Source organism: Paenibacillus puerhi, from assembly GCF_009846885.1.
GTDB lineage: Bacteria > Bacillota > Bacilli > Paenibacillales > NBRC-103111 > Paenibacillus_G > Paenibacillus_G puerhi.
On record NZ_WUWM01000017.1, the window covers coordinates 1 to 57552 of the forward strand.

General features: G+C 54.7%; 54 protein-coding genes (1 of these 54 only partly in view). 24 read left to right on the forward strand and 30 right to left on the reverse strand.

Annotation, left to right across the window (positions count from 1 at the left end):
* Positions 1 to 123: 123 nt before the first annotated feature.
* The 3 genes from GSF01_RS16170 to GSF01_RS30050 all read right to left on the reverse strand — a co-directional run bounded on the left by GSF01_RS16170 (position 124) and on the right by GSF01_RS30050 (position 1377).
* Positions 124 to 573, reverse strand: a complete 450-nt coding sequence (locus GSF01_RS16170) for a thioredoxin domain-containing protein (RefSeq protein WP_159885810.1) — start codon at positions 571 to 573, stop codon at positions 124 to 126.
* Positions 564 to 1076, reverse strand: a complete 513-nt coding sequence (locus GSF01_RS16175) for a hypothetical protein (protein WP_235941547.1) — start codon at positions 1074 to 1076, stop codon at positions 564 to 566. The genes GSF01_RS16170 and GSF01_RS16175 overlap by 10 nt, the downstream gene beginning before the upstream one ends.
* A 169-nt stretch (positions 1077 to 1245) precedes the next feature.
* Entirely contained in the window at positions 1246 to 1377 is a 132-nt protein-coding gene (locus GSF01_RS30050; protein WP_268893718.1) for a hypothetical protein, read from the reverse strand.
* A gap of 601 nt (positions 1378 to 1978) precedes the next feature.
* On the opposite strand from GSF01_RS30050, the gene GSF01_RS16180 reads away from it, so the two are divergent.
* A complete protein-coding gene (locus GSF01_RS16180; RefSeq protein WP_159885812.1) occupies positions 1979 to 2401 on the forward strand; it encodes a hypothetical protein in 423 nt (140 codons plus the stop codon).
* A gap of 125 nt (positions 2402 to 2526) precedes the next feature.
* Here GSF01_RS16180 and GSF01_RS29690 read toward each other — a convergent pair whose 3' ends face one another.
* The 5 genes from GSF01_RS29690 to GSF01_RS16200 form a co-directional block, all read right to left on the reverse strand.
* Positions 2527 to 2751, reverse strand: a complete 225-nt coding sequence (locus GSF01_RS29690; protein ID WP_328803688.1) for a group II intron maturase-specific domain-containing protein — start codon at positions 2749 to 2751, stop codon at positions 2527 to 2529.
* A complete protein-coding gene (gene ltrA / locus GSF01_RS16185; protein ID WP_235941549.1) occupies positions 2748 to 3710 on the reverse strand; it encodes a group II intron reverse transcriptase/maturase in 963 nt (320 codons plus the stop codon). Before ltrA ends, GSF01_RS29690 begins: the two co-directional genes overlap by 4 nt.
* Before the next feature lie 713 nt (positions 3711 to 4423).
* The gene (locus GSF01_RS16190) at positions 4424 to 6082 is read right to left on the reverse strand and encodes an anti-sigma factor domain-containing protein (RefSeq protein WP_201305415.1); all 1659 of its coding nucleotides are present in this window, start codon (positions 6080 to 6082) and stop codon (positions 4424 to 4426) included.
* A complete protein-coding gene (gene sigI, locus GSF01_RS16195) occupies positions 6079 to 6909 on the reverse strand; it encodes an RNA polymerase sigma factor SigI (protein WP_159885814.1) in 831 nt (276 codons plus the stop codon). The genes GSF01_RS16190 and sigI overlap by 4 nt, the downstream gene beginning before the upstream one ends.
* Before the next feature lie 318 nt (positions 6910 to 7227).
* Positions 7228 to 7656 carry a hypothetical protein gene (locus GSF01_RS16200; protein ID WP_159885816.1) on the reverse strand — a complete coding sequence of 143 codons (429 nt, stop codon included), beginning with the start codon at positions 7654 to 7656 and terminating at the stop codon, positions 7228 to 7230.
* Positions 7657 to 8123: 467 nt separating this feature from the next.
* Between GSF01_RS16200 and GSF01_RS16205 the strand changes: the two genes are divergently transcribed.
* Positions 8124 to 8336: a hypothetical protein gene (locus GSF01_RS16205; RefSeq protein ID WP_159885818.1), complete on the forward strand. Its 213-nt coding sequence runs from the start codon at positions 8124 to 8126 to the stop codon at positions 8334 to 8336.
* A gap of 156 nt (positions 8337 to 8492) precedes the next feature.
* Positions 8493 to 10466 (forward strand): glycoside hydrolase family 15 protein, encoded by a 1974-nt coding sequence (locus GSF01_RS16210; protein ID WP_159885820.1) that lies wholly within the window; start codon positions 8493 to 8495, stop codon positions 10464 to 10466.
* Positions 10467 to 10661: 195 nt separating this feature from the next.
* Here GSF01_RS16210 and GSF01_RS16215 read toward each other — a convergent pair whose 3' ends face one another.
* The 3 genes from GSF01_RS16215 to GSF01_RS16225 all read right to left on the reverse strand — a co-directional run bounded on the left by GSF01_RS16215 (position 10662) and on the right by GSF01_RS16225 (position 12574).
* Complete coding sequence (locus GSF01_RS16215) at positions 10662 to 11459, reverse strand: peptidylprolyl isomerase (protein WP_235941550.1); 798 nt, start codon at positions 11457 to 11459, stop codon at positions 10662 to 10664.
* 73 nt (positions 11460 to 11532) lie between these two features.
* A complete protein-coding gene (gene gcvH, locus GSF01_RS16220; RefSeq protein WP_159885822.1) occupies positions 11533 to 11916 on the reverse strand; it encodes a glycine cleavage system protein GcvH in 384 nt (127 codons plus the stop codon).
* 109 nt (positions 11917 to 12025) lie between these two features.
* A complete protein-coding gene (locus GSF01_RS16225; protein ID WP_159885824.1) occupies positions 12026 to 12574 on the reverse strand; it encodes a peroxiredoxin in 549 nt (182 codons plus the stop codon).
* A 217-nt stretch (positions 12575 to 12791) separates the two neighbouring features.
* Between GSF01_RS16225 and GSF01_RS16230 the strand changes: the two genes are divergently transcribed.
* Positions 12792 to 14171 (forward strand): aldehyde dehydrogenase, encoded by a 1380-nt coding sequence (locus GSF01_RS16230; protein ID WP_159886013.1) that lies wholly within the window; start codon positions 12792 to 12794, stop codon positions 14169 to 14171.
* 102 nt (positions 14172 to 14273) lie between these two features.
* On the opposite strand, the gene leuB is transcribed toward GSF01_RS16230, so the two are convergent.
* The gene (gene leuB / locus GSF01_RS16235) at positions 14274 to 15353 is read right to left on the reverse strand and encodes a 3-isopropylmalate dehydrogenase (RefSeq protein WP_159885826.1); all 1080 of its coding nucleotides are present in this window, start codon (positions 15351 to 15353) and stop codon (positions 14274 to 14276) included.
* A gap of 692 nt (positions 15354 to 16045) precedes the next feature.
* On the opposite strand from leuB, the gene GSF01_RS16240 reads away from it, so the two are divergent.
* The 3 genes from GSF01_RS16240 (at position 16046) to GSF01_RS16250 (ending at position 20489) form a co-directional block, all read left to right on the forward strand.
* A complete protein-coding gene (locus GSF01_RS16240; RefSeq protein ID WP_159885828.1) occupies positions 16046 to 17794 on the forward strand; it encodes a YcdB/YcdC domain-containing protein in 1749 nt (582 codons plus the stop codon).
* A gap of 180 nt (positions 17795 to 17974) precedes the next feature.
* Entirely contained in the window at positions 17975 to 19180 is a 1206-nt protein-coding gene (locus tag GSF01_RS16245) for an aminotransferase-like domain-containing protein (RefSeq protein WP_159885830.1), read from the forward strand.
* Positions 19181 to 19448: 268 nt separating this feature from the next.
* Positions 19449 to 20489 carry a LacI family DNA-binding transcriptional regulator gene (locus tag GSF01_RS16250; protein ID WP_159885832.1) on the forward strand — a complete coding sequence of 347 codons (1041 nt, stop codon included), beginning with the start codon at positions 19449 to 19451 and terminating at the stop codon, positions 20487 to 20489.
* Between the two features lie 94 nt (positions 20490 to 20583).
* Here the strand turns inward: GSF01_RS16250 and GSF01_RS16255 are convergent, their stop codons facing one another.
* The 5 genes from GSF01_RS16255 to ilvB all read right to left on the reverse strand — a co-directional run bounded on the left by GSF01_RS16255 (position 20584) and on the right by ilvB (position 28682).
* Positions 20584 to 23127, reverse strand: a complete 2544-nt coding sequence (locus GSF01_RS16255; RefSeq protein WP_201305416.1) for an alpha-amylase family glycosyl hydrolase — start codon at positions 23125 to 23127, stop codon at positions 20584 to 20586.
* Between the two features lie 431 nt (positions 23128 to 23558).
* Entirely contained in the window at positions 23559 to 25106 is a 1548-nt protein-coding gene (locus GSF01_RS16260; protein WP_159885834.1) for a 2-isopropylmalate synthase, read from the reverse strand.
* Between the two features lie 166 nt (positions 25107 to 25272).
* Positions 25273 to 26265, reverse strand: a complete 993-nt coding sequence (gene ilvC, locus GSF01_RS16265) for a ketol-acid reductoisomerase (RefSeq protein ID WP_159885836.1) — start codon at positions 26263 to 26265, stop codon at positions 25273 to 25275.
* Positions 26266 to 26460: 195 nt separating this feature from the next.
* Positions 26461 to 26943 (reverse strand): acetolactate synthase small subunit, encoded by a 483-nt coding sequence (gene ilvN / locus GSF01_RS16270; RefSeq protein ID WP_159885838.1) that lies wholly within the window; start codon positions 26941 to 26943, stop codon positions 26461 to 26463.
* Entirely contained in the window at positions 26940 to 28682 is a 1743-nt protein-coding gene (gene ilvB, locus GSF01_RS16275) for a biosynthetic-type acetolactate synthase large subunit (protein WP_159885840.1), read from the reverse strand. Before ilvB ends, ilvN begins: the two co-directional genes overlap by 4 nt.
* 444 nt (positions 28683 to 29126) lie before the next feature.
* Here ilvB and GSF01_RS16280 point away from each other — a divergent pair, with 444 nt between their 5' ends.
* Complete coding sequence (locus GSF01_RS16280) at positions 29127 to 29312, forward strand: hypothetical protein (protein WP_159885842.1); 186 nt, start codon at positions 29127 to 29129, stop codon at positions 29310 to 29312.
* Between the two features lie 30 nt (positions 29313 to 29342).
* Positions 29343 to 30467: a metallophosphoesterase family protein gene (locus tag GSF01_RS16285; RefSeq protein ID WP_159885843.1), complete on the forward strand. Its 1125-nt coding sequence runs from the start codon at positions 29343 to 29345 to the stop codon at positions 30465 to 30467.
* Positions 30468 to 30535: 68 nt separating this feature from the next.
* On the opposite strand, the gene rplT is transcribed toward GSF01_RS16285, so the two are convergent.
* From rplT to GSF01_RS16310, 5 genes are all read right to left on the reverse strand, one after another.
* A complete protein-coding gene (gene rplT, locus GSF01_RS16290) occupies positions 30536 to 30895 on the reverse strand; it encodes a 50S ribosomal protein L20 (protein ID WP_159885844.1) in 360 nt (119 codons plus the stop codon).
* A 59-nt stretch (positions 30896 to 30954) separates the two neighbouring features.
* On the reverse strand, positions 30955 to 31158 hold the full coding sequence (rpmI, locus tag GSF01_RS16295) for a 50S ribosomal protein L35 (RefSeq protein ID WP_072331093.1): 204 nt from the start codon (positions 31156 to 31158) through the stop codon (positions 30955 to 30957).
* Positions 31159 to 31184: 26 nt separating this feature from the next.
* A complete protein-coding gene (infC, locus tag GSF01_RS16300) occupies positions 31185 to 31685 on the reverse strand; it encodes a translation initiation factor IF-3 (RefSeq protein WP_159885845.1) in 501 nt (166 codons plus the stop codon).
* Positions 31686 to 32035: 350 nt separating this feature from the next.
* Positions 32036 to 33271 carry a glycosyltransferase family 2 protein gene (locus GSF01_RS16305; RefSeq protein WP_159885846.1) on the reverse strand — a complete coding sequence of 412 codons (1236 nt, stop codon included), beginning with the start codon at positions 33269 to 33271 and terminating at the stop codon, positions 32036 to 32038.
* A 326-nt stretch (positions 33272 to 33597) separates the two neighbouring features.
* Complete coding sequence (locus GSF01_RS16310) at positions 33598 to 34764, reverse strand: glycosyltransferase family 4 protein (RefSeq protein ID WP_159885847.1); 1167 nt, start codon at positions 34762 to 34764, stop codon at positions 33598 to 33600.
* Between the two features lie 387 nt (positions 34765 to 35151).
* Here GSF01_RS16310 and GSF01_RS16315 point away from each other — a divergent pair, with 387 nt between their 5' ends.
* Entirely contained in the window at positions 35152 to 35679 is a 528-nt protein-coding gene (locus GSF01_RS16315) for a phosphatase PAP2 family protein (protein ID WP_159885848.1), read from the forward strand.
* Positions 35680 to 35713: 34 nt separating this feature from the next.
* Complete coding sequence (locus GSF01_RS16320) at positions 35714 to 36895, forward strand: MGDG synthase family glycosyltransferase (RefSeq protein WP_159885849.1); 1182 nt, start codon at positions 35714 to 35716, stop codon at positions 36893 to 36895.
* Between the two features lie 97 nt (positions 36896 to 36992).
* Here the strand turns inward: GSF01_RS16320 and trmB are convergent, their stop codons facing one another.
* Both trmB and GSF01_RS29350 read right to left on the reverse strand, forming a co-directional pair.
* Positions 36993 to 37724 (reverse strand): tRNA (guanosine(46)-N7)-methyltransferase TrmB, encoded by a 732-nt coding sequence (gene trmB / locus GSF01_RS16325; RefSeq protein WP_159885850.1) that lies wholly within the window; start codon positions 37722 to 37724, stop codon positions 36993 to 36995.
* 186 nt (positions 37725 to 37910) lie between these two features.
* A complete protein-coding gene (locus GSF01_RS29350) occupies positions 37911 to 38516 on the reverse strand; it encodes a WGxxGxxG-CTERM domain-containing protein (protein ID WP_201305417.1) in 606 nt (201 codons plus the stop codon).
* A 213-nt stretch (positions 38517 to 38729) separates the two neighbouring features.
* Between GSF01_RS29350 and GSF01_RS16335 the strand changes: the two genes are divergently transcribed.
* The 4 genes from GSF01_RS16335 (at position 38730) to GSF01_RS16350 (ending at position 42381) form a co-directional block, all read left to right on the forward strand.
* Positions 38730 to 39680, forward strand: coding sequence for a TIGR01212 family radical SAM protein (locus GSF01_RS16335; protein WP_159885852.1), 951 nt, complete (start codon positions 38730 to 38732; stop codon positions 39678 to 39680).
* 398 nt (positions 39681 to 40078) lie between these two features.
* Positions 40079 to 40645 carry a hypothetical protein gene (locus GSF01_RS16340; protein WP_159885853.1) on the forward strand — a complete coding sequence of 189 codons (567 nt, stop codon included), beginning with the start codon at positions 40079 to 40081 and terminating at the stop codon, positions 40643 to 40645.
* Positions 40646 to 40686: 41 nt separating this feature from the next.
* The gene (locus tag GSF01_RS16345) at positions 40687 to 41259 is read left to right on the forward strand and encodes a class I SAM-dependent methyltransferase (protein ID WP_159885855.1); all 573 of its coding nucleotides are present in this window, start codon (positions 40687 to 40689) and stop codon (positions 41257 to 41259) included.
* Between the two features lie 153 nt (positions 41260 to 41412).
* On the forward strand, positions 41413 to 42381 hold the full coding sequence (locus tag GSF01_RS16350) for a type I phosphomannose isomerase catalytic subunit (RefSeq protein WP_201305418.1): 969 nt from the start codon (positions 41413 to 41415) through the stop codon (positions 42379 to 42381).
* A 239-nt stretch (positions 42382 to 42620) separates the two neighbouring features.
* Here GSF01_RS16350 and GSF01_RS16355 read toward each other — a convergent pair whose 3' ends face one another.
* Complete coding sequence (locus tag GSF01_RS16355; RefSeq protein ID WP_159885857.1) at positions 42621 to 44387, reverse strand: B12-binding domain-containing radical SAM protein; 1767 nt, start codon at positions 44385 to 44387, stop codon at positions 42621 to 42623.
* Between the two features lie 108 nt (positions 44388 to 44495).
* The gene (locus GSF01_RS16360) at positions 44496 to 44723 is read right to left on the reverse strand and encodes a hypothetical protein (protein WP_159885859.1); all 228 of its coding nucleotides are present in this window, start codon (positions 44721 to 44723) and stop codon (positions 44496 to 44498) included.
* A 284-nt stretch (positions 44724 to 45007) separates the two neighbouring features.
* Between GSF01_RS16360 and GSF01_RS16365 the strand changes: the two genes are divergently transcribed.
* Complete coding sequence (locus GSF01_RS16365; RefSeq protein ID WP_235941552.1) at positions 45008 to 45967, forward strand: RluA family pseudouridine synthase; 960 nt, start codon at positions 45008 to 45010, stop codon at positions 45965 to 45967.
* Positions 45968 to 46088: 121 nt separating this feature from the next.
* Here GSF01_RS16365 and GSF01_RS16370 read toward each other — a convergent pair whose 3' ends face one another.
* Entirely contained in the window at positions 46089 to 46664 is a 576-nt protein-coding gene (locus GSF01_RS16370; protein WP_159885863.1) for a GbsR/MarR family transcriptional regulator, read from the reverse strand.
* Positions 46665 to 46898: 234 nt separating this feature from the next.
* On the opposite strand from GSF01_RS16370, the gene GSF01_RS16375 reads away from it, so the two are divergent.
* From GSF01_RS16375 to speD, 4 genes are all read left to right on the forward strand, one after another.
* Positions 46899 to 48137 (forward strand): quaternary amine ABC transporter ATP-binding protein, encoded by a 1239-nt coding sequence (locus GSF01_RS16375; RefSeq protein ID WP_159885865.1) that lies wholly within the window; start codon positions 46899 to 46901, stop codon positions 48135 to 48137.
* Positions 48112 to 48945, forward strand: coding sequence for an ABC transporter permease (locus tag GSF01_RS16380; protein WP_159885867.1), 834 nt, complete (start codon positions 48112 to 48114; stop codon positions 48943 to 48945). The genes GSF01_RS16375 and GSF01_RS16380 overlap by 26 nt, the downstream gene beginning before the upstream one ends.
* 4 nt (positions 48946 to 48949) lie before the next feature.
* Positions 48950 to 49876: a glycine betaine ABC transporter substrate-binding protein gene (locus GSF01_RS16385; protein WP_159885869.1), complete on the forward strand. Its 927-nt coding sequence runs from the start codon at positions 48950 to 48952 to the stop codon at positions 49874 to 49876.
* Positions 49877 to 50036: 160 nt separating this feature from the next.
* Positions 50037 to 50870, forward strand: coding sequence for an adenosylmethionine decarboxylase (speD, locus tag GSF01_RS16390; RefSeq protein ID WP_159885871.1), 834 nt, complete (start codon positions 50037 to 50039; stop codon positions 50868 to 50870).
* 201 nt (positions 50871 to 51071) lie between these two features.
* Here the strand turns inward: speD and GSF01_RS16395 are convergent, their stop codons facing one another.
* Complete coding sequence (locus GSF01_RS16395; RefSeq protein ID WP_159885873.1) at positions 51072 to 51311, reverse strand: DUF6953 family protein; 240 nt, start codon at positions 51309 to 51311, stop codon at positions 51072 to 51074.
* Positions 51312 to 51510: 199 nt separating this feature from the next.
* On the opposite strand from GSF01_RS16395, the gene GSF01_RS16400 reads away from it, so the two are divergent.
* The 3 genes from GSF01_RS16400 to GSF01_RS16410 all read left to right on the forward strand — a co-directional run bounded on the left by GSF01_RS16400 (position 51511) and on the right by GSF01_RS16410 (position 54411).
* Positions 51511 to 52572, forward strand: a complete 1062-nt coding sequence (locus tag GSF01_RS16400; protein WP_159885875.1) for a Gfo/Idh/MocA family protein — start codon at positions 51511 to 51513, stop codon at positions 52570 to 52572.
* Positions 52573 to 52586: 14 nt separating this feature from the next.
* Positions 52587 to 53426 (forward strand): Gfo/Idh/MocA family protein, encoded by an 840-nt coding sequence (locus GSF01_RS16405; RefSeq protein WP_159885877.1) that lies wholly within the window; start codon positions 52587 to 52589, stop codon positions 53424 to 53426.
* Between the two features lie 73 nt (positions 53427 to 53499).
* Positions 53500 to 54411, forward strand: coding sequence for a helix-turn-helix transcriptional regulator (locus GSF01_RS16410; protein ID WP_159885879.1), 912 nt, complete (start codon positions 53500 to 53502; stop codon positions 54409 to 54411).
* 604 nt (positions 54412 to 55015) lie between these two features.
* Here GSF01_RS16410 and GSF01_RS16415 read toward each other — a convergent pair.
* Both GSF01_RS16415 and GSF01_RS16420 read right to left on the reverse strand, forming a co-directional pair.
* Entirely contained in the window at positions 55016 to 55855 is an 840-nt protein-coding gene (locus GSF01_RS16415) for a 1,4-dihydroxy-6-naphthoate synthase (protein ID WP_159885881.1), read from the reverse strand.
* Positions 55852 to 56577 (reverse strand): futalosine hydrolase, encoded by a 726-nt coding sequence (locus GSF01_RS16420; protein ID WP_159885883.1) that lies wholly within the window; start codon positions 56575 to 56577, stop codon positions 55852 to 55854. The genes GSF01_RS16415 and GSF01_RS16420 overlap by 4 nt, the downstream gene beginning before the upstream one ends.
* Before the next feature lie 238 nt (positions 56578 to 56815).
* On the opposite strand from GSF01_RS16420, the gene GSF01_RS16425 reads away from it, so the two are divergent.
* A protein-coding gene (locus tag GSF01_RS16425) for a Gfo/Idh/MocA family protein (RefSeq protein WP_159885885.1) crosses the window boundary here: on the forward strand, positions 56816 to 57552 show its 5' portion. It continues 253 nt past the right edge of the window; the window shows 737 of its 990 coding nt (coding positions 1-737); the start codon lies at positions 56816 to 56818; its stop codon lies beyond the right edge, outside the window.

The window sequence follows — 57552 nt, forward strand, 5'->3', positions numbered from 1 at the left end:
TACGTCCGGACCATTCCTTTCGACGCTGCTCTTTGTTCGACATGGGGCAACCTCCTGTTTGATTGGGTTGCCCTTATCTTCTCATGATTGGCCGTGAGGTAGAAGGTGGGTTGGGTTTGACGCTTACTTTGAAAAGGAAAGGTTATCTTGGCTCAATTCCCTAAGTTTTAGTAACTCTTCTATGGTGTCAATTTGAAAACCACTGATAACCTTATTGCCATTGCCGATTTTGTAAAAGAACGGGGTCTTAGTCACTCTAAAAGAAGAGAAATTCTCATATGAGATAACCATAAAAGAAAAGTTATAAAATTTTTTTATTTCTTCGTTTTCTTCAGGCTCGCCATCTGTCACTAGAATGAATTCGTGATCAAGATTTGCTACAAATTCCTGTAGTTTTGGCAACAACTTAGCGCAAAACGAACAGCCCAAAGAGAGAAATCCAATTAAGTAGTTTTCAGTACTGGGAAAATGAGAAATTAGATCGCTGGGAAATAACTCATCTTTTCCATAAGGCAGTTGCTTTGCTTTTCTATTCTCTTTGGCAAACAATTTCTTTAAATCAGTTAAGGACATGCTATTTGCCCCCCAATTTCTGAAGATCCTGCTACCTCAGACAAATTTTGCGATGGCAGTATACTAATAGGTTCTAATAATTTTTCAAGCCAATAGTCACTCGTTGCACCGTTCTCCCTTAAAACTTGTCCAAGTTTGTTCAAAGCATAGCCTCTTGGAAAGTACCGAATTCTCAGCTTTTTAAGCATCGTATCTTTAGGGACAGTATATATTTTGGGGATTTTTTCGCCAAAAAAAGTTTTGAAGACAGGTAGATTTATATTGTCAGTATGTATCAATACAGCAACATTGTATGTGTTATTTGTAATTTTTGATAAGTATATGTCTAAAGCCTCAATAGAGCTTAGGCAACTTTCACAATCCGTTGTGAAACAGAACAAAAGCAAATGATCAGTTATCAAATCGTAGAGTTTTACTTCTTCGTTGTCACTACCATATATTGAAACGTTGGAAACATAGTCTCCTACTTCCAAAATACCCTTATAAAACTTGTTTTCGCTCATGTAAGTATATCCACTCCTTTCTTTCATTTTTTTGTATTTAAAGGAAATCTTTACAATTTCAATGTACATCTTTTTTCAAAATATGTCAATAACTTTCTTGAACCTTGCAATTTCTCATTGAAATGTAGCTAAATGGGCAGACCTGTAGTGTAATCGGCAATTCATCGTTTCAGGCAGATAGCTTGAGTTGCTTGAGAATATCGAAAAGAGGTTTCTTTTCGAGAGCCTGCTGATACACATAGACGATGATCTGTCCAAAAAACTCTTCTCGGATGCGGCGCACCACATCCCCAAGCGTCAAATCTGACTGCTGCTCGTTCCAGTTTTGTCGCAGGGATTTGATGTCCTTCTTCTATTCTAACGTTCGACAAAGGTTCTAAAATCTTGACAGTAAAAATCATCAATTCGACAGCGAAATTTTTGCAACAGTCAAGTAATATTAGATTTTTGTGAATCATTACTTGCGAGAGCAGAAGAAGAGAACGATAAAGTTAAGGCTAAACACATTGTTACTAAAATAGATTTTTTCATTAATTAAGCCCTCCTGTGCGGATTACTTCAGCTGAACCCGCAATTAAGTATACTTAGTGATTGTTCTAAAATTTAAAAGAAAACGTTCAACCAACAATAACAGTACTAAAAACCTTCAAAGTCTCTCTAAGCAACGCCTACTATCTTCCATATTTTCCCATGCAATATATTAGACACTTAAAGTCAGTCATAAGTTACATTCATATATAAGTTTGAATGACCGGTTAGTCCGGGACATGTCAACCAGACCAGCTTTGAGTATGAAAAAACGCCAAGCCGCCCGCAACGGAAGGCTTAGCGTATATTTTCGTTAAATTGTTGGCAGGACCCCTGGATATAGATAATAGAGTTCTAGACTGAAAAGTATTAGAATGGCACATCAAATCGCGTTGCAGTCTTTTGAAAGAAGCCCGGCTTCCCCTTCTTCGCGCCGGCGGGCGGCTTCATCAAGCAACTGCAGCTCAAGCATTCGGTTCAATTACTCAGACGGCGGTCTGCTGCAAGTCGGAGCTGCTGCTCCGGTCCCTAGAGGTTTTACCGGAGGCGCCCCGGCCCGATCAACTTGCCGGGAAACGGCGGCGGCCAACTATTTGGAAGAGCTGATGATTGTATTCCTGAAGCTTATTCAGGATGCGTCCCAACGCGATCGGGCAGGCCGGCGATGGCTGTCGCCGGCTGCGTATCGGAGCTGCGCTCAGGGCCTTGGGCTTCCGGCGAATGCGATCGGGAGCGATCGGCTTGCCTATGACGACGGCTGCCAGCTGCGCATTCGGCCGAGTAGAGTAGAGAACTGAAATTTCTTTGGAGGACGCAAGTCCTCCATTTACTTTTCCAGCTCCCCCTTCATCAAACCGGACGTGAGGTTTCCCCTCATCCGGCTTTCCGATGTTCTTCTTTCTTCAGCTTTACGGTACTATTCCTATCCGACGAGTTTCTTAAGTCCTGCGAATTGAGCCGCCATTGCGATTTGCTTAGACTTGCTATGTTTATTACGACGATTGCTTTTCTTGTTCCAGAACAATGTGAGACGCTTTCGGATGTACCAATCGATTTTGTTCAGGAATTTATCGGCGAAGGAATCGAACCCATAATCGTTTTTCCACCCTTGAATTTTCGGGTTTACCTCTTCCACCATCTTGTTCATCGTCCAGAACAGACGGTTTCTCGGTTTGTCGCTACTTTCACCTTCTGTCTCATGTTCTTCATCGCCTTCTTTGATGGATAGCTGCGAAGAAGGGAGACCGTTTTATTCCCTTTCAGCTTCTTTGGTATTTTCCGGTGGTGCATCCCCAAGAAGTCGAATCCCTGTTTATCATCCCACAGGTTGATGAGCTTGGATTTTTCCTTGTTCATTTCCAGTTCCAGTTTTCCGAATACCGTTTTGAGGACATCAATCGCCCTCAGCGCTTGTTCTTTGGTTTTGCACAGGATGACGAGATCATCGGCGAATCGCACAAGTGTCCCTGTTTCCGTAAATTTCTTCTCCCGAATCGTGTCCAGGTAGTTCAGACGGATTTGAAAGTAACGGACTGACGACCCACCTTGTGGGCTACCGAGTTCGGTTTCGTGAAACTGATCATCTTTCACGAATCCCGCCATTAGCCATTTACGAATCAACTTCAGCACCCGACGGTTGCTGATGCGTTGTTCTACCAGTTGCATCAACTTGTCGTACGCGATGTTGTCAAAGTAGCCGCGAATGTCGATGTCAACGACCCAATAGACGCCTTTCTTCACCGCCCGGCGAATATGTTTAATTGCTCCGTGCTGGTTTCGCTTTGGTCTGAAGCCGTACGAGCAGTCCTTAAAATCTGCTTCCAAGATCGGCTCGATGATCATCTTCGTTGCCATTTGGACAACTCTGTCTCGTATGGCAGGAATACCGAGTGGACGCATCTTACCGTCTGCTTTCGGTATCTCTTTACGCCTTGCGGGCATTGGATGATAATCCCCATTCTGTAGCGTCTTTTGGATCTCGTTGACGAAACTCTCTTCGCCGACGTTCTTGACAATGTGGTCGATGGTCATGCCATCTATTCCGCCACTTCCGTCGTTCGCTTTGACCCGTTTCCATGCTTCCCAAAGGATGTCGCTGCGGTACACTTTGTCGTACAGCGCATGAAATCGCCGCCTCGGATTTTCCTTGGCTGCAAGGTATAGTACGTTATGGAGTTGTTGAGCTTATACTTTGGTGTAGTTAGCAGGTTTGACTGCATTCACTGACTCTTACCTCCTCCGGTACGTGACCAAAGTAGGGTATTGGCTTTTCGCCGCCCTTCCCTCCGTGAGGTTTTGTTTTCCTCACTTCACAGGTAGTATGGCCCCCTCCGACTCCCTTCCCACAGCTTGCCACTTCGCCTTTCGGGCTTATAGGGTTGCTCTTTTCGGTATTCTGCCGTGCGGGGGAGGGTCTCCCTAGTTCCAGACACAACTTTCTGGGCATGCCGTTCCCTTTACACCGGAGAGTTCTTCCGCGCTGCGTTTCCAAGAGCTTCACGCGTTCCATGGCCTTCGCCCATATGCTCAAGGCTCGGCTCTCTCTTGTCCTTTGCAGGTTCTTTTTAACGATGCGGCAGGATTACATGTTATGGCCTGCATATTTGCTCGCACTCCCGCAGGAGTTACTTTGTCACGGGGCTTCAACCTTAGGATCTCTCCACCAGCTGCCCGTCAGCTACGAGGCGACTTGGCTCTTACCTCGACCGGACCTCCACCGGCTAGTTGTGCCTAGCTTGGCTAGGCGCGCAGCACGAAAAAAAAGAGCACTATCAGTGCTCCGGATGATCCGCCGTGGCCGATTCTCGGCCTCTTTTGTCCTAGGAACGTCCATCGGAAGAGCCGTTCTTCTTACCGGCGTCTTCCTGCTTCCGTTGCTCTTCGTTCTGCTTCTTTTTCTGCTCTTCAGCCTGCTTCTTTTTCTGATCCTCGTCCTGTTTCTTCTTCTGCTCTTCAGCCTGTTTCTTTTTCTGCTCTTCGGCCTGCTTCTTTTTCTGCTCTTCGTCCTGTTTCTTTTTCTGCTCTTCAGCCTGCTTCTTTTTCTGCTCTTCGTCTTGTTTCTTTTTCTGCTCTTCGTCTTGTTTCTTTTTCTGCTCTTCTGCCTGATTCTTTTTCTGATCCTCAGCCTTCTTCCGCTCAGCTTCCTGCTTTTTTCTTTGTTCCTCTTGCTTCTTCTGTTCTTCCTCTTGCTTCTTGCGCTGTTCCTCGGCCTTCTTGCGCGCCTCCTCGGCCCGCTTGGCCTCTTCCTTCGGATCGTTCTTGCCTTTCTTGTCGTCATCCTTGTCGCGGGAACCGCCAGACCCGGATGTGCCTGGCTTAGAGGAGCCTGGCTGGGTTACCGCGGAACCGGGCTTGCCGGTGCTGGAGGAATTTTTCCCCTTATCGTCCTTATCGCTGTCCTTGTTATTCCGGCTGTTCCCGCTGCTCTTCCGGTCATCGTCGTCATCGTCATCGTTGCGGTTGTTGCCATTTTTACCGGTTGAACCATTTGTTTTCTTAGGATCGTCCTTCGCATTGGAGGAATTTCCATTCTGATTGCTGCCCGTGCCGGCCTTACCGCTGGATGTCGTTTTATTTTGATCGGCCTTATTGCCTGTCGTGCTCTTTCCGTTTTTATCCGAGGTTTTTTTCTCCGTCAGCTTTTTATCGAGTTCCCCCGTCTTTTCGTCCTGCACAAGCTGTTTCAGGTCGGCCTTCGACGGAACGCGGTCCGGTTGGATGGACTGAGCCACCTCCGGCTTGGACTTGGAAATTTGCGTGACCGACTCCTTCTTGAACTGATCAAGCGTCACATCCGCTCCGCTGTTCTTGGCGTTCAGATAGACCGTGTATTTACCCGTCGAAACTCCATTCTGGCTTGCCGCCTCGCGCACTTCCGCCGGGGCTGCAAAGGCAGCCACCTGATATTGCTTGGCCTGCTGCGGGTGAGTGGTCTCGATGTGCTTGGTTACCTGCTGCTTCATGCGTTCGGCGATCGATTCGTCGTTCACTTGGCTGTCCGGCTGCACGACCGTGCTTGAGATGACGATCTCCCCTTCTCCTCTAGCCAAAGCATCGCGCTCGGCATTGTCCAGCAGTCGCTCGGTAACCTGCTCCAGGTTTTTCCCCTTAAAATCCACCATCTCGATCAATAAGTTTCCGTCATCATTCAGTCCGCGCAGCTCCAATACGTTCTCTTGAACGTCGATTCCGATCTCGACGCTCGGGTTGATGTCCATGGTTATGTAGGCGACAACCTCGGGACTGCCGAGCTTGCCATTGAAGCTGGCGAACACCACCAGACAGAACACAACCGCCGCGGCAATAGCCAATCTTGCTGCGACTGAAGGTCTTTTCCAACCGGCGCCGGCCCTTTCGTACTCGATCTCTTCACCAATCTGGCAGGCACGCTTCCGTCGGGAGACACGCTCGAACCTGCCGTCGGGCCTCATAATGATGTAATGCTTGTTCGTTATTTCCATGATAATGCCTTTATTCAATTCGCGTCCCCCCCTCTCTCTGTTTCACTTTCCATCTCTTCCTCCACCACGTCCCGGATATGCAAATAATCCTTCAGATACGGGAACGGCCCGCTGTAGATCAAGGCGACGGTGATGATAAACTTGCGGTTGCGCTCCAGCGTTTTGCGGGAAACGCTAACCTGATCGAGCAGTTCCTTGATCGGCAGCATCTTCTTGTTCAGCATCAGCTTCATCAATTCCATATCCCCGGAAAGCTTGAAGGCAATACCGAACAAGGCCTGCCTGGAATCATCATGCTTCGGGGCTGCATCCACCAGTTCCTCGAAACGGATGCCGAATTCCGTCAAAACCCGGCTAAGCTCGATAATTTCACCCTGTCTTTCTTCCATCCCCTTCTGTTTCTCGTAATTCTCGATAGCCTGGTGGATCTCGATAGGATTTATCGTATGATCCTCTTCATCCTCGACCTCGAATGTGCTGTAAGGAATCTGTCCGGCAAATCGCTGCTCCTTGCGAACATAGTCAATAAGCCGGCGGCGCATCACCTGTTCGGCAAACCCCAGAAACGAACGTCCCGCCTGCGGGGAGAATTGATTGATTGCCTCGTTGAAGGCGCCGAGCGCTATACTGAACTCGTCATCCCGTGCCGGATCTACGTACCGTTTGCAAAAACGGCTTGTCACCTTGGCTACATAAGGCTGATAGTCCGTAATAAACTGATTGCGTAAGCGCAGATCACCTTCTTGAATCCGAATGACAATCTCTTCCGGAGTGGCAGCCTCTCCGGGAGCCGGGTGGTTTGTCTGACGTTTTCCTAAAAATTTCTTGAATAAAACAAGCAGCAACCGTTCCACCTCACACTAAAATTTTCGCTGTTCTCTATGGGATTGCGGGGGTATGTTCCTCGCCATCCGGCCTATTTGCACCTTATATTTTCAAGCGAATTTTTTCCTAATATATGACAGCGGGAAGCAAGCTCTCGGACAGCCGGTAAACAGCCCTCGCGACATGAAAAAAACGTCCCCTGCCCGCCTGTAGATACGCGGTCGGAAAGTCCAGACCGCAGTCTTCATACAGCCGTTCGCACGCCAAGCCCTCTCTGCCTTTAGGAACCAAGGCCGAGCAAGCGTATGGCATAAGGGACGTTTTTCGGTATGCGGCTATCAGGACAGTCCGCGTATCGTTTTCTTGCTTTTGAGCTTGTTCCTGCGCTGGCTCAGCACATGAAGCCGTTTTTTCAACTGCTCTTCCCACTCGGCATCCCCGATATCTTTGGCCACCGTCAACAGATCCAGCGCCATATCGACCTGGCTGCGCACGACCTCGAGGGGCTCCTCGTTCTCATGATTCACGCAGTTTTCAAGGAGCTCCGACTGATCGCGCTGCTCGACATACTCAGCGAAATCAACCTCCGGGGCGCCGTCCCCATGCGCATACTCAGCCAAAATCTCATATTCGTTCTCCACCAGATGGTGGACTTCTACGCGATGACATACCGGGCAGAACATCAGAGGCACATTGTGAATCTGCGTTCGGATATGTTTTAGCGTTCCCTTAGTCCCCAACATACTGGCTCCGCAACAAAAACTCATTCACATTCGCCCTCCGTTTCACTTTCTTCTGTCCCTGTACCCTTTATTCGACCAAAAGCGTCAATAATCCTGCTTTTTCTGTCCGTACGTTTGAAGTTAAATGTTGCCTATTGCCGACAAAGCCGCCATGGCAAGCAAGATTTCCTCGCCTGGCGCATAATTTGCAGCGCTTACGCAAAAACTTTAGCCAAACCTAGTCAACCAGGCGAGCGCCGCATGACGGTATCGCTGTCCTATTCCAACTGTATGAAACGAGGATACGGCTTTATGATCACGGCTTTCCTACACGGATTCTCTAGTATTCATCTTACCTGACGGAGTACGCCGCGCAGATGTTGCAGCAAGCTGCATGCCGGGAGAAGTACCTCTCCGAAGGGGATAAGACCTCCCTGAATGGCCTTCTACAATCGGTGAGTATGTCATATAGATGAAAGTACAGCGGCTACCCGAGAGGAGAGAGGTTTTTCATGAAGGTGATTTCGATCGGTTCCAAGCAAATCCCGTACGTGCACTACGATGATCAGGCATCGCAGATGCATATTCACTACTTTACGGGGCAAACCCTCACATGCAGCGGAATTGAGCCCGACCAGTATCGTCTGCTGCTGCAGTCTCCGAACCGTTACGATATGATTATGAAAATGACGGCGGTCCAGCCCCAACTGACGCGCCAAGACTGACCAGATCCTCAGCGGGCGAATGAATCGAATCTCCCCTAATGGCGGGAGATTATTTTTTTATGCCCTGTTTTCATCCATTTTCATGGATTGACCCGCTTGGCAGAAAACGGTATCTTAAAAGAGAGAAAGCATTCTGGATAAGAAGGAAGTGGATGCATGCCAAGACATCTCGTCATTGGGAACGGCAAGTTCTTGATTAATCTGGATCGCAACACCTACATGCGCGACCTGTACTATCCCTATGTAGGGCAGCTGAACCATGTCGGCGGCTATCAATGCCGTATCGGTTTATGGGTCGATAACACCTTTACCTGGCTGTCCGATCCCGAATGGAACTTCGAACTTTCCTACGTGGAGGATTCGCTGGTCACCGAGGTGCGGGCATCGCATTACCACTTGGGCATTACGCTGCTAATCAACGACGGCGTTCATCAGCGCGAAGATATTTATCTGAAGCGCATCGTGGTCCACAACCATTGGGACAGCGTCCGCGAAGTTCGGATGTTTTTCAACCAGGATCTTGTCATCAACGAAACGGAAGTCGGAGACACCGCCGCTTACTACCCGCTTAATAACACCGTGTTTCACTATAAGAAAGACCGCTACTTCATGTTCAACGGCTTGACCGGGAATGAAGGCCTGTACCAGTATACGACGGGGGTAAAGCGGTTCTACAACGCCGAGGGCACCTGGCGCGATGCGGAGGACGGCCAGCTCTCGGGCAATGCGATCGCGCAAGGGTCGGTCGACAGCACCATCTCGCTTCGTCTGCACGTTCCTCCGAATGAAGACGGAGCGCTATATTACTGGATGACGGCCGGCAAGGACCTCGAGGAGGTCAAAAAGCTCGACGCCTACGTCAAGGAAAGCCATCCCGACAAGCTGCTGGAGCGGGCGAAAATTTACTGGCAGCGCTGGGTCAACAAATCCAAGCGCGACTATGGCAATCTAAGCGAGGCATGTGTGCGCCTGTACAAGCAAAGCCTGCTTATCGTCCGCACGCAAACCGACGTGAACGGCGCCATTATCGCCGCGAACGACTCGGATATCATGCACTCCAACCGCGATCATTACAGCTACATGTGGCCCCGCGACGGAGCGCTGATCGCCTATGCCATGACGATGGCAGGTTATCAGGGCATGATTACGCCGTTCTTCCATTTCTGCGCGAATGCGTTATCGCCGGAAGGCTACCTGCATCACAAATACAACCCGGACGGGACGGTCGGATCGAGCTGGCACCCGTATCTGAACGGCGGCAGCATGCAGCTGCCTATTCAAGAGGATGAGACGGCGCTCGTACTGTTCGCCCTCTGGCAGGATTATGCCCGCCACGAGGACATTGAGCTGCCGCAATCCCTCTACCGTACGCTGATCCGCCGTGCCGCACGGTTCATGTCCAGCTATATCGAGCATGACCTGTCGCTGCCCAAGCCCAGCTACGATCTATGGGAGGAGCGTTACGGCATCTTCACCTTCACCTCTTCTGCCGTCTACGGCGGTCTGATCGCCGCGGCGAACTTCTGCAGCCTGTTCGGCGACGAAGAACGCGCCAGCCGCTACCGGCACAATGCCGAGAAGATCAAGTCGGGGATCTTGAAGCATCTGTGGGATGAAGAGGAAGGGCGCTTCGTCCGCGGCTTGTATATGGAGAACGGACAATGGGTGAAGGACCGTACGTATGAAAGCAGCGTCTACGGGATTTTCGAATTCGGCGTGCTGCCTGCCGATGATCCCCGCGTTGTCAGTACGATGAAGGCCAATCGCGAGCATCTGACGATCAAGACGGAGATCGGCGGCGTCGCCAGGTACCACCACGACTACTACTTCCAGCGCTCGTCGGATATCGCGAATGTGCCGGGCAATCCATGGATCATCTGTACGCTCTGGATTGCGGAGTGGGAGATCGAGTATGCCAAAACGCTGGCGGAGCTGGAAGCCCCCCGCCGCACCCTGGAATGGGTTGTGAAGCATGCGATGGAAAGCGGCGTTCTGTCCGAGCAGCTGGATCCGTTCAATGGAGATCCGGTATCGGTCGCTCCGCTTACCTGGTCACATGCGACCTATGTGCTTGCCGTCGTGAAGTATACGGAGAAGTATAACAAGCTTCTTGCTGAAGCGGACAAGTAAGCTGCTTCGTCTGACCGTGCACAGCCGCTGCTTCAATCTGCAGGCAGCAGCAACACCTCGTTCAAAAAGAACAAGCCAGCGGTTGTCCGCTGGCTTGTTCTTTTTGGGATCCTTCCATCGCTTGCCGCCTAACGAACCCGTAGCCCCGTAAGCTTCCAGCATCGGACGGACCCGGGCCCCTATCCATGGGCCCTGTTATTTCTCCTCGATCTGTATCGATAGCATTTTGACGGTCTCCGTCGGAGCGCTCGCTTCGCCCGACTCGCTCATCTGCACAGGAACGGCGGCGATCGCTTGGACAACGTCCATACCCGAGCTGACCTTGCCGAAGATGGTGTAGTTTGGCGATTGGTTCAGATTCCTGCTGTCGTCTCCGGTACAAATGAAGAACTGGCTGCCGTTCGTATCCGGGCCGGCGTTCGCCATCGCTACGATGCCCGGCTCGTACCGATGATTGCCGCCCAACTCATCAGCAAAGCGGTAGCCCGGGCCGCCGCGTCCCGTACCAGACGGATCGCCGGTCTGGATCATGAAGCTTTGAATGATCCGGTGAAACACGACATCCTCGTAGAAGCCGTCCTTGGCCAACGCGATAAAGTTGTTCACCGTCTGCGGCGCATCCTTGGCGAACAACTCAATGACGATCGGCCCCTTCGATGTCTCTATCGTCGCCGTATACGATTTGCTTGCGTCGATAGCCATCTCCGGCGGCTTCGCGTACCGATTGCCGACCCAGATCGTATCGCGCTTCCCGTCGTACTGCACCTGCTTGCCGAGCGCCTCGCTCATAAAGCGCAGCGGAACATAGGTAGTTCCCTCGTAAATAAACGGCGTCCCCTCCGCCGGTATCTTCTCCTTGCCGTCAAACATGAACCTCAGTTTCTTGGCATACACCTCGATCTGCTGTCCGCCCGCCGCACTAACGCCCGCGACGGCAGTCAGCATGGCTCCGAGCACGATGCCGACTGCCGTATACTTCAGCTTCTCCTTCAAGCCCGGGTCATCTCCCATTCCTATGAAAATAACTTCTTCTCTACCTGAATAAAGCCATTTTCAGCATAACCTTTTACTCGTGAGCATACGTCTGCTCATACTTGGCCGCGTCCCACAAGCTGTCCAGCTCGGAGGCATCCGCGATGTCGAGGGTCAATATCCAGCCTTGCCCATAGGGAGACGTATTGATCAGCCCGGGGTTTTTACCGAGCTCCCGATTGAAGTCCACCACTTGGCCGGATAAAGGCGCATACAGCTCCGTTACTGTTTTTACCGATTCCATGCTTCCCAGCGGCTCGCCGGCCTTCAGGCTCTCGCCTACCGGGGGCAGCTCGATGAACACGATGACTCCGAACTCCTCTTGTGCAAAGTCCGTCAGCCCGATCGTCGCCCGGCTGCCTTCGACGCGAACCCAGATATGATTCTCGCTATATTGATAGTCTTGAACGATTTCCATCTGCGATGGCCCCTTCCTTCTTGAGCGCGGCTTGCGCGCTTAGCGTGCAAAAACCCCCAAGCCTGCCTGTATCGGCAGACCGAGGGGGTTCAGTCGTATGTAAGGCGGCTTATTTCGCCACCAGATGCTTGTCGCCTTTTTTCCAACCGATCGGGCACAGACCGCCGGACTGGAGAGCCTCAAGGACGCGGTACGTTTCTTCCACGCTGCGGCCCACGTTATTGTGGTGAACGACTTGATACTGCAATTCGCCTTCAGGGTTGATGATGAACAGGCCGCGAAGGGCGATGCCCTCTTCCTCGATCAATACGCCGTAGTCGCGTGCGACGGTTTTCGTAATATCGGCGCCCAGCGGGAAGTTCAGCTTGCCCAGACCGTTCGAATCAACCGGCGTGTTGATCCATGCACGGTGGGAATGCTTGCTGTCTACCGATACGCCGAGGATTTCAGCGTTAACCGCCTTGAATTGCTCTGCCGCATCGCTAATTGCCGTAATTTCAGTCGGGCAAACAAACGTGAAGTCGAGCGGATAGAAGAACAAGACGAGCCACTTGCCTTTGTAATCAGAAAGGGAGACCTTGCCGAAATCCGAACCGTCGCCCAGTACGGTTTCCAATGTAAAGTCCGGAGCCGGTTTACCTACCAAACGTTCTGCCATGTTCCCATATTCCTCCCTATTGATAATTATTATCACAAGACAAATCGTATCATTCGTTCCAATCAATGTCAAGATTATAATCATTATCTCTTTATAATTATTATAATATAGGATTCCATTGCTCGGTTATGGCCCCTAGATTTGTGCGTTCGCTTTCCCACGTCTACAATAGATAGTATCTGATCTGATCCCGGAGGGATACCTTATGAGCAACCTGATCGAAGACAGCCTGACGCTTCTGCTTCAGGAGCATCGGCATTTTTTTCACAGCGGCCGAACGCGAGATCTGGCCTTCCGCCTGGAGCAGCTGCACAAACTGCAGGAATCGATACAACGCGAAGAGAAGCACTTGCTAGCCGCTCTCCGTCAGGATTTGGGCAAAGGCGAGTTCGAGGCGTTCACTACGGAAATCAGCTTCGTTCTTCAGAGCCTCCGCAGCATGAGGAAGAACCTGCGAAAGTGGGCCAAGCCGCAGAAGGTGCCGACTCCGCTCCACTTGTTCCCGTCCTCAAGCCGGATCGTCAGCGAGCCCTATGGTACGGCATTGATCATCGGCCCGTTCAACTATCCGTTCCAACTGGTCATGGAGCCGCTGATCGGAGCGATTGCCGCCGGTAACTGCGCCGTGATCAAGCCTTCAGAGAATACCCCAAACGTATCGGCGGTTATCCGCACAATCATAAGCGGGACCTTCGAGGATTCATATATCCGGGTTATCGAAGGAGACAAGGAAACGACCTCCTTACTGATCCATGCGGCCTTCGACTACATCTTTTTTACCGGAAGCGTAGCTGTAGGCCGGATCGTCATGGAAGCCGCCGCCAAGCATCTGGTCCCCTTTACTCTAGAGCTCGGAGGAAAAAGTCCCGTCATCGTCGATGCGACCGCCAAGCTGGAGCTGGCAGCCAAACGGATCATCTGGGGCAAGCTGACCAATGCCGGACAAACCTGCATCGCACCGGATTACGTGCTTGTTCACGAGGACGTCATGGATGAGCTGCTGGCCAGGATGAAGGAGGTCATCGTACGCTTCTACGGCCCGGACGCGGCTACCAGCGAAGATTACGGCAGGATCGTAAGCACGAGCCAGTTCGACCGGTTGGCCTCCATCCTGGAGCACGACCGGTCGCAAGTGGCGTATGGCGGGCGCTCGTCTCGCGACGATCTGTATATCGAGCCTACGCTGCTGCTGGCGAAGTCATGGGAGGATGCCGCGATGGCAGATGAGATTTTCGGGCCGATTCTGCCTATTCTTGCGTACCGCGACCTGGAGCAAGCCATCTCCGGGATTCAATCCCGGCCGAAGCCGCTGGCCCTCTATGTCTTCACAGAGAGCAAGGATGTCGAGGAGCGCGTGCTTAGCCGCATCTCATTCGGCGGAGGCTGCGTCAACGACACGATCATGCATGCGGCCAATCCCCATCTTCCCTTCGGAGGCGTAGGAAGCTCCGGCATCGGCGCTTATCACGGGAAGCACAGCTTTGACGTCTTCTCGCATCGCAAAAGCATCGTGAAGAAGAGCACGAGATTCGAACCCGGGCTCGCCTTCCCCCCTTACGGCGACAAGCTGAAGTGGGTCAGAAGGCTGCTGAAATAAAAGCAGCGGCAAGCTCGTCGCCACTAGCCTAACACGAAGAAGCTCCCGATCATCCGTATGCGGATCGAGAGCTTCTTCCGGTTGCTTGCTTATGCGTTCGCCTTATTTGCGGACAGCGTTCACGATCAGATCGCCCATAGCGACCGTGCCGATGGCCTTGCTCTTATCGACAGCGATATCGCCTGTACGGTGGCCTGCATCCAATACTTCCTTAACCGCGCGTTCGATCGCATCAGCCGCCTCATGGTAGCCGAACGTCAGACGGTACATCAGCGCCACGGACAAAATCGTAGCGATCGGGTTGGAGATGCCTTGTCCGGCGATATCAGGTGCGGAGCCGTGTACCGGCTCGTACAAGCCGAATGCGCCTTCGCCCAGCGAAGCGGAAGACAGCATACCGATCGATCCGGTCAGCATCGCCGCCTCATCACTCAGGATATCGCCGAACATGTTCTCGGTGACGATGACGTCGAAGCTCGCCGGACGGCGCAGCAGCTGCATCGCGCAGTTGTCGACCAGCACGTGCTCCAGCTCAACATCCGGATATTCCGGAGCGATCCGGTTCACGACTTCGCGCCACAGGCGGGAGGTTTCCAGCACGTTGGCCTTATCGACCGAAGCCAGCTTCTTGCGGCGGGTACGGGCGATATCGAACGCTTGACGCACAATACGCTCTACTTCCATCACATTGTAGGCGCAGGTATCGACCGCTTCCTCGCCGTTCGCTCCTTCGCGGCGGAACTTCTCGCCGAAGTAAATGCCGCCCGTCAGCTCGCGCACGACGATCAGGTCCGTGCCTTCCAGCACTTCCGGCTTCAGCGTCGACGCATCCTTCAGACAATCGAAGACGTTCGCAGGCCGAATGTTGGAGAACAGGCCGAGCGCCTTACGGATACCGAGCAGACCCGTTTCAGGACGAAGCTCCTTCGGATTGTTGTCCCACTTCGGACCGCCGACTGCTCCCAGCAGTACGGCATCCGCGCCTTTACAAAGCTCCAGCGTTTCCTGCGGCAGCGGAGTGCCCTTCTCGTCGATGGCGATGCCGCCGAACAGGCCATGCTCAAATTCAAAACGGTAGCCGAACAGCTCCTCCGTCTTCTTCATTACCTTGATCGCTTCCGCTACAACCTCGGGGCCGATGCCGTCCCCGCCGATAACGGCAATTTTTTTCACGTCTGTCATGCGTTCTTCACTCCCACTCGTAATCGATTCCATCTCTCATTAATACCATACTTGCCGAGCGTTTACAAAGATATAAAAGCTATGGTCTCCATAGTTGATGCCTATAAGCAAGCCATGTAAGGGACATATTGGAGGACCGTTAGAGCGACAATTTCTTGGTTTTCTGGGCGTTTGAAACCGCTAAGAGTACGCATGAGGCTGTCGATTCATTGTGGACGGCAGCGCTGTTAAGTAAAGGCTGAACGTAACGGACACCACAGTCGCTATTTCACAAAAATGGGGCCTGTTCAAATTGTAACGGACACAGACGACCTTACTTACGTCAAAACCGCATAGAATGGGCGGAAATGCACCAATAGCGTCATCTGAGTCCGTTAGATTTTCAATATCGCGAAAATGCTGCACATAGAGACGCTGAGGTCCGTTAGCGAAAGCAGAACGTTTCAACTCAGTTACTCACAATGAATCGACAACCTCCGCCATGTCCGTTAGCCGATCCCGATGGTGGACAAGTAACGTTAATTCGGGAACTTTCTACGAGTCAACCTCCAGACTTATATGGAGCGCTTCGATATGGTAAAGTAAAGAAGGCCGGATTACCAATCCTTTCCTATCCTGCACATCTATTCAATATTTCCAACGACATCCTGTAGGTGCATATGCTTACTTTACCCTTATGGAGGTGCATGCTCATGCATAACTTAATCCGTTTATTTACTCATGAAGATGACAATACCCATTTGCCCGCAGGTGAAGCCCAGCGCCGGTCTCAGCTTCGCCTCCGTTTGCGGGAGCAGGCCATCTCCTTATTTTCCATTCCGGCTTCATACAGGCTGACTATTGACGAATACAAGGAACCGAAGGCCGGACAAGAAGCGCAGGTTACGTTCGTCTGGATAAAGCCCGGCAGCGAGGATGGCATTGCAGTTGAACTGGCCGAAGACGGCCTGCTGCTCGATTATTCCCGCGATGTGGATAAGGAGAGCGAGACGGAGGAAGTCCGGCTCGAAGCCTACCTGCATGAGGAGGAGGAGCAAGGCAACCCCCCCGCTCAGAAGTCCGGAGCGTCGGGAGTGTCTGGGGCTCATGCTGCGGGCAAGTACCAGATGAAGGCGGAGCAGTTCGTTCGTCTGCATCGGCCGGATGCGCTGGCAAGGTTTGCGCTGCTCAGCAGCAGACCAACCCGCGAGGGCTGGTCGTTCCTGTATGGCCAGCAGGCTATGGGACTGCCGCTGCCGCGTACCGGCTTCCGGGTACACCTTCATCGCAGCGGCGAAGTATGCGGGTTTACCTATTACGGCGAGCAGCCGGAGCCGGTCCTCCCCGCCCGCATCGCAGCTCCCGACCAGGTAAGGCGGATGATCGACGATACCCTTGAGTTGGAGCTGAAGCTGTGCCAGATCGGCAGCTACTATACAGCTCAAGAGTATGGCCTGCGCTTGGTCTACGAGCCTCTCCAGGTGCCTCGCAGCTTCCCGGCGGATGAGACCGAGCTATTGAAGGAAGGCGAGGCTCGTCAGGTGAAGGGGCACGCAGGGAACGGCGAAGAGCAGGACCCCGAGGAGTTGGAAGAGCTCTGGCTGTCCGTTCCTCAGCGGGCGCTTACAGGCAAGACTTTAGCCTATACCGATGAGCGGATAGCGGCTTGGACTGGCATTGATCCGTCCTGCTACGTGAAGCTTCGCGAGGCTGACATGGGCGACAGGCTGGGTATGGTCTGGCGCAGAAGCGACTGGACAGCAGAGACCATGGGTCCGTTAAGAGCTGACGGAGGACATACGGAAACAGCAGCCGATGGAGTCGCGGAAGCCGGCAAGGCTGAAGAACCGGGCAAGGCCGATGCCGGTTACGCCGAGCTCACAGCAAGCGCCTTTATGCGGGAGCGCTCGGAGTCGACCATCAAGGTGCAGGTGGAGCCTGCAACCGGCAGGCTTCTGTCGCTCATGCGCTTCGAGGAGCGTTCTGGTCCGCTGAGGCTGACACGCCCCGAATGCCTTCAGCTTGCTCTCGATCTCCTGGCGGACATCCATCCGGGTATGGAGCCTTACCTGCAGCTTCAAGAGCAAGAAGAAAACCCGGATTCCGACACGGAGGCGTTTTCCTTCCGCATCATCCATCGGGGTATCGCATTGACCATGGAGCATATCCGGGTCGTGGTCAACCGGACCACGGGGCTGATCGATCATCTCATGAGCCCTAACCTGCGCCCCGAAGAACTGGCGGCCGTCCCTTCGGCACCAGCCATTACAGCTGACCAGGCACGGCGGATTTATTTGGAAGAAACAGAGCTTCTGCTGGAATGGAAACCGGACTATGCCTCGGATACCGTCCCTCGCCCTTACAAGCTCTTCTACAGCCTCATTCAGCGCGGCTCCGGCGATGATATACGCTGGATCGACGCCATGAACGGCGCAAGGATCGGGAGCAGGCGGCTCACGTAGCATTTCCGGCTGGGCCGTCCCAAGTATTCGAAAGCCAGGCTTTCCGGCTGAGCCCGGCGTAATAGACGGACTACTTTCCCGGTTGTCATCGGCGCGGTAAAGGATTAAAATAACGTTAATACCTTTCCACGCCGTACAACGACGGCGATTTATTAATTACCTCCAAAGGAGTCCTAACAGATGAAATATCGCTTCTCTGAGACGATCGACAGCTTCAAATCCTCCGCCGTTCGTGAGATTCTCAAGCTCACGCAAGGACGTTCCATTATCTCGCTCGCGGGCGGCCTGCCCAATGAGCAGTACTTTCCGGTGGATGCCGTACGCGATGCATTCGCCCGCGTGTTCGAGCGCGGCAACGGCGTGCTGCAGTATGGCCTTACCGAAGGCTTTACCCCACTGAGAGAAAGCATCTCCAAGCACTTATCCCGTAAAGGCATCCATGCCGGAGTGGACAACATGCTGCTCACGACCGGCTCGCAGCAAGCCATCGACCTGCTGACCAAAATCTACGTCGATCCGGGCGACGTTATTCTCGTGGAGAAGCCGACGTACCTCGCCGCCATCCAGGTGTTCCAGTCGCACAAAGCGAAGCTGGTCTCCGTAGATGGAGATGCCGACGGGATGAACCCGGAGGACCTGGAGCGCAAGATCAAGCAGCACCAGCCCAAGTTCATCTATGTCATCCCGACCTTCGCCAATCCGACCGGCAAGGCGTGGAGTCTGGAACGGCGCCAAAGCACGCTTGATATTTGCAAACGCAATAACGTGCTGATTCTGGAAGACGATCCTTATGGCGAGCTCCGGTTCGGCGGAGGCGAGCCTCTGCCTTCCATCTTCTCGCTAGGCGGCGAAGCGAACGGCAACCCGGTCGTTTACACGAGTACCTTTTCTAAGATCGTAGCTCCTGCGCTGCGTACAGGCTGGGTGGTCGGCGATCAAGAGGTGATCCGTCATATGGCGCGCGCCAAGCAAGCGGCGGATCTTCATTCCAGCACGATGGATCAGCAAGCGATCTACGAGATCTTCGAGAACTTCGACATTTATGGCCATATCGACCTGATCCGGACGCAGTACGAGCTTAGGATGCGGGATATGATCGGCCTTCTTCAGGCGCAAAACTGGGAAGGCGTGCGTTGGCTCAAGCCTAAGGGCGGGATGTTCATTTGGGTTGAGATGCCTGCACATATCGATACGAGCGAGCTGATGAAATTTGCGGTCGAGGAAGGCGTTGCGTTCGTACCGGGCGCCAGCTTCTACGCCGACGAGCCGCAAACCAACACGATGCGTCTGAATTTCACACATACGGACAGCGAGGATATGAAGGTCGCCTTCGAGCGTCTGGATCGGGCGATCAAGCGGTTCCAGTCCGCAGCCGTTCGGTCTTAGTCTTCTCGCAATAAAGGTCAATCGCCTCACGCAGAGCGCCCGCGCTTTCCGGATGTGCCATCCGAAAAGCACGGGCTTTTTGTTTGGCCGCTCTCCCGGGAGCTCGCCCCTCCTCACATCCTGCCGCCGGTCCGGACCAGAAACTGCGGCTCCTACTTCCGAGTTAGCGAATAAAAATGAATTTACCGGTTTACCCTGCATGCCGAGTAAGCTATAGTAAGGCTAGGAAACCGGTTTTCTTAATCTCTCCTGCGAAAGGAACCGAGCGATGAAAATCACAATACAGGATATTGCCCATGCAGCCCAAGTAGCGAAATCTACCGTATCCAAGGTGATTAACGATTCCCCTCGCATATCTGAGGAGACCAAGCAGCGCGTGCGGGCAGTCATGAAGGAAATGAACTATACCCCGAGCAGCTTGGCCACTACGCTTGCCAAGCAAAGCAGCTTCAACCTCGGTCTTTTGATCGATATGTCCAAGGAAACCGAATACATGAACCCTTTCTTCTACAACATCATGGTCGGCATCAAGAGCGTCACCGGTCCGCTCAAATACGAGCTTACCTTGTCCAGTATCCATGACGGCGGCCCTGAAACCCATTTCCTTAAAAGACTTGTGCTCAGTCGCCGGATCGACGGGCTCATCGCCAACAATGCGATCATGACCGACGATATCGCCCATAAGCTGAACGAGCTCCGATTTCCGTTTGTCGTGATGGGCGAATATCCAAGCGCTCCATCCACCTGGGTCGATTATGACAACAGGGAAGGCGGCTGTATGCTGACCGAGCATCTGCTTACACAGGGATATCGCAAGATTGCCTTCATTGGAGGAGAACGCGGAGAGCGTCTTTTCGAGAAGCGGTTCCAGGGGTATGCGCATACGCTTCGCCAAGCCGGATTGCAGCCGAACGAAGCCCATAACGTGAGCGGACCCTCGGATGAATCGCAAGGCTGCCGTTCCGTCTCCGCCCTCCTCGAGCTAGATTGCGCCTCGCGTCCGGATGCGCTGCTCTGCATGAACAACTATGTGGCATTCGGGGCTCTGAAAACGGCCCGGGAAGCCGGTATCCCGGTGCCGGGGCAGCTCGGCATCGCTACCTTTGACGATTATCCCTTCTCCCCTCACACCAGCCCTCCGCTGACGAGCCTGCATATCGATACGCTCCAACTGGGCGCGACCGCCGGAGACATGCTGATGGAGCGGATTCGAACACCGGACAGCTCCCATCGAAGCCTGCTGCTCAGTCCCGAGCTGATCGTCCGTGAATCGACCAACCGTTCCGGTTCGCCCGGCAGGACGGGATAGCTTGCCTCGGGAATAGAGGCACCAACTGCAAAGAGAGAGCCCCCGATCGGGGGCTCCCTCCATAGGCATGCCGGGTCTCTACCGCATTCTTTCGTTACTGATCCTTCCAGCGCTGTACCGTCACGGAGATGCTCTGGGCGCCCCCTGAAGGAGTCAGCGTCCGGTTCGCCAGATCCGTCCCGTTCGCATTCACCTCCACTGTCGCCCAGCTGCCTCGTGTCAGCTTGTATGAAGCAGCAGTGCCGGCCGGAAGGCTGAGAGTAATCGCATATACGCCATCGGTACCCTTCGTCAGCTGATAGGCCGGGTCGGCCGGGTTCCAGCTATTGAACGTACCGGATACATATACCGGGCCGTTAGCCGGAGTAGACGCGGGAACGCTCACCTGAAGCGTGACGCTGTCCGGCTGCGGAACACCTGCCGTCTTGCTTCCATTTACCAGGCTCCAGACCCCGCTGTCGAAATGATAATCGGCCCCTCCGTTGTTATCCCAAGCGCCGCTTCCGTTGTTAAAGGCGGCCGTCAGACCGGAAGCATTGCCGAGCGGGATCGTCGCACTTTTGTAACCCGCATAAGAGGATTCCTGAAGAGCTGTCCCGGGGGGTGTCGTCCAGGTCGTCGAGCCGTCCAGCTTGTAGTGGATATAGGCGTTCGCATAGGCTGTGTTTTTGTAATAAATGGTGACACTGCCGCCTGCCGGCGTCGTCGCAAGGACGGGAGGCGCGCTGAAGCCGGAGAGGTTGCCGGCCGCATCATACGCCTTCACCGTATAGGCATACTCGGTAGCCGGGGCCAGTCCCGTATCCGTATAGGAAGTTGAAGCCGTCTGGCCCACCTTCACCCCGTTGCGGTAAACTTCGTAACCAGTCACCCCCACATTATCCGTCGAGGCCGTCCAGTTCACCTGAATCGAGGTCGCGCCTGCAGCGACGGCAGTCACCCCTGTAGGTACCGACGGAGCTATGGTATCGACCGGACCCGACAAGGCCTTCGCATACAGCTTGGCCGAGTTGGCCCCGATACTTACCGTAATCTGCTTGCCCGTTACACCGCCCGTCTGTACCGTTACCGTATCGGAAGGATTCAGCTGGTTCGTCAATATGGTTCCTGCCGTAAGGGTGCTCTCTGCCCGCAAAGGCATCGTCACGGTCTGCGTGCCGCTAGACGCATTACTGAAGACGGCAACAACCTCTTGGCCGGTTTGGCTTCCGCTGTCGATGCGACGGGAGAATGCATACAGGTTTTGCGCCGACCACATTTCCCGCTGCTTCCCTTTGCGAAGAGCCTCATAGATTTTACGGATTTGGTTCAGCTTGGCTACGTATTGATAGGTATCGGTGTTCTCATTGAAGTAGTTTTGGATCACATTGCCGCTTGCATCGCGCTTCACCATCGACCAGCGGTTCCACGTATCGGCGATGCCTCCCGTGATGATCTGACCGTTGCCGTTGCCCTTATTCTGCTCCGTTCCCTGGAAGACGACCGGAAGACCGCGCGCGGCGAAGATGAAGGTCAGGGCATTCTGAAGCTTCTGCACATTGCCCCCCGCCTCTGTCAGGAAGCGGTTGCGGTCATGATTGTCGATGAAAGTGACCATATGGTTCTCGTTGCCGCCATAATAGGAATCTTGAGCGAAGGTGTTTTTCACATGGCTGTCAAAGGACTGGCCGTAAGCAAAGCTGTTCAGAACCGAGAAGAAAAGCGGGAAATCCAGCATCCCCCATTCCTTGTTAGGCCCCACCCAGCGGGATACGAACTCGGCATTGCCGTCGAAATTCTCACCGAACGTATTGACCCCCAGGTAGTTTTGCAGAGCGCCGATATCCGTCGGCTTCATCAGCTTGGCCGCATCCACGCGCGCCCCATCTGCCCCTGTATAGGTGAACCAGTTCTTGATCGAGTCGAATATCGCCTGCTTGGCCGCCGGCACATCGAAGTCTATGTCGTCGAGACCAGCCAGATCATGGTTCTCCATATAATCCTGGGCAGCCTGGGTGTAGACGCCGTCCACAAGTGACCAGTCGATGTCCCCGTTATGGTGATACCACGACGGATTGTTGAACGGGGCGGCCGGCTGAAGCGACGGAATATCATAATAAGCCTGGGTGCCCAGCATATAGTCGCCGACATGATTCGGAACAACGTCGATGATGACTTTTATGCCGAGCGCATGTGCCGAGTCGACGAGCTCCTTCAGCTTCTCCTTCGTTCCGAAATAAGGATTCGCGCTGTTCGGGTCCTTCACATTGTACCCGTGGTACGCCGTATTTTTGCCCGAACCGTTGTTATCGCGGCTGGTGAGCTGCGGCTCGGCCACCGGCGAGATCCAGATGGCGGTGTAGCCCATATTTTTGATATAAGACAGCTTATCGATCACACCCTGCCAATCCCCGCCCTTCATGTAGCGGAAATCGTCCTCGGAGTTTTCGCCATAGCGAATAGCCGCTCCGGTCGCATTGTTCGTCGGATCGCCGTCGTGGAAGCGGTCGACCATAATCTGATAGATGGTGTCGTTTTCATCCACCGTCCCGATACTGGCCGCTTGAGCGGGCTTCGGGGGAAGGAGTAAAACGTTTGCACAAATGGACAAAAAGAGCGCAGCAATCAGCAGCCATGTAATACGCTTGGTAGGACGCACAATCTTCCTCCTCTGTTTTGGAAAATGGGGAATACCTGCTTAAGCAGACTGCCGTTCGTTGTTGTTTAGCGTGGGTGATAAGGACGGGCAAGCCAGCGAGCGTGCGCCGTTGCTCCACTCGGCGAATGATAGCCGTAGGGAAAGCAAGGGGCACATGTTGAAGCGTGCTGAATCATGGAGAAGAGACAGCGCCTGATCCTGACGATGCCAAATTTAGGAAACCGGTTTCCCTTTCAAAATTATCACGCCCCTACTGAATTGTCAATCGCTCCGCGCATAAATAGGGCTTCGGTAGGGGCCCGGGTTCGAAACTTGCTGAATCCGCTCGAATGATGGGTTCATGCGGGAAACGCTCGCGCCGGCGCTGCGAACGGCTAAAAGCCCCGACCCTCCCTGGGGGGAGTTTCGGGGCTTTACGCTTTGCAGCCTGGTTAGATCGACGGCACGTTATCGCGGCCTCGGGCTGGCGTCTTCCGCTTGTCGATCAGCCGGTTCACGGCATCCACATACGCGCGCGCGCTCGCTTCAAGAATATCCGTGCTGACGCCGCGGCCTTGAACCGCGTAATCGCCCTGCTTCAGCACGACGTGCACCTCGCCAAGCGCATCCTTGCCGTGAGTGACGGACTGGATGGAGTAGTCATCGAGCTCGACTTCCTCGCGGGTCGCCTTATCGATCGCGTTGTAGATCGCATCGACCGAGCCATTGCCGACAGCCGCTTCGTCGAGCGTCTGGCCGTCCAGGGTACGGATACGCACGCTCGCCGTCGGCGTGGACTGGTTGCCGTACGAGACCTGGATCGTCTCCAGCGCGAATACCTCCGGCGTCTCGATCAGCTTCTCTTCGATCAAGGCGAGGATATCCTCATCGGATACCTGCTTCTTCTTATCGGCGAGATCCTTGAACTTGCCGAAGGCAGCGTTAACCTGCTCATCCGGCAGCGTGTAACCGAGCTCGATCAGCTTCTCGCGGAACGCATGGCGTCCGGACAGCTTGCCCAGCGGCAGCTTGCCGCCCTTCAGGCCGATCTTCTCCGGCGACATGATCTCGTAGGTCGTCTTCTCCTTCAGCACGCCGTCCTGGTGAATGCCGGACTCGTGGGCGAAGGCGTTGGCGCCGACGATCGCCTTGTTGCCGGGTACAGGCATACCGGTCAGCTTGCTGACCAATCGGCTCGTGCGGGCAATCTCGGACAACGTCAGCGACGTCTTGGCCTGGAAATAATCCTGGCGCGTCTCGAGCGCCATCGCCACTTCCTCGATGGCCGTGTTGCCGGCGCGCTCGCCGATGCCGTTGATCGTACCTTCGATCTGATCGGCCCCGTTCAGAATCGCCGCCAGCGCATTCACCGTCGCCATCCCCAGATCATCGTGGCAGTGCGCGCTAAGCTGGATCTTCTCGACACCCGGCACCTTTTCCTTGAGGGTCTTGAAAATATTCCCGTACTCATACGGCGTCAAATATCCGACCGTATCCGGAATATTCACGACCGTTGCGCCCGAGCGGATCGCAAGCTCGGTCACCTCGCAAAGGAAGTCCAGCTCGGTCCGGCCTGCATCCTCTGCCGAAAATTCGATCTTGCTGAAATACTTCTTCGCGTACGTGATAGCCGCTGCAGCCGCTTCAAGCACCTGATGCTTCTCCATCCGCAGCTTGTGCTTGCGGTGAATCGGGCTCGTTGCAAGGAAGAGATGGATACAAGGATCCTCGGCTCCCTTGAGCGCCTCGCGCACCGCTTCGATATCCTGTTCGCGGGAACGGGACAGGCCGATGATGGAGGCGTTCTTGACTGCCCGCGCTACCGCATTTACCGCTGCCAGATCGCCTGGAGATGCAGCAGGGAATCCTGCTTCGATGCGGTCTACACCCAGCTTCTCCAGCTGCAGCCCGATCTCCACCTTCTCCTGAATATTCAGGTTAACGCCCGGGGATTGCTCGCCATCGCGAAGCGACGTATCGAATACATAAATTTTTCTCATGCCGGTCTCACCTGCGCTTTGCCGTAGATTTAACTCATGCTTTAAAGCACAAAAAGGTACGGCTCGAAAACGGACAGGTCCGGCCCGGTTTCCCGGTCCGGCCTGGCTAACGTCGTCAAGCCGACCTTCATGCCAAATGAAAAGCTAACCCGCATCAGCGGATCGATTACTTCTTGATCCAGTGCATCATTTCACGCAGCTGGGAACCGACTTGCTCCAGCGGATGCTCGGATTCCAGGCGGCGGGTTGCCGTCATGAAGGCATTGCCGGATTGGTTTTCCAAGATGAAGTCGCGCGCGAATTTACCTTGTTGGATGTCGGACAGCACGCGTTTCATTTCTTTCTTCGTTTCTTCGGTGATGATACGAGGACCTGTTACATAGTCGCCGTACTCAGCCGTGTTGGAGATCGAATGTCTCATCGTAGCCAAGCCGCCTTCGTACATCAGGTCGACGATCAGCTTCAGCTCGTGCAGACACTCGAAGTAAGCCATTTCTGGAGCGTAGCCGGCTTCAACCAGCGTTTCGAAACCTGCTTTAACGAGCGCGGACGCGCCGCCGCACAGTACGGCTTGCTCGCCGAACAGATCCGTTTCGGTTTCTTCACGGAAGGACGTTTCGATAACGCCTGCGCGTGTGCAGCCGATACCTTTCGCATAAGCAAGACCCAGTTCTTTCGCTTGACCGCTTGCATCCTGGTGGATAGCAATCAGGCCGGGAACGCCGAAGCCTTCCACGTATACGCGACGAACCATGTGACCCGGGGACTTAGGAGCAACCAGGAACACGTCTTTGTCCGCGGACGGATTGATTTGGCCGAAGTGAACGTTGAAGCCGTGGGAGAACATGATCGCTGCGCCATGCTTCAGGTTCGGTTCGATTTCGCTCTTATAGACGCGGGCTTGCGTTTCGTCTGGCATCAGGATTTGTACGATATCAGCCAGTTTTGTAGCTTCCGCTACGGAATAAACATCGAAGCCGTCGTTTTTCGCTTGTTGGAAGGACTTGCCTTCGCGAAGACCGATAACAACCTTCACACCGCTGTCACGCAGGTTTTGCGCTTGAGCGTGGCCTTGGCTGCCATAACCGATGATTGCGATAGTTTTGCCTTTCAGAACATTCAGATCTGCATCTTTTTCATAATAAGTTGTTACTGCCATGGTATAATAGCTCCTCCTTTAAGTTAAACCCTGTGAGCGGGTGCTCACATGCACCACCTGCCGGCCGCTCTTGCCCTAACCTCGCCGCCTGCAAGGTCATACGCCTGAGCACCCGCTCACCTGGATCACTGCCTTTGCATGTATTCCAAGTACGGACCGCCCTCGTTCCGTCAGACTCGAGGCGGTTTGTTGCTCTTACTTGCCGCGGACCATCGCCGTCACGCCTGTACGCGACAACTCCTTGATGCCGTAAGGCTTAAGCAGCTCCGTCATCGCGTCGATCTTGTCGGAATCCCCGACGACCTGCACAATCAAGGAGCTTGGCCCGATATCGACTACTGCGGCGCGGAACGTCTCGACGACGCCGAGAATTTCCGGACGCATCCCCGGCTCGGCACTGACCTTGATCAATGCGAGCTCCCGGGCGACCATCGGGTTCGAGCTGAGGTCGACGACCTTGATGACGTCGATCAGCTTATACAGCTGCTTCGATACCTGCTCAAGCGTCTTATCGTCTCCGCTCGTCACGATAACCATGCGCGAAAGACCCTTTTCCTCGGACTCCCCCACGGTAATACTTTCAATATTGAAGCCCCGGCGGCCGAAGAGGCCGGACACACGCTGCAGTACACCGGGCTGGTTGTTTACCAAAACGGAGATGGTGTGTTTGTCGTTCATTCCGATTCCCCCAATAACATTTGGTCTATCGTCGAGCCCTGCGTGACCATCGGGAACACGTTCTCGTTCTTCCGAACGACGAATTCGACGAGAACCGGACCCGGGGTATCGAGCGCCTCCTGCCAGACGCGGCCGGCTTCTTCCTTGTTCGTGGCGCGAAGTCCCTTCACGCCGTAAGCTTCAGCCAGCTTCACGAAGTCGGGGCTGCCCGCCAGATCGATATGGCTGTAGCGGTTGTCGTAGATGATCTCCTGCCATTGGCGCACCATCCCGAGCACCTGGTTGTTAATCACGACAATCTTCACCGGAATTTGGTTGATCGCACAGATCGCCAGCTCCTGCGAGCACATCTGCATGCCGCCGTCACCGTTAATCGACACAACCAGCCGATCCGGGTTCGCCACTTGCGCTCCGATCGCAGACGGGAAGCCGAAGCCCATCGTCCCGAGACCGCCGGATGTAATCCAGGAGCGCGGCTTGTTGAACTTGTAGAACTGGGCCGCCCACATCTGATGCTGCCCGACATCCGTCGTGACGATCGCATCGCCGTTCGTCGTCTCATGAATCATCTCGATCACGTACTGCGGCTTCAGCTCGGTATCGGAATCCACATAGCGCAGCGGGTTGTTGCGCTTAAGATCCTGTACCTCGGCGATCCAGCTCTCGGACTTCGCAGGCTTCGCCTTCTGGTTGGCCAGCTCCAGCACGTTCTTGATGTCGCCAACGACCGGAATCGCGGTAGCGACGATCTTGCCGATCTCTGCCGGGTCGACGTCGATGTGAACAATCTTCTTGGCCTTCGGCGCGAAGCCGTCCACCTTCATCGTCACCCGGTCGTCGAAGCGCGCGCCGATCCCGATCAGCAGATCGCAATTTTGCAGCGCCATATTCGCCGCGTAGGTACCGTGCATGCCCGGCATGCCGAGCCACAGATCGCTCGCGCTCGGGAATCCGCCCAGGCCGAGCAGCGTAGTTGCAACCGGAATCCGCGTTTTCTCGACGAATTCCATCAATTCCTCCGAGGCTCCTGCGTAGACGACGCCGCCGCCGGCGATAATCATGGGACGTTCGCTTTCGGCGATCGCCTCCAGCATCCGCTCGACCTGCAGCTTGTTCGGGCTGACCGTCGGGTGATAGCCGCGGATATCCACCTTGTCAGGATAGTGGAACGCAGCCAGGGCATTGGAGACATCCTTCGGAATATCAATCAGGACCGGCCCTTTGCGTCCTGTCGAGGCAATATGGAACGCCTCTTTGATCGTACGGCTCAAATCCTTCACGTCGCGCACCAGATAACTGTGCTTCGTAATCGGCATCGTGATGCCGGTAATGTCCGCCTCCTGGAAGGCATCCGTTCCGATCACCGATGTCGCTACGTTGCCCGTAATGACTACGAGCGGCACCGAGTCCATGTACGCTGTCGCGATACCGGTCACCAGATTTGTCGCTCCGGGTCCGCTGGTCGCAATACAAACGCCCGTCTTGCCTGTCGACCGGGCGTACCCGTCCGCCGCATGAATGGCTCCTTGCTCATGCCGCGTCAGCAAGTGGTTGAAATCAGGATTGCCGTGCATGGCATCGTAAATATATAGAACCGCTCCGCCGGGGTAACCAAAGACGCAATCCACATCCTCCAGCAGCAAGCTGCGGAGCAGAATCTCCGAACCGGTAATCACATCCGGTTTCAATAGCTCCTCTCGAAGCTGCTCTTTGGACTTTTGTTTGGTTTGAACGATCATGTTCATGTCCTCCTCTCAAATCATCCAACGCTAACCTATGCAAAAAACCCCCTTCATCCCAGACGCCGTATAAGCGTCTGCGGGACGAAAGGGGTTGATCTTCCGTGGTACCACCCAGAATTTGTTAAATGCCTCACAGCAAATAACCTTAAGAGGTAACGAACGTCGCTAGCAAACGTTGCACTTACCTTAGGCACTTTAACGTGTGCCAATCCGATTCTCCCTACTAACCACGGCGATTCAAACCGTACTTTTCAGGAAAACAGCTCCGAGGTGAGCTCGTAGACAAGGGATTGTGGCATTGGTTTCAGCAACTCCGAATGCTCTCTGAACACAAGGGCCCTTAACACTTCGTCCTCTTCATAGCCGTTAACTGTTGAACTTGCTTTTTAAGTATTATATGACGAATCGAATCCTACGTCAAGGGGGAACGAGGGGCTTGTCATGAATTCGCCTGGGCGGCTTGGGCATCCCGAATCCTTCGCTGACCGCTCCTATCCGCGGCCTGTCATGTGTCATTTCCGGACGAACCGGGTAAAGCTTACATACGTCTGGAACAAAAAGGAACACTATATTCGGATGGACAAGCCGTCCCGGACCTCCTATTCCTTGACCGCACTCAATCTATAACGTATTTCCGCTACACAAGGAGTGATACAGATGCATAAGCTGTTACTCGTCTTATTGGCTTTCCCGCTTCTCATCGTGGGCTCGCCGACGAATGCGCCCGATGCCTCAAGAGCTCCGGCGACTGAAGCCATACAAGCGCCCTCTGGGGGCAAGTCGCCGGGCACCGTATCGACCGCCACGGCTGTTCCAGCCGCATCTATACAAGACGATGCCCTCGGGCCTGCCGAGGCCACCGGCCAGCCCGTGCTAACGTTCTCCGTGCTGAGCGACATTCACGTCGAAGCTTCCGATAAGGACTCCCAGCGCAAGCTGTCAGCCGCTTTGACCGATCTGCATGCCGTTAATCCGAAGGCCGACGCTCTGATCATTAACGGAGACTTAACGAATGGCATGCCGGCCGACTACAGCAAGCTGCAGTCGCTGCTCGACAAAGCCCCCTTGCCTGACGACGTATGGTTCACCATAGGCAACCATGAGTTTTATAAAGCCTGGATGGACGATACTGGGAACTACCGGAAGAGCGCCTTTCCCAACAACGAGACGGATGCGGCTTCCATCGAACGCTTCCTGCAGTTCACGGGAGGGGACAAGCTTTACTATGCCAGAACGATTCGTGATCACCGTTTTATTTTCCTTGGTTCGGAGCAGTACAGGCAATCGAACCCTAACAACGGCGAGGATGCCTACTTGTCCCAGGCCCAGCTCGATTGGCTGAACCGCGAGCTTAAGCAGGCCGCCGGAAGCCAAGCCGCCGATCAGCCCATCTTCGTCTTTCTTCACCAGCCGCTGCCTTATACGGTAGCAGGCAGTCAATACTACTTGAATACCCGGGCGGTGATTCAACACGAACAATTAAAATCAATCCTAACCCAGTACCCTCAAGTCTTCTTCTTCTCGGGCCATACCCACTGGGAACTGAAGCTGCCGAACACGCTCGTGCGCGACGGCTTCACGATGATCAACTCCTCGTCTGTCGATGAGCCGCTGACCGATCACGGTCCGGAAGGCGAGAAGCCCGCGGGGCCTGACGAAAGCGAGGGGCTCTACGTAGAGGTGTATGACGATCGGGTAGAAATCAAGGGCCGCGACTTTCACCGGCAGCGCTGGATACCGGAGGCGCAGTTCGTTATACCGACCGGCCCCCAGAAGCGCTAGGCCAAAAAAGCCCAACCGGGTCACGCACAAGGTGCGGACAGGTTGGGCTTTGAAATGCGAACGCCGTACTAGGCGTTTACTTTTTGCTTAGCTGCATCAGCCAGGGAGTTGAACGCGTTGATGTCGTTGACAGCGAGGTCAGCAAGCATCTTGCGGTTTACTTCCACGCCTGCAAGTCTGAGGCCATGCATCAGCTTGCTGTAGGACAGGCCGTTTTGGCGAGCTGCCGCGTTGATACGGACGATCCACAATTTGCGGAAGTCGCGTTTCTTTTGACGGCGGTCACGGTATGCATAGAGCAGGGATTTCATTACCTGTTCTTTTGCTGTTTTAAATAATCTATGCTTCGAGCCAAAGTAACCTTTAGCAAGCTTCAAAATTTTCTTACGACGACGAGTGCGGATAAAGCCGCCCTTTACTCTTGCCATGACGATCTACCTCCAAGAATGTTGTGTAGGAATAACCGAAATCGATCCGGTCTAGAATACTAGCCTTTGATGTTAGCCAGCTGCTGCTTCAGACGATTAACATCGCCAGGAGCCATAACAGGGTTTGTAGCAAGCACGCGCTTTTGACGGCCGGATTTGCCGGACAGCAGGTGATTTTTGTATGCTTTATACCGTTTTACTTTACCGGTACCTGTAATTTTGAAACGGTCTTTCAAGCTGCTGTGTGTTTTCATTTTTGGCATGGGGTGTTCCTCCTTAAAGAATGAAGTTATTGCTGTTGTTTGGGAGCCAGAATCATGATCATGCTCCGGCCTTCCAGCTTCGGTCTCCGCTCAACGACGCACAGCTCTTCGACTTCAGCTGCCATACGCTCCAATTGACGCTGACCGATCGAGGCATGTGCGATCTCACGGCCGCGGAAGCGGACGGACAACTTCACTTTATCGCCTTCGTTCAGGAACTTCGTCACATTGCGCAGCTTGGTTTGGAAGTCATGCTCGTCGATCGTAGCGCTAAGACGGATTTCCTTGAGTTCTACGACCTTCTGGTTTTTGCGGGCTTCCTTTTCTTTCTTTTGCGATTCGTAGCGGAATTTACCATAGTCCATCACGCGGCAAACAGGCGGCTTCGCCGTAGGAGCGACGTTCACCAAGTCCAAATTCATATCCTGCGCGAGCTGCAGCGCTTCGCGAATCGGCTTGATGCCCAGCTGCTCTCCATCTGCTCCAATCAAACGAACTTCCTTCACCCGAATCTCATCATTAATCATGTGCTCTGTACTGATAACCTGCCACCTCCAAAGGTATGGTGTCTCCTCTAGGGAGACATGCCGTTATTGTCAAGGTGGATCGGCAGCGAACGCTACAGCCTAAGCTTCCCGATCCACAAAAAAGACGTAGGCGCTAGCGCCCACGTCGGTTTAGGTTCAAGTGACGAATGATCCAAAGGCACCCGTCGGCAAACCGGGGGTATCCCTCATTCCGTGTCATTCACTCTCAATCATAACCAGCCAACCTCAGTCGGGCAGGTGAGAAGCGGGCGCTTCTTCTTATGCACCAAATCAATATAGCATAGGCGCATGTGCAAAGTCAACTGTTATTCGATTGTCCAAGCTGGGCTCTACCCGGCCTGCTTGCTCTGTACTTCCTCCAGACGGATGACGCGGGTATGCTCCGTGTGGCTCCACTGCTTGTTGTTCTGAGTGAAGAAGGCATAGAACGTGATCGGCCACCAGGACAGCATATAGATCGGGAACGTGATCAAATATTTGTAGGTTTTCAGCGGTGCCTTCTCCAGTACAAGCGCTACGACAAATTGGCCGTAGGACAGAATGGAGTAGGCAGCGAAGAGCGCCGGCGCCATCTGAAACAGAGACGGAAAGTTCTCCACCGTAGGAATGCTCATGTTGATCCACAGGATGACGGTAAGGATCGACGATACGAACACGATATACACGTTCAGCGCATAGACAGCCGTATCGATCTTCGTCCAGCTGCGGTCGCGAATGCCTGCCCACAGCAGCGGGAAGAAATAACGGCGGCATACGTCAAAGTGTCCTTGCATCCAGCGCAGGCGCTGGCGGGCCGACGCCTTGAACGTCAATGGCTTTTCGTCGTATACCTTCGCTTCGTAGTTGAACGTAGGACTAATCCCGCGCGCCACGCAGCGCATCGTAAACTCCAAGTCCTCGACGAGGCTTGTTGCGCCCCAGCCCATTTCCTTGATCAGCTTCGTGTCGAAGCACATGCCCGTACCGCCCAGGTAGTTGGCTAGTCCTAGATTGGTGCGCGGAAGCTGCCACAGACGGTTGCAATACCAGTAGGTTACCGCATAAGCGGCGGTAATCCAGGAGTCATGCGGGTTCTTCGTATCCAGGTAAGCCTGGATCACTCGGGAGCCGTTGCACAGATCGTTGTTCATATGCGTCAAATAATCCGGGTTAACCAGGTTATCGGCGTCGAACATGACGATCGCGTCGTACTCGCGCGGCATCTTCCAAAGCTCCTTCAGCATCCATTCGATGGCATAGCCTTTGCCGCGCAGCTTCGGATTGCTCCGCTCGCAAGCGGTAGCGCCCATCTCGCGAACGATCTGCGCCGTACGGTCGGTACAATTATCGCAAATAACGAATACGTCGTATAATTCTTTCGGATAGTCAAGGTTTTTGAGATTCTCGATAAGCGCCCCGACGACCTGCTCTTCGTTATGCGCCGCTATGAGCACGGCAAACGATTTTTGCGGCGCATGGCTCACTTTGTTCTTGCGTCGATACCAACCGAAAAACGTCAGGATCAACTGATAGCCTCCGGTTACGGCCAGCAAGATCTGGAGACCAAGCAGGATACTGTCCAACATGAAACATCCCCCTTTTTTTTGTATGTACCCCTTATTGTCTTTGTCATTCTCTAGTCATCCGTGTTTCCATACGGATTCGATGGTGCAGCTTGGAATGCGTGGGTCGCCGAATATGATTTTCCTCTCTTTACCGCGATTTGTCAAAACCTCAAAGCCGCTTGTTTAAGTCAGTTCTCTGTCATTTCGCGGTAAAAGGCCTGCAATTCCCCGCATGTTCTTCGCCTTCCATCTTTTTACGTCTTATTTTCATCGTTTTTCAAACTTTTTATAAGCCTGATCTGGAAAATGTTTTCTCCAAACGCTTCGTTTGAAGAACGTGCGTTAGTTCAGGATGACTTGCTTCCCCGCTCATGGACAGAAGAAAGTCCGGCCGCTTCTGTAAAGCTGGCGTACAAGCGCGAGAAAATAGAGTCCCAGGATTGCCGCCGGCTGTAGCTGAGCGCTTCCCGGGCCAGCTCCGCGGACAACGCGCGATCCGCGTACATTCGACAGACCGCTTCGACAAAATCGGCTATATTGCCCGGTTCGCACAACCATCCGGTCCGCCCATGCCCGATCGTATCCGCTACGCCTCCGGCCGCGGCACCGATGACCGGCGTCCCCGAGGCCATCGCTTCGAGCACAACGTTGCCGAACGTTTCCGTCGTGGACGGGAACAGGAAAACATCGGCGGCTGCGTACAGCTCGCCCAGCGCTTCTCCCTGCTCGAAGCCGGTGAATGTAATGTCGGCCTCACCTCCATACCGCTCTGTCAACGGCTTATATAAGGGGCCATCTCCGGCCACGATCAGATGGGATCCGGCCCGGACGGCAGCCGGCAGCTGCTCGAATGTGCGCATCAAAACGTCCACGCTTTTCTCCGGCGCAAGACGGCCCACGTATAACAAGACGAATTTGCCGGGAGAAATGTTGCGGGAAGCCAGTATCCGGTCACGATCGGCAGTCGGGCGGAACTTTTCCGGCTCGACTCCCCTGGGCCAAATTTCCAGCCGCTTAAGTCCCTGCTCATGCAAATGCTGCCGGCAGGATTCTGACGGCACGTAAATTCGGCGGCAATCCTGGTGAAACCACATCATGTATTTCCACAATATAGGCTCCATCCATTGCAGCTTATAATAGGCAAGATAACGATCGAAATGAGTATGATACGATGCGACTACAGGCACCTGATGACGCTTCGCGTAGTTCAGGCCTACCAGACCGAGATTGAAAGGCGTAGCCAAATGAATCAGATCGGGAGCGAAAGCCCGAAGCGTCTTGCGAAGGTTGACAGGGTTCGGAATCGCCATCCGGCATTCCGGATACAGAAGGAAGGGAATGCTGTAGAAGCGCTCCACCATTCGTTGATCCGATCGGACTGCCGATTGGCTGCCCGGCGCGAACACCATGCACTCCGCTCCTCTCGACTCCAGATAAGTCACCCAGCGGCCAAGCGTCTTGGCCACACCGTTGACGTCCGGTACGTAGGTATCGGTAAACAGGGCTACTCTCATGAATAACCTCCTCCAGGTTTTGTGAAACACTTGGGCAGCGAGGAGCGTGGAACAAAGGACAATTGGACGCGAAAGTTTTTTCGTAGGGAAGCGGCAGCCGGTGCGGTAAAATCTGAATGCTCTGGCTCCAGTCCGGTGAGTCGGAATGCGGAATAGCAGGGCATGTTGAAGGGTTCATTCTATAGCGGGGCGTCTAATATATATAAGTAGAGTATCATTAGTCTGGATCGGGGAGGGGATGGAGATGCCTTCACCTGACATGATAACGTGCAACTGTTAACGGGGTGTCAAAGCCTTATTCATTTTTTGTACAGTTTTCGTTGATACTCCATTAACAATCCGTAGCTACAATAGACATATAGATTCCACTGCGAGGAGGCGCTAATTATGGGCCGTGTCGTCACTTGGCTGCAGCGTCATGAAAACCGGATGTTCTGCTTCGTCAACCAGCGTATCCAGCATGGCGTGCTGGATCGATTTTTCGGTCTCATTACTCATCTGGGCGGGGCAACCGCTACGATCGCCACCGCGCTTTGCCTGGCTCTGCTAGCTTCCGGAGAATGGAAAACAGCTGGCATCCAGTCCTGCGCCGCGCTAGCCGTCAGCCACATACCTGTCGCTATTATTAAGAAGAAATATCCCCGGCTCCGCCCTTATCTGGTGCTGCCGGACACGTATACGTATAAGAACCCGCTTACGGATCACTCCTTCCCGTCCGGCCATACGACAGCCATCTTCTCTGTGCTGGTACCGCTGATGTATATATCGGGCCTCGCCTTCGCGGTGCTGCTGCCGGTAGCTATCCTGGTCGGCGTGTCCCGCATCTATCTGGGCCTGCATTATCCTTCGGACTGTTTGGCCGGCTGCCTGATCGGGACGGTTACCGCCGCTTCGGCCGTTGCCGTAATCGGCTAGCGATTTCATTCCTAGCAAGCAGGGGGAATTCTGAATGCGAAAAAAAAGGATTTTGCTGCTCTCCGAAGGCTTCGGCGCCGGGCATACCCAAGCCGCGCACGCGTTATCCGACAGCCTGCGCAAGCTGTCGCCGCATCTGCAGACACGCGTGCTCGAGCTCGGCAGATTTCTTCACCCTACCTTGGCCCCGCTCGTATTCACCGCTTACCGCAAGACCGTTTCTTCGCAGCCGCGCCTCTACGGGATGGTTTATCGCGCCCAATACAAGAAATCGCTGAACCGCGTCACCCAGCTAGCGCTTCACCGGATCTGCTACGCTCAGACGGCGCTGGTCATCCGCCAGCTTCGACCTGACTTGATCGTGTGTACGCATCCCTTTCCCAGCGCGGTCGTATCCAGGCTGAAGCGGATCGGTCTGAACGTGCCGCTGTGTACGGTCATCACCGATTACGACGCCCACGGAGCTTGGGTCAGTCGCGAGGTAAACGCCTATCTCGTCTCTACGCCCGACGTCAGGGGCAAGCTGCTGGAGCGTGGAGTCGCCCCCGATCGAGTCAAGGTGACGGGCATACCGGTCCATCCCAACTTCTGGGAGCCGCATAATCGCGAAGAGCTGAGGGCTAGCTTCGGCCTTCAGGACATGCCTACGGTGCTCGTTATGGGGGGCGGTTGGGGACTGCTTAAGGAAAGCTCATTTCTGGAGAGGCTGGTCGGATGGAGCGATAAGCTGCAGCTTATCTTCTGTCTGGGGAATAACGAAAAAGCTAAGGCCGCGCTGATGGGGGATAACAAATTCCGGCATCCGAACGTGCGTCTGCTCGGATTCACCAAGGAGATCGATAAGTGGATGGAGGTATCCGATCTGCTGATTACGAAACCGGGCGGTATGACTTGCACGGAGGCGCTGACCAAGGGCATCCCCATGCTGTTCTACGAGGCCATACCGGGACAGGAGGAAGAAAACCTGCAGTATTTTCAGCAGCAGGGGCTGGGAGAAGCGATTCGTTCTCCCGAGACGGTCGACCGCTGCTTCTCGCAGCTGCTTGAGCGTTACCCCCATACACAGGGGCGAAGCCGGCAGCCTGCCGGAGCGCCGGGCGCATACGACCCGGCCCATTGCTCGCGTGCCATCCTCTCGCTGCTGGCCTCCCAGACTCGTGGCCAAGAAAGCACGACGTTGTCGCCGGAGGCGAAGGAGCCCGTCCTGCACGCGTAGCTTCCTCCCTGCCCTGCTACCCGGTCGGTCCAAACAAATAGCGTCCTTGCGAAAGCTCCGGGCTCACGCAAGGACGCTATTTGTTTGATGTACAGGATCATTCTGAAGCCGGGCTTGCCGCCGAAGCCTCCAGATCCGACAAGCTTCGGATATGCGCTTGCAGCGCCTTCTCGCCGATAACGGCCTCCAGGCGGTGAATCGGCATGCCCTGTTGGGAAAACTTCGTTTCATACTCGGTCATGACCAGATCGGTTCGCGGTCCTTCCGCATGCAGGTCTAGCGAGATGTTGCGAAGCCTGATCCCCAGATCGGCGAATGAATTCAGCGAAAACTCGAACAGGCTGTGGGAGTCCGTTTTGAAATGAATCTCCCCCCACTCGCCCAGTACGGACTGATATTTACGTATGAAGGCGGCATGCGTCAGCCGGCGGCGGGCATGCTTTTTTTTCGGCCACGGGTCGCTGAAGTTCAAATAAATGCGGTCGAGCTCATCCGGCTCGAAAATATCCTCCAGCTGCTCGATATTAAAACGGACCAGACGTAGATTAGACAGATCGCCGCCATACGTCAAACGGGAATCGCGGGCCTTCTCGCTGCCGCGGCGGATAAGCTCGTCGTACATATCGATCCCTATGTAGTTTATCCCGGGATTCAGCGCGCTAAGCTCGCTGATAAACTTTCCTTTGCCCATGCCTAGCTCGACATGGATCGGGCGGTCGTTGCCGAACGCCTCGCGCCAACGTCCCTTAAACGTCTGAGGCTCCAGTACCACCAGCTCCGGCTGCGCCTCCAGCGCTTCTTTAATTCCTTTACGTCCTCTTAAACGCATGCTTTGCTTTCCTCCAACCGCTTAATTGCCGGTTCACGATGTATGCGAACGAGCGTTTTTCCTGTGTCGATTATACTCCGAAACTCCGGCAAAAGAAAAGACCGGCCTATCGTCCATCCCTTGCGGGCGACAAACCGGTCTTCCCTATCGGGGGGAGAGTTAGTCTCGCCCGCCCCCCAAGGGTCATTATTTGCGGAAATCTCCTTCTTCCCGGTTACGGCCGCGCATGCCGCTCAGACCGAGCAAGCCAAGCAGACCCAGCCAGCCCCAGTCAAAACCGCGTCTAGCCGTCGTCGTTTCATTCGTACGGTACGTATGGGTGTTATAATTTCCGCCATACCCGTAACCGGTACGATCGCCTGCCGTTCTTGGGTATGTGTTCATGCGATCCAGCATGTTATCCCGGGTACGCGTAAGACCATCGGTCGTTGTCGTTGTACCCGTTGTTGTACCGGTAGCTCCGGTCGTTCCAGTAGTAGTCCCGGTCGTCGTACCGGTAGTTGTTCCGGTCGTTGTTCCAGGTATACCGGTTGTCCCAGTTGTACCGATAGTACCGGTTGTTCCGGTTGTTCCGGTTGTTCCGGTTGTTCCAGTTGTACCGGTGGTACCAGTTGTACCGGTTGTACCGGTTGTACCGGTTGTACCGGTCATCGACGTACCTGTCCCGGTCGTTGTTCCCGTACTCGTGCCCATAGTTGCCGTCGCACTCGCACTTTCCGTCATAGCCTGGCTGCCTAACCCAACGGTCGCCGTCAACGCCAATACGAACACTGTCTTAGCGAACTTGTTCATGTTGTAAGAGATCTCCCTTCGTCCATCAAGTTTGGTTTGCCGCCTTGCCTTCATAGGATGGACTCGCCTCGAAAAACTTATCCCGGCTGCATGAAGGAGGATTTTCCTATGGAAATCGTTCGCTTTTCGCCCTTCTTTTTTGTAGAATAAGTGAAATAAGAAGCGACGCGCTTCGGGCAGCTTACTATTTCGAACGTCGAAGGAGTTAAGAACATGCACGCGAGTAAAACAATCGAACCTCAGCTTTGGGGAGATAAGCGATTTCATACATGGAATTACGAGATGCGCCGACAGTTCGGCACCAAAGTATTCAAAGTGATGCTGGATGCCGGCTTTACCTGCCCGAATCGGGACGGTAGCATTGCCAAAGGAGGCTGCACCTTTTGCAGCGCAAGAGGATCGGGCGACTTCGCCGGCAGTCGCCGCGACGACCTCATCACCCAATTCAACAAAATTAGAGACTTGCAGCATCTCAAATGGCCGGAAGCCCAATACATCGGTTACTTCCAGGCGTATACGAATACCTATGCGCCGGTTGAAGAGCTGCGCGAATATTACGAGGCTATTCTCCAACAGCCGGGCGTAGTCGGGCTCTCTATCGCCACCCGTCCGGATTGCCTGCCGGATGACGTTATCGATTACCTGGCCGAGCTGAACGAGCGAACTTATTTATGGATTGAAATGGGACTGCAAACCGTCCATGAGAGCACTTCGGAGCTGATTAACCGCGCCCACGATACGAAATGCTACACCGACGCCGTGGCAAAGCTTCGCGCACGCGGCATTCGGGTATGCGCCCATATTATTTACGGACTTCCGCAGGAATCGTCTGAGATGATGCTGGAAACCGGAAGGGCCGTTGCACGGATGGATGTGCAGGGCATCAAAATCCATCTGCTGCATCTCATGCGCAAAACGCCGATGGTGAAGCAATATGAAGCCGGCCTTCTGAGGTTTCTCGAGAAGGACGAATATGTGAACCTGGTCGTGGATACGTTGGAAATTCTGCCGCCGGACATGATCGTCCATCGGCTGACCGGCGATGCGCCGCGCGACCTGCTGATCGGGCCGATGTGGAGTCTAAAGAAATGGGAAGTGCTCAACGCCTTCGACCAGGAGCTGCAGCGGCGAGACACTTGGCAAGGTAAGCTCTGGAAGCCTTGACCGGCCTTCGACCGACGAAGGCAGTCATAAGATTCGCATTCGATACGAATTGTCTAGATGAGTTGAACTTAAGAATCGTATTCATGTTAGCAGACAGTCTCACTCCCCATTCCAGATTGAAAATGCCAAAGTGCAGGCTTTTTCACAACAATTGCTTGCCTGAGGAGAAAAGCCTGAAATCATGCAGGAATTACATGCGATTTTTCCCTGAAGCAACGGGTTAAGCGGAAAATAGATGCACGTTTGCAGGAGTGTTACTCGGTGGTCAACTTTAAGAAACAATAGATGTACAACTGCAGGCTTCTTAAGTTCAACCTATTATAGATGAGAGTTGATTCTAGCTCCGCCCCCCGGTGAAGCATCCCGGGGAGAGGGAACGAAAGCGAGGCCATGTGCTCATGAAGCGATGGAGTATACCCCGTCGGACCGCTTTGCCTGTGTTGTCTGCGCTGTTGGCGGCAGCGCTGCTGGCTGCAGGGTGCGCCGCGAAGCCGGCTGTGCAGCCCGCTCCGGCCGGGGCCGTGGTCCCCGATAGCCAGGCGACGGCACCGGCCGCTGCTTTGCCGCCGCCGCAGGCTGTCCCGGAAGGCCGGGAGGGGACAGCTGCGGGCACCGGCGGCGTGGCGGCTGCGCCGCCTTCGGCGGCCTCCGCCGGGGCCGAAGGCGGCACGCCCCCCGCTGCGAAGCCGGCGGCTGGCGCTGAGGCGGCTCCCGCGGCACAGCCCGGGCCGACGAGGCCGGCAGCGCAGCCACAGCCGCCCGTGCCGCCAAAAGCGCCTGAGGCAGCCGTGCAGCCGCCTGCTGCCGCTTCTACGGCAGGTAAGGTGGCGGAGCCGCAGCAGTTGACGTCCGAGCCTGAGCCGCAGGAAGGGCAAACGAAGCAGCCGGCGGCGCCAAGCGGCCCTGCCGCTCCGCTTAGAGCGGAGGCAAGCCCTGGGGAATCACCGGCTACGACCGGTCCTTAAGCCAATAACGGATTCATGTATATAGGAAAGGATGTAACACGGTGGGGTTTGTATCTATATTGGGCTTTGCCCATCAATTAATCGAGGCAAGGGTGAAGCCTGGCGAGGCAGCTATTGACGCGACGGCGGGCAATGGGGTGGACACCGTTTTCCTGGCCAGGCAGGTCGGTGAAGACGGGATCGTCTACGCCTTCGATATTCAGGAAAGCGCCATAGCCAGTACAGGCTCCCGCTGCGCCCGGGAAGCTCCCAACCGCCGGGTCGAGCTGCTGCTCCGCAGCCATGCCGATATGGCGGAAGCCATCCCGCAGGAGTGGCATGGGCGGATCGCGGCGGTCACCTTCAACCTGGGTTACCTGCCCGGTCATGATCACAGCACGATCACGCTCCCGGATTCGACGCTGAAGGCGCTGAATGCCGCTGCCGGTCTGCTGCGTCGCGGCGGCATCATCACGATCGTTGTGTATTCCGGACATCCCGGCGGGGAAGCGGAAGCGAATGCGGTGAATAACTGGGCCGCCGCTCTGCCCCAAGACGCCTATCAAGCGATGACTTACCGGTTTATCAACCAGCGCAATCATCCGCCCTATGTCATCGCCATCGAAAGGCGTTAGGACAAACTCCCTTTTTCTGGATTTATCCAGAGAATCAGGGAGTTTTTATTTATGGTCTTTCGCGCTATAGCCTAATTCTGCTGCCATTTGATATAATTTGGAGGATTGATTAAAGGCCTTCAGCCTTACCTGGAAAGTGGGGACATGCTAACCATGATTAAGCCTTATCCATTGAAATGCAAGCCCGAGTTCAAAGAACGCGTCTGGGGAGGCCGAGCCCTGGAGCAATTCGGCTTAGAACTGCCGGAAGGACCGATCGGAGAAGGATGGATGATCGGCGACCATCCTAACGGCACGACGACCGTGGAGAACGGCGAGCTTGCCGGTCTTGGACTGGATCAGATTCGCGAGCAATACGGCAGCGAACTGTTCGGGAGCAAAGGCTTTTCCAAGAAGACCGGCCGCTTCCCGCTGCTGATCAAGCTGCTGGATTGTCAGGACGATCTGTCGGTGCAGGTTCATCCGAACGATCACTATGAGCGGCTGCCGCAGGGAGAGCTCGGCAAAACCGAGATGTGGTACATCCTGGACGCCAAACCCGGCGCCAAAATCATATACGGTCTGGCCGAAGGCGTAACCCGTGAGCAGCTTGCCGCCGCAATTGCGGACAATCGGATCATGGATTGCCTGAATGAAATAACCGTACAGGCCGGAGACAGCTTCTATATTCCGGCAGGCACCGTGCATGCGCTGGGAGCCGGCGTGCTCGTAGCCGAAATTCAGCAAAACTCCGATAGTACTTACCGTCTATACGATTACGATCGGCTCGGACTTGACGGTCAGCCTCGCGAGCTTCATATCGAGGACTCGCTGAACGTCATTGCCTACGAGGGCTCCGGCGCTACCTATATGAAAACAGAGCTGGATAGCTCCCATAGCTGGCTAACCTTGGCCAAGTCCGAATTTTTCATCACCGAGAAGGGCCGGGTTGAGGGGGAATGGAGCCTGCAAACGGTGCCCGACAGCTTCGTCATCCATATTATTTGCGACGGCGAGGGAACGATCCGTTGGGCGGACGGCGAGCTGCAGGTCCGCAGCGGCGAATGCTTCCTGCTTCCCGCAAGCCTTGGCAACTACAAGCTGACCGGTAAGATGACCGTGCTGCGCAGCTATTTGCCTTAAGGCTCCCTGCACGCTCGACTAAAGGAAATACCCGCAAGGACCTGATAGGGCGCTCCAGCTCCCTTCAGGTCTTTTTTTGCTATTCCGCCCTTCCTACTTCTTCCCTTCATTCCTTCCTTCTTTCCTTCCGGGCAGTCAGACCCAAAAAAGCCTGTTCCCGGAGAGTCCATATCTCCAAGAACAGGCTTTTCCCAATCGGCAATTAGGCCTTAGCCATGCTTTGCTTCCGCATCACTTAGCTAAGCTCCTGCTCCCTCCAGCGCCAGCGTATACGTCTGCGGCTTTACAGACAAGTCCGGTGGGAAGTACACGATCAGGAGCTGGTCGGCCGACACATCGATGTCGCCGGTCTCCAGATAACGGTCCAGCAGGAACGGAAGCCGCTCGATCATGACATGCTTATGAATATCCTTCTCGGCGATGCCCAGCTCGGCGAAACGTCCCGATACCGCCTCCGGCCGCTCGGCCAGCCTGCGCAGAAAGTCGTTTTGCTCGCCCCGGCTGAGGGAGAAATCCCACCAGATCTTGCGGGGCTTGTACTTGTGATTCAGGAAGTAATCCAGCTTCATCAGTCCGAGGACGATCGACATGTCCTTCGTCCCCCGGTGCTCCAAAAACGCATACAGCCGGGTGAATAAATCCTCCAGCTGATGGCCGATCTTCTGCCAGCCCCGCTCCTCCCAATAGTCGCCGAACTCCTGGAAGAAATCAAAGGCCGACGTAAATTCCCGCTCAATCAGATAAGATACCGTATGATCGGTCCGGTGAGCGTTCCAATACTTCTCCAGCACGTCCTCGACCCGCTTGATCCGCACCAGATCGGAGAACGGCAAAATGTTATTTCCCAAAATTTCGTAGGGCGCATGATCCATATAGATATAGCCGTACTTCTCGGCATCCAGCCGCATCCCGGTGCCCCGGAGCATCTTCAGGAAGCCGAGCTGCAGCTCTTCGGGCCCAAGCTCGAACACGTCATTGAACGTCTTGCGGAACGAGTTGTAGTCCTCCTCGGGCAGGCCTGCAATCAAGTCAAGATGCTGATCGATTTTCCCGCTTTCCTTTACCTTGGTCACGGTCCGGGTCAGCTTGCTGAAATTTTGACGGCGCTTCACCAGGTTATTCGTCAGATCATTGGTAGACTGGACGCCGATCTCGAAGCGGAAAATGCCCGGGGGCGCGTGCTCGGCCAAGTAATCCAGCACTTCGGGCCGCATGATATCCGCCGTAATCTCGAATTGGAAGACACAGCCCTGGTGGTTGCGGATCAGGAAGTCGAACATCTCCAGCGCATATTCGCGCTTGATATTGAACGTCCTATCCACGAACTTGATCAATTTCGCCCCCGACGCGATCAAATACAGCAAATCGCTCTTCGTCCGCTCGATGTCGAAGTACCGTACCCCTACCTCAATGGACGACAGACAGAACTGACAGCTGAACGGGCATCCCCGGCTCGTCTCAAAATAAACGACGCGATTCGCCAGGCTGGGGACATCCTCCGCAAACCGGTGCGGCGTCGGGATCGCATTCAGATCCAGCTTAGGACGAGGGGGATTCAGAATGATACGGTCCTCCTTGCGGTAAACGACACCGAACACGCTGTAGAGCGCCCGGTCTCCGCTTAATTCCGTCAGCAAATGATGGAACGTCTCCTCGCCCTCGCCCATCACGATGTAGTCGACATCGGGCAGCCGCTTCATCCAATACTCGGTATCATAGGATACCTCGGGACCACCCAGAACGATGACGGTCTCCGGCATAATTTTCTTTAGCATCCCGATGACGACGATCGTCTCTTCAATGTTCCAGATATAGCAGGAAAACCCGATGACGTCCGGCCTTCTCCGATACAGATCGGAAACGATGTTCATGGCCGGGTCCTTAATCGTATATTCGGCGATCTGCATGTCCGGAAAATCCTTCTCGCTGAACGACTTCAAGTAGCGAAGCGCCAGCGACGTATGAATATATTTGGCGTTTAACGTGGATAACACGATCGTGTTCATGCTTATCAAAACCTCTTATTCTGGCGTTTTTTCGTACTCTTATTCTACACGTTATCCCCAGCGAACACAAAAAGAACATGGAACCTCGAGTAGGTCCATGTTCTCTCGCTAGTAATAAGTGTCGGTCGATTGCAGCCCTGTCGTATCCGGCGCTACGGTGTCGAGAAGAAATTCGTCCTGCTTGCCCTCGTTCCATACGCTGGCTTGCGTCTGCAGCTGCTCTTCTACCTCTTCCATCTGTGTTGTCAGCGCTCCGATGTCGCCGCTATTCGCATTAATGGTACGCTGGAGACGGTTGCGCTCATCGAGCCGCTTGGCCATTTGATACAAAATCACGCTCATTCACCTCTTTCTCAAAATCTTCCTGTCCGATTGCTATTACTTGCAGTATACGGCATGAACATTAAGACAAGATTACAGGAAGATCAACGTTTGATTAAATTCCATATTCGTTAGCTTATGCAGCCGACTGCTGTTAGTAGTCCCCAATTTTAGTAAATTGTATGCATTCCGCCTCATGGCAGGCAATACCGGGTTAAACGCCTGGCTCCTCGCCGGTTTCGCACAAGGACCGGCTCATGCTATACTCGTCCTATAGATTCAGGCAGGAGGCCACAAGCATGTCTACAAGAAAGAACGGCAATAAAGGAAGACCGGGGGCGGCAAGCCGTCCCGCATCGGATCATTCGGGTAAGGTCCATGTATTTACCGTCAGGGAGCCCGACGAGCTGCTGGCGTTTCTGATCAGCCGTCTGTCCAAGACGGGCCGCAATTCATTGAAGGCGATGCTTGCGCGGGGACAAATTGCGGTGGACGGCAAGCCGGTGACAGTCTACAATTTCCCCTTGCAGCCGGGCCATACCGTGACGGTAAGCAAGGAGAGAATTATCGAGGAGCCGCCGCTTATCGGGCTGTCCATCCTCTACGAGGACGAGCATCTGATCGTCGTGCGCAAGGAAGCGGGCCTGCTGTCGATCGCCTCTGCCCAGGAGAATGAGCTCACCGCCTACCGGCAGTTGACCGCTCATGTCCGTCTGAGCGACCCGTCGGCAAGAATCTTCGTCGTCCATCGGCTGGACCGGGATACCTCGGGGGTTATGATGTTCGCCAAGAGCGAGCAGGTGCAGCAAACCTTGCAGAAGGCGTGGCAGGACATGGTCCAGGAGCGCACCTATGTCGCCCTAGTGGAGGGAAAAGTCAAGAAACCCGAAGGCACGATCACATCCTGGCTGAAGGAGAGCAGCACGCTGAAGATGTACTCCAGCCATTACCCGGGTGACGGGCTGCATGCCGTTACGCATTACAAGGTATTGCAGGCCAGCTCCCAGTACTCGCTGCTTGAGGTTCATCTGGAGACAGGGCGTAAAAACCAGATCCGCGTCCATATGCAGGATATCGGCCACCCCGTCGTCGGCGACAAAAAATACGGCTCGCGGGTGAAGCCCATTAACCGGCTTGGACTGCATGCCCGGATACTTGCCTTCACTCATCCGGTCAGCGGCGAGCTGATGCGGTTTGAGACGGATATCCCGAAGTCCTTCCTGTCCCAGTTCCGCGCCTCCACTTCCTCAGACTCGTAAGCATAGCAAACAGCCTTGACCGATATCCGGGACAAGGCTGTTTGCTATGCCGGTATTCACTTCATGTAAAGCATGCCAGTACGGGCGTCCCCGCTCGTCAGGTCCGACGAGCCCTAGCGAGCTACGGCCGCTCAGACGGGGGGATATCCTTGGGCACCAGACTGTAAATGTCGCCAGATTCGAACGAGTCGATCAGCCGGTCCAGCCACATGTAATAGCGAATCGCCTCATCTATTTTATCGAGATCCGGTTGGAGCACAGCCTGCAAAGCAGCATCGTCAGGACTTTGCTCGCATAGATTTCTTAGTTCGGTCTTCGATTTGCGCAGAGCGCTCAAATTGATTTCCAGCGCCTTGCGCCATTTCAGCGAAAAGAAATCGGCAAAGGTTTGGAACCAGTCCAATTCCACCTCATACAGGTCCTTTCGCGATCCCTTCTCCCACACTTTGTTTACCATTTTCAAATCAACCAGTGTGCGCACTCCGGTACTCATACTGGTTTTGCTCATTTCCATCGCCTCGCCCATTTTATCCAACGTCATCGGGTGGTTCTGGAAGAACAAAAGCCCGTACAAGTGGCCGATAGACTGCGTAATGCCATAGAGATCCAAGTTTTTGCCGATGGATTCGATAACGCGTTTACGTGCTTTTTGAATGACGACTTCCTGCTCCGGGCTGAGCCCCTGTATGGTTTCCATCGTATCTATTCACCCTGCCTTTGTGTATACATCGCTAATTGTAAGAAACAATGCCAGTAATGTAAAGACGGCGCGGCAATCGGACATGATAAGAGTATAAAAGACAGCGTACAATTTGTACAGTTTTTTCTGTACATACGGAATGAACGGAATTTACCGTTGACAATCCGGGTTCCTATTCTTTACACTTAGAAAGGCACGAGAGATGAACTCATACGAAAGAGGGGGTAGCTTGTGGCCATAATCGACGTGCAACGGGTCACCAAAGTATTTGGTCCCGACCCTGATTCTGTTCTGCCGCTGCTTCAGCAGAAGTGGTCGAAGGAGAGAATTTACAAAGAAACTAAACACACAGTGGGTGTCAATGAAGTTAGCTTCTCCGTGGAGCCGGGTGAAATCTTCGTCATCATGGGATTGTCCGGCAGCGGAAAGTCAACTTTGGTTCGGCTGCTTAACCGGCTAATCGACCCTACTCAGGGCCGAATCGAGATTCACGGCAAGGACATTGTCGGCATGAACGCCGACGAGCTGCGTCAAGTACGCAGGCAGACGATCAGCATGGTGTTTCAGAAGTTCGCGCTTTTCCCGCACCGGACCGTGGCCCAGAACGTCGAGTACGGACTGGAGGTTCAGGGCATGGAGAAAAAGAACCGCCGCGCGAAAGCATTGGAATCACTGCGGCTGGTCGGACTTCAGGACTGGGCGGATAGTATGCCCTCCCAGTTGAGCGGGGGCATGCAGCAGCGTGTCGGATTAGCCCGCGCGCTTGCGAACGACCCGGATATTTTATTGATGGATGAGGCGTTCAGCGCCTTGGACCCGCTGATCCGCAAGGACATGCAGGATGAGCTTCTGGAGCTTCAGGAGAAGATGAAGAAGACGATCATCTTTATTACGCATGATCTGGATGAGGCGCTGCGCATTGGCGACCGGATCGCTCTGATGAAGGACGGAAGCGTCGTCCAGATCGGCAAGCCGGAAGAAATTATGATGAATCCGGCCAATGCTTACGTGGAGCGGTTTGTCGAGGATGTGGACCTGTCGAAGGTGCTGACCGCTTCGTCCATTATGAGACGGCCTGAGACGATCGGGCTCGACCGCGGTCCGCGTGTAGCGCTGCAGCTGATGCGCGAAAGCGGGATTTCGAACCTGTTCGTCGTGGACCGCGGCAAGAAGCTGCTTGGGGTGATCACGGCCGAGGACGCTTCCGCCGCGGTGCATGCAGGGAAAAGTCTGGAGGATATCGTCATCGCGGACGTTCCCGTCGTAGCTCCGGAGCAGATGCTGTATGAGTTATTTGAAGTATGCGGGACTTCCCGATACCCCGTCGGCGTGGTGGATGAGAACCGGCGCATTCTGGGCGTCATTGTCCGGGGGGCCGTACTCGGGGCGCTGGCCGGCCATCCGGCCTCCCAACAGAACAACCTGCAGGAGGAGGTGAAGCCGCATGATGCCGAAGCTGCCGTTAGATAAATGGGTGGAAACGGGCGTGGACTGGCTCGGCGACAACCTGTCCTTCGTCTTCGAACTCATCTCGACCTTGATCGAAGGCATTGTTAACGGCTTGTCGGCCGCCTTCCACTTCCCTCCTGCCCTCGTCCTGATCGTCCTGATCGCTGCCCTGGCCTATTATCTGGGCAAATGGCGGTTTGCGCTTTTCGCTGCCATCGGACTGCTGCTGGTCGATAATCTCGGCTTCTGGAGTCATACGATGGACACCTTGGCCCTTGTCATGACATCGGCGCTGATCTCGATTTTGATCGGCATTCCGGTCGGCGTGTGGTGCGCCCAGAGCGACAAGGCAAGAAGCATCTTCACCCCGCTGCTCGACTTTATGCAGACGATGCCGGCCTTCGTGTATTTGATCCCGGCTGTTACGTTCTTCGGCCTTGGCGTCGTGCCGGGGGTCATCGCCTCCGTGATCTTCGCCGTACCGCCAACGATCCGGCTGACGAATCTCGGGATCCGGCAGGTAGCGGAGGATCTGGTAGAAGCCGCGGACGCCTTCGGCTCGACGCCCGGGCAGAAGCTGTTCAAGCTGCAGTTCCCGCTGGCTATGCCGTCTATTATGGCGGGCGTCAACCAGACGATCATGCTGGCGCTGTCGATGGTGGTCATCGCTTCTATGATCGGCGCCCAAGGGATCGGTGCGGATGTGTACCGGGCTGTGACCCAGATCAAGACGGGCCAAGGGTTCGAAGCGGGTCTCGCTATCGTCGTATTGGCTATTCTGCTTGACCGTATCACTCAATATATCATGAAGAAGAAAAGGAGCGTTTAGCACTATGATGAAACATGCCGTCAAATCGTTCATGCTCGTAAGCTTAACCAGTCTGCTTGTCCTTGCCGGATGCGGGACCAAGGAAGCCTCTCCCGGCGGGACAGCCGCGGGAGGCGCATCGGGACAGCCGGCCTCCATAGGCGCACAGGTCAAGCATGAGATTATCGGAATCGATCCCGGGGCAGGCTTGATGAAGCAAACCGCACAGGCCCTGACAGACTATGAGCTGACGGATTGGAAGCTAGTAGAGGGCTCGGGCGCTGCGATGGCTGCCGCTCTGGACAAAGCCTATAAGGACAAGAAGCCGATCATCGTAACCGGGTGGACGCCTCACTGGATGTTCGCCAAGTATGAGCTGAAATATTTGAATGACCCCAAGGGTACATTCGGTCAGGACGAGCAGATACATACGGTCGTCCGCAGTAATCTGAAGAAGGACGCCGAATCTGCTTATACGTTGCTGGACCGTTTCGAATGGACACCGGATGATATGGCTGTCGTGATGTCAGCCGTTACCGAAGGCAAGAATCCCGAGGAAGCCGCCGCACAGTGGGTGAAGGATAACGCGGACAAGGTGGACGCTTGGGCGAAAGACTTGCCTCAGGATGCGGGCAAGAAGCTCAAGCTGGCTTATGTCGCCTGGGATTCGGAAATCGCCAGCACCAACGTAGTCAAAATCGTACTGGAAGAGAAGCTCGGCTACAAGGTTGAGCTGCTTCAGGTAGAGGCCGGGCCGATGTGGGCGGGTATTGCCGACGGAAGCGCCGATGCGATGGTGGCCGCTTGGCTGCCCACGACGCATAAGGACTACTTCGACAAATATGCCGGCAAATTCGAGGATCTCGGACCTAACCTGAACGGCACCAAGCTGGGACTGGTCGTCCCTTCCTACATGGAGATCGATTCTATCGAAGATTTGAAGAAGAAATAAGCGGCGGATTAACCAAAAAACGCCGACTGATCCAGGAGGAGCCCGCGAGGGCTCCTCTTTTGGTTTGGCCAAAGTCTCTTGTCCGGCACAGGCCGGTGAATTCTTAACTTGCATTCCTGGGTAATATATAGGAACACAAGAGAAATGAGGGATTCCGATCATGACCTTGACGCCTGAACAACGCATCACTCTGCATGGCTTCAATAACCTGACGAAGTCGCTTAGCTTCAATATGTACGATATTTGCTATACGAGGACGAAGGAAGAGCGTGAAGCGTATATCGAGTATATCGACGAGCAATACAATTCGGATCGGCTGAAGCGGATTTTGCAGACGGTCACGAATATCATAGGCGCCCATGTGCTGAATATCGCCCAGCAGGACTATGTGCCTCAAGGAGCCAGCGTCACGATTCTCGTATCGGAGGGGCCGGTGGTAGAGGTGCCAACGGAATCGTTCGAAGAATCGCCGGGACCGCTGCCCGAATCGGTCGTGATGCAGCTCGACAAGAGCCATATCACGGTACATACGTATCCGGAGTACCATCCCGACGAGGGCATCAGCACGTTCCGAGCGGATATCGACGTGTCCACCTGCGGGGAAATTTCGCCGCTGAAGGCGCTGAATTACTTGATTCATTCGTTCGATACCGATATTATGGCGATCGATTACCGCGTCCGCGGCTTTACCCGGGACATTCACGGACATAAGCTGTTCATCGACCACGATATCAGCTCCATTCAGAACTACATCCCGGACCAAGTCAAAAGCCAATATGATATGATCGATGTCAATGTATATCAGGAGCATATTTTTCATACGAAGTGCAAGCTGAGGCAGTTCGATCTGAACAATTACTTGTTCGGATATACGAAGGACAAGCTGAAGCCTGAGGAGGTCCAGGAAATTACGGAGAGGCTCAAGACTGAGATGGACGAGATCTTCTATGGGACCAACATCCAGCGAGGGTCGATGGACGAGGATGACGAATAAATGCATGCTCAAGCCAAAGAGCCGCCCAGGATATGTAGGTCCCGGACGGCTATTCGGCCTTGCGGAATTCGGCTTGCAGAGCATGCGGCAGGCATACTGAGCCGCCTCCTAGGCAGGCTCCTGAGAACTTGCAGCCTTACCGTGTGAGAGCATGCGATCGTATCCGGCTGCCCGGCTGCCCTTTCCTTTCGCGCGGTCGATCTACGTCCAGCCCCAGAAAAATCCGTCCCGATCCCAAGCCACCCGGCCCTTATGCATTTTTTTGAACAGCTTCTTCACTTCTTTATCGATCGATTCGTGGCCATTCTCATTGCTATAGATAAATCGTTCGCCAAACTGCTCCCGGATGTAAGCCACCGCCTCTGTCTGGCGCAAAATCCCCGCATTCCTTACTTCGTCCAGCATCCACTGGGCCACCTGCTCCGCCGTGATCTCCGTCATCTGTATCGCTCCCGCCTAATAAGTTCCTTTTCCCATTCTAACAGGATGTCTTGGATAAGCCAAAAAAGACAAATCGGGATAAGTCATCCCGCGAACCTGTATGTGTCTTTCTTTAGGGCGCCCGGCTACAATGGATGTGTCAGCAGCGGCTCGGCCGGCTGCCGTGCACGAACAAACTAAGGCTAGTGGAGGGATCCGGATGAGTACGATCAAGGTCGCCATTATCGGCTGCGGCACGATTGCCAACAACGCGCATATCAAGGCTTATATCGCAAACCCCGATGCAGAAATCGTCTATTTCTGTGATACAATCAAGGAAAGAGCCGAGAAGGCCGTCAGGGATTACGGCCGCGGGCAAGCGGTTGAGGATTATCAGGAGATTCTGGATGATCCTGAAGTGGAAGCGGTTTCGATCTGTACGCCCAATGATGTGCACGCCCCGATCGCCATCGACTGCCTGCGCGCAGGCAAGCATGTGCTGTGCGAAAAGCCCGCCGCGCGGACCTACGCGGAAGCCCTGGAGATGCAGAAGGTGCAGCACGAAACCGGCAAGGTGCTCAATATCGGCGTAGTGAACCGCTTCAATACCGGCGTCAACATCATCAAGAATATGATCCAAGCCGGCGATCTCGGCGACATTTACCATGTATATGTCAGCTTCCGCTCGCAGCGCTCGATTCCCGGCCTCGGGGGAGCCTTCACGACCAAGGCCATCGCGGGAGGCGGCGCGCTGATCGACTGGGGGGTGCATTTCCTCGATATCGTCATGTACTGCTCCGGCGATCCGAAGCCCCTTACCGTAACGGGCCAGGCCTACAGCAAATTAGGACGCGATATGAAAGGCTATTCTTATCTCAATATGTGGGCAGGTCCTCCCGACTATAACGGCACCTACGATGTCGATGATTTCGTAACGGCGATGATCCGCACCGAAGGGCCGAGCATCACCTTAAACGGCGCTTGGGCGCAAAATATCGGCGTGGAAGAGATGTATATCGACTTCCTCGGCGACAAAGCCGGTATCCGGCTGCAATACGGCCAGGATTTCAAGCTGTACAGCGCGCAGAACGGCGCTTTGCTCGAAACGACGCCGAAGTTCAACGCCACGGATATGTTCCAGAATGAAATCGACGGCTTCCTGCGCTGCATCCGGACCGGGGAAAAACTGCCTTCCCATATCGATACAGTCATTCTCTCCTCGCAAATAATTCAGGCCATCTATGACTCGTCCGACCTGCGGGCTGAAGTTTCGTTCGAGTAAAGGGGGAGACGACGATGAGAAGCATAGGATTTATCGACTATTTCCTGGACGAGTGGCATGCCAACAAATATCCCGAGTGGATCGAAGCCGCTTCCCAAGGAAAGATGAAGGTCGTCTGCGCTTACGGCAAAAAGGACTCGGATACCGGCCTTAGCAACGCGGCTTGGTGCGCGGCCAAAGGGATCGAGCTGCTCTCCTCCATCGAGGAAGTCGTCGAGCGCAGCGACTGCCTGATCGTGCTGTCTCCGGACCATCCGGAGCAGCATGAAGAGCTTGCCCGGCTGTCGCTGCAGTCCGGCAAACCCACCTATATCGACAAGACTTTCGCCCCGGACCGCGCAGCGGCTCTGCGCTTGTTCGATCTGGCGCAGCGGCATGGAACGCCGCTGTATTCCTCCTCGGCGCTACGCTTCGCGACGGAGTACCGGGAAGCCGGCCGCGAAGGGATCGATGCCATCGCCAGCATCGGCCCGGGCAGCTACGCCAATTACTCGATCCATCAGATCGAGCCTATCGTGTCTTTGCTTGGGAGCGCGGCGCAGCGCGTCATGTTTATCGGCACGCCGGCCTCGCCTGCGCTGCTGATCGAGTTCTCGGGCGGCCGTCAGGCGACGGTTCGCCATCTGAGCGGGGACGCGCCGTTCCAGCTGGCCGTGAATTACGGCCCGGCCGGCAGCGCTATCCTAAAGCCGGAATCCGATTTTTTCCAGCTTTTTATCCGGGACCTGATCCGTTTCTTCGAGACCGGCCAGTCTACCGTAGACGCCTCCGAGACGGTAGCCGTCATCACGATCATCGAGTACGGCTTGAAGGCGGCGGTTGCCCCATTTCAGTGGGTGGAATTGCCCGGATAGTAGGAGTGGCGTGAGAGGCGATAGAGAAAAGGCGAATGAAAACACGAGGATGAATCGCGAGGGTGAGAACAGCATGAAGGATAAACGAGCCGCAGGCTGCCATTTTCACTTTGACAACAATTTTGCCAAAGGCCAGTCGACCTTCGGGGGCATCGACCTGTACCAGATCGGCGAGATTTGCTGCGAGAGCGGGTACGAAATAGCTCCTCATCTTCAGTTTTGTCTGGAGCTGAGCTGTATCGTATCCGGCAGCGGTTATTTTATTATCGACGATCAACAGGTCCCGGTCCGGGAGGGGGAGCTGCTGTTCAACGCCGCCGGCCACATGCATACGATCCGTACCGATACGACGGGTCCGCTGCGTTTCGTCTACATGGGCTTTATGTTCAATGAAGAGGCGGGGGATGAATTTGCAGGTATGCATGATTTCTTCCAATCGGCCCCTTTCCATCATGCCAAGGATACGTACAACCTGATGATGCCGTTCTTTCGCAACATCGACGAATTTTATTCGCAGAAGCCTCACTCTCAGATCATGATCAAAAACTATCTGGAGGAAATCATCGTGCTGGCCTATCGCACCTTCACGGAGAAGGACGGCCCCGCCCCGCGGTATGCTCCGGCCAAATCCGCACATTCGGTAGGCTATACGGTGTATTCCGTGATTCGATATATCGACAATCACATTTTCGAGCTGAAAAGCATCCGCATGATGGCCGAGCAGCTCGGCTACAGCTACACCTACCTGTCGCACACCTTCAAGGACAAAACGGGCATGACGCTCCAGCGGTACATCAACCACAAAAAGGTCGAGAAGGCGCTGGAGCTGCTCAAATACGGCAATATCTCCATCACCCAGGTCGCCGACCGGCTGCAATACGAAACGGTTCAGTCCTTCAGCAAAGCTTTCTCGCGAATTATGGGGTACCCTCCTTCGCATTATGTTGCCCTGCAGCGGGAAGCAAACAGGCCCCTTTCGGAATAGACGCTGCGCGATTGAGTGGGGGCGGGTCGTGCTTGCGCTTGCTTCGCGAACAAGGCCGTTCAGTCCGTAGTCCGTAGTCCGTAGTCCGTAGTCCGTAGTCCGTAGTCCGTAGCCCGTAGTCCGTAGTCCGTAGTGTAACGGTAAGTGAAAAGAGCTTTTCCTGCAATCATGCAGCTTTTCTGCGGAAACCTACGTGTGTTGCCTAGATTCCTACGAATATACATGAATTTGCTGGATAAAGTTAGGCTTGGGAGGAATTCATGCCGAAAAACCTGCATATATGTAGATATTCCCCATCTATAGCAGGATTCGGAACCAAAACTGCTTATTTGAAGTTTTTCTCTTCGCCGAGCTATCTGACGGTTCGTCTATATATCGAAAGTGTCGAAGTCAGACGATGACAGGCAGAACTGGCAGACAAGACTCACGCAATCACCGCTCCGCAGGTGAAGCCAATTTACACACTACACCACGTCCCATTACGCCAAGTCACATCCTGCCACATCACATCACGCGATGTCATTCCGTCCCATCCACGGCCAAAGGGCCCGCCAGGAAAGCTCTCCTGGCGGGCCCTTTGCCGGTATCCGGCCTCCTATCGATCCTACCGCAAAGCGGCAGGGTCGATAGGAGGAACGAGACCTTCCTGTGCCGCCCTGCCGAGCAGCGCCGTCACCGCGGCGTACCCGTCCTCGCCCAGCTCGGCCGTAAATTCATTGACATACAGCTCGATATGAGCCTGGGTAACCTCAGGGGACATCTCCTGCGCATGATGCTGCACATAGTCCCGGGAGGCCTCCGGGTGCGCCCAGGCATATTCGACCGATTGGCGTATCCATCCGGCGATAGCTTCCCGGTCAAGCGACCGGCGGGCGATAATCGCGCCAAGAGGGATCGGCAAGCCCGTATCGCTCTCCCACCAGCTTCCGAGGTCGGTCACCAGCGACAGGCCGTAGGAAGGGTACGTGAAGCGCGCTTCATGGATGACCAGACCCGCGTCAATTAAGCCATCGCGTACAGCAGGCATGATCTCGTGGAACGGCATCACCACGATCTCCCCCACACCTCCCGGTACGTTCTGGGCCGCCCAGAGGCGAAACAGCAGGTAGGCGGTCGACCGGTCGCTCGGCACCGCTACCCGGCGGCCGGATAAGGCCGCCGCTCCGGCATCCTCCTTCTCCCCTCCTGCGCGCAGCACCAACGGGCCGCAGCCGCGACCAAGGGCTCCGCCGCATGGGAGAAGCGCATAATCGGTCAGCACCCACGGCAGTGCCGCATATGAAATTTTCATGACGTCCAGTCCCTCTTCGCTTGTCGCGAGACGGTTGGTGACATCGATATCCGCGAAAGTCACATCCAGCTTCGGCGCACCGGGGATCAGGCCATGCGCCAGCGCATGAAAAACAAACGTGTCATTCGGACACGGCGAGTAAGCAATTTTCATGAGAGTACCTCCTTAAGTACGGCACTTGCCGCTTCCAGCGCCTTCAGCGCGTCGCCGATTCTCCACGCATCGCGGTCACGCGGACCGACCGGGTTGGAGATTGCTCGAATCTCCAATACCGGCAGTCCCTGCCGCTGCGCGGCTGCGGCCACGCCGTAACCCTCCATGGCCTCTGCCAGCGCACCCGGTACGCGCCGGGCCAGCTCCGAGGCTGTGGCGGCCGTACCGGTTACGGTCGTTACCGTGAGGACGGGGCCGAGCCGAGCCGCGAGTCCGGCATCCTGCAGCGCCTCGGCCCAGCCTGCAGCCAAACGGGCCTCCGCCTCCACGCGCGACGAACCAAAGCCCAGCTCGTCCACCGTGCGGAATCCCTCCGGCGTCTCGGCCCCGAGATCGGCGGCGATCACTTCGCTCGCCACGGCAAGTCCGCCGACCTCGACACGGCCGACAAAACCGCCGCCGATGCCGCTGCTGACGACAAGGCTGTATGCGCCGGGCGCCGCCGCCAGAGCAGCCGCCGTTCCTGCGGCAGCGGCAGCAGGGCCTACGCCTGCCGCCAGCACGTCGAAGCGGGCCGTATCCTCCAGGCCGCGCAGAACGGCTTCTTTCTCGGCTTCCACCGCTGTTACGATCAGCACCCGCCGGCCATCCGAGAACAAGCTGCGCAGCTTATCCTCAAGCCCTTCGGCCGATTGAGCGTCTCGTGGTTGCTCGTTGCTCATCCATCCTATCTCCTTTTCTCCCGCCCCTCTTCAGGCTCCATAACTCTGGCCGGTGTACGGCTAGGTTTTCCTTAGAACATGCACATTCAGTAAGTATACCACTTCTGTTTCTCTGCTGGCTAACCCTCAGGCAAGCTTGGGAGAATCGTTTATGCCCCGGTATAGGCAGGATATATCCGCTTCGAGGTCGAAAGAACTAATAAGCTAGCGCTATTCAAGGAAAGGAAAGATTCTACACATGATTAGATTCGGCATCATAGGTACAAATTGGATTACAGAAGCTTTTTTGAAAGCAGCCCGCAAGGCGGAGGGATTCGAGCTGACCGCCGTTTATTCGCGAAGCGGTGAACGGGCCAAAAGCTTCGCCGCGGAATGGGGAGCCGCGCATAGCTACAGCGATCTGGAAGCCTTTGCCGCCAGTCCCTTCATGGATGCGGTCTATATCGCCAGCCCTACCTCCTTGCATGCCGAGCAGGCGATGCTTTGCATGCGCCAAGGCAAGCATGTGCTCTGCGAGAAGCCCCTCGCTTCGAATACCCGAGAGGTGGAAGCGATGATCAAGACGGCGTCGGACCATCAAGTATTGCTGATGGAAGCCTTGAAAACAACGACAATGCCGAGCTTTGAAGCCGTCCGCGAGCATTTGCCCAAGATCGGAAGGGTCCGGCGGTATGTAGGCAATTACGGCCAATATTCTTCACGCTATGATGCGTACAAGCAGGGAACGGTGCTGAATGCGTTTAACCCTGCCTTTTCCAACGGGTCGCTGATGGATCTCGGCATTTACTGCATCTATCCATTAATTTCCTTATTCGGCCCTCCTCAGCATATCCAGGCTGCGGGTCTGGTGCTGGAATCCGGCGTTGACGGAGAGGGGAGTCTGCTGCTGACCTACCCGGACATGGAGGCCGTCATCATGCACTCCAAAATCGCCAACTCTTACCTGCCATCGGAAATTCAAGGAGAAAACGGAAG

Coding starts and splice junctions, on each gene's coding strand:
- GSF01_RS16170 (WP_159885810.1), bottom strand. CDS start 573: ATGTCCTTAACTGATTTAAAGAAATTGTTTGCCAAAGAGAATAGAAAA.
- GSF01_RS16175 (WP_235941547.1), bottom strand. CDS start 1,076: ATGAGCGAAAACAAGTTTTATAAGGGTATTTTGGAAGTAGGAGACTAT.
- GSF01_RS16180 (WP_159885812.1), top strand. CDS start 1,979: ATGGCACATCAAATCGCGTTGCAGTCTTTTGAAAGAAGCCCGGCTTCC.
- GSF01_RS29690 (WP_328803688.1), bottom strand. CDS start 2,751: ATGAACAAGATGGTGGAAGAGGTAAACCCGAAAATTCAAGGGTGGAAA.
- GSF01_RS16200 (WP_159885816.1), bottom strand. CDS start 7,656: ATGAGTTTTTGTTGCGGAGCCAGTATGTTGGGGACTAAGGGAACGCTA.
- GSF01_RS16205 (WP_159885818.1), top strand. CDS start 8,124: ATGAAGGTGATTTCGATCGGTTCCAAGCAAATCCCGTACGTGCACTAC.
- GSF01_RS16210 (WP_159885820.1), top strand. CDS start 8,493: ATGCCAAGACATCTCGTCATTGGGAACGGCAAGTTCTTGATTAATCTG.
- gcvH (WP_159885822.1), bottom strand. CDS start 11,916: ATGGAAATCGTTCAAGACTATCAATATAGCGAGAATCATATCTGGGTT.
- GSF01_RS16225 (WP_159885824.1), bottom strand. CDS start 12,574: ATGGCAGAACGTTTGGTAGGTAAACCGGCTCCGGACTTTACATTGGAA.
- leuB (WP_159885826.1), bottom strand. CDS start 15,353: ATGACAGACGTGAAAAAAATTGCCGTTATCGGCGGGGACGGCATCGGC.
- GSF01_RS16240 (WP_159885828.1), top strand. CDS start 16,046: ATGCATAACTTAATCCGTTTATTTACTCATGAAGATGACAATACCCAT.
- GSF01_RS16245 (WP_159885830.1), top strand. CDS start 17,975: ATGAAATATCGCTTCTCTGAGACGATCGACAGCTTCAAATCCTCCGCC.
- GSF01_RS16250 (WP_159885832.1), top strand. CDS start 19,449: ATGAAAATCACAATACAGGATATTGCCCATGCAGCCCAAGTAGCGAAA.
- GSF01_RS16260 (WP_159885834.1), bottom strand. CDS start 25,106: ATGAGAAAAATTTATGTATTCGATACGTCGCTTCGCGATGGCGAGCAA.
- ilvC (WP_159885836.1), bottom strand. CDS start 26,265: ATGGCAGTAACAACTTATTATGAAAAAGATGCAGATCTGAATGTTCTG.
- ilvN (WP_159885838.1), bottom strand. CDS start 26,943: ATGAACGACAAACACACCATCTCCGTTTTGGTAAACAACCAGCCCGGT.
- ilvB (WP_159885840.1), bottom strand. CDS start 28,682: ATGATCGTTCAAACCAAACAAAAGTCCAAAGAGCAGCTTCGAGAGGAG.
- GSF01_RS16280 (WP_159885842.1), top strand. CDS start 29,127: ATGAATTCGCCTGGGCGGCTTGGGCATCCCGAATCCTTCGCTGACCGC.
- GSF01_RS16285 (WP_159885843.1), top strand. CDS start 29,343: ATGCATAAGCTGTTACTCGTCTTATTGGCTTTCCCGCTTCTCATCGTG.
- rplT (WP_159885844.1), bottom strand. CDS start 30,895: ATGGCAAGAGTAAAGGGCGGCTTTATCCGCACTCGTCGTCGTAAGAAA.
- rpmI (WP_072331093.1), bottom strand. CDS start 31,158: ATGCCAAAAATGAAAACACACAGCAGCTTGAAAGACCGTTTCAAAATT.
- infC (WP_159885845.1), bottom strand. CDS start 31,685: ATGATTAATGATGAGATTCGGGTGAAGGAAGTTCGTTTGATTGGAGCA.
- GSF01_RS16305 (WP_159885846.1), bottom strand. CDS start 33,271: ATGTTGGACAGTATCCTGCTTGGTCTCCAGATCTTGCTGGCCGTAACC.
- GSF01_RS16310 (WP_159885847.1), bottom strand. CDS start 34,764: ATGAGAGTAGCCCTGTTTACCGATACCTACGTACCGGACGTCAACGGT.
- GSF01_RS16315 (WP_159885848.1), top strand. CDS start 35,152: ATGGGCCGTGTCGTCACTTGGCTGCAGCGTCATGAAAACCGGATGTTC.
- GSF01_RS16320 (WP_159885849.1), top strand. CDS start 35,714: ATGCGAAAAAAAAGGATTTTGCTGCTCTCCGAAGGCTTCGGCGCCGGG.
- trmB (WP_159885850.1), bottom strand. CDS start 37,724: ATGCGTTTAAGAGGACGTAAAGGAATTAAAGAAGCGCTGGAGGCGCAG.
- GSF01_RS29350 (WP_201305417.1), bottom strand. CDS start 38,516: ATGAACAAGTTCGCTAAGACAGTGTTCGTATTGGCGTTGACGGCGACC.
- GSF01_RS16335 (WP_159885852.1), top strand. CDS start 38,730: ATGCACGCGAGTAAAACAATCGAACCTCAGCTTTGGGGAGATAAGCGA.
- GSF01_RS16340 (WP_159885853.1), top strand. CDS start 40,079: ATGAAGCGATGGAGTATACCCCGTCGGACCGCTTTGCCTGTGTTGTCT.
- GSF01_RS16350 (WP_201305418.1), top strand. CDS start 41,413: ATGATTAAGCCTTATCCATTGAAATGCAAGCCCGAGTTCAAAGAACGC.
- GSF01_RS16355 (WP_159885857.1), bottom strand. CDS start 44,387: ATGAACACGATCGTGTTATCCACGTTAAACGCCAAATATATTCATACG.
- GSF01_RS16365 (WP_235941552.1), top strand. CDS start 45,008: ATGTCTACAAGAAAGAACGGCAATAAAGGAAGACCGGGGGCGGCAAGC.
- GSF01_RS16370 (WP_159885863.1), bottom strand. CDS start 46,664: ATGGAAACCATACAGGGGCTCAGCCCGGAGCAGGAAGTCGTCATTCAA.
- GSF01_RS16380 (WP_159885867.1), top strand. CDS start 48,112: ATGATGCCGAAGCTGCCGTTAGATAAATGGGTGGAAACGGGCGTGGAC.
- GSF01_RS16385 (WP_159885869.1), top strand. CDS start 48,950: ATGATGAAACATGCCGTCAAATCGTTCATGCTCGTAAGCTTAACCAGT.
- speD (WP_159885871.1), top strand. CDS start 50,037: ATGACCTTGACGCCTGAACAACGCATCACTCTGCATGGCTTCAATAAC.
- GSF01_RS16395 (WP_159885873.1), bottom strand. CDS start 51,311: ATGACGGAGATCACGGCGGAGCAGGTGGCCCAGTGGATGCTGGACGAA.
- GSF01_RS16400 (WP_159885875.1), top strand. CDS start 51,511: ATGAGTACGATCAAGGTCGCCATTATCGGCTGCGGCACGATTGCCAAC.
- GSF01_RS16405 (WP_159885877.1), top strand. CDS start 52,587: ATGAGAAGCATAGGATTTATCGACTATTTCCTGGACGAGTGGCATGCC.
- GSF01_RS16410 (WP_159885879.1), top strand. CDS start 53,500: ATGAAGGATAAACGAGCCGCAGGCTGCCATTTTCACTTTGACAACAAT.
- GSF01_RS16415 (WP_159885881.1), bottom strand. CDS start 55,855: ATGAAAATTGCTTACTCGCCGTGTCCGAATGACACGTTTGTTTTTCAT.
- GSF01_RS16420 (WP_159885883.1), bottom strand. CDS start 56,577: ATGAGCAACGAGCAACCACGAGACGCTCAATCGGCCGAAGGGCTTGAG.